Origin of the sequence: Methylosinus sp. H3A, from assembly GCF_015709455.1 — a bacterium.
GTDB lineage: Bacteria > Pseudomonadota > Alphaproteobacteria > Rhizobiales > Beijerinckiaceae > Methylosinus.
On the sequence record NZ_JADNQW010000002.1, the window covers coordinates 1 to 57,671 of the forward strand.

Annotated in this window: 47 protein-coding genes and 9 pseudogenes (1 of these 56 running past the window's edge); 22 read left to right on the forward strand and 34 right to left on the reverse strand. The window is 60.8% G+C overall.

The features are described 5' to 3' along the window. Positions 1-425 (reverse strand): copper chaperone PCu(A)C (locus IY145_RS00225; RefSeq protein WP_196406415.1); only part of this gene is annotated, 425 nt, incomplete at its 3' end. Between the two features lie 331 nt (positions 426-756). Then, the gene (locus tag IY145_RS26090) at positions 757-1,095 is read right to left on the reverse strand and encodes a hypothetical protein (RefSeq protein WP_196406416.1); all 339 of its coding nucleotides are present in this window, start codon (positions 1,093-1,095) and stop codon (positions 757-759) included. 101 nt (positions 1,096-1,196) lie between these two features. Here IY145_RS26090 and IY145_RS00235 point away from each other — a divergent pair, with 101 nt between their 5' ends. Then, positions 1,197-2,291: an aminotransferase class III-fold pyridoxal phosphate-dependent enzyme gene (locus IY145_RS00235; RefSeq protein WP_196406417.1), complete on the forward strand. Its 1,095-nt coding sequence runs from the start codon at positions 1,197-1,199 to the stop codon at positions 2,289-2,291. Between the two features lie 151 nt (positions 2,292-2,442). Here the strand turns inward: IY145_RS00235 and IY145_RS00240 are convergent, their stop codons facing one another. Both IY145_RS00240 and IY145_RS00245 read right to left on the reverse strand, forming a co-directional pair. Next, on the reverse strand, positions 2,443-2,889 hold the full coding sequence (locus IY145_RS00240) for an MFS transporter (RefSeq protein ID WP_196406418.1): 447 nt from the start codon (positions 2,887-2,889) through the stop codon (positions 2,443-2,445). A gap of 347 nt (positions 2,890-3,236) precedes the next feature. Beyond that, positions 3,237-3,996 (reverse strand): annotated as a pseudogene (locus tag IY145_RS00245) (IS5 family transposase). 91 nt (positions 3,997-4,087) lie between these two features. Here IY145_RS00245 and IY145_RS00250 point away from each other — a divergent pair. Beyond that, positions 4,088-4,629: pseudogene (locus IY145_RS00250) on the forward strand (transposase); the annotation flags it as partial. Positions 4,630-4,668: 39 nt separating this feature from the next. On the opposite strand, the pseudogene IY145_RS00255 reads toward IY145_RS00250, so the two are convergent. Beyond that, positions 4,669-5,870: pseudogene (locus tag IY145_RS00255) on the reverse strand (IS256 family transposase). A 54-nt stretch (positions 5,871-5,924) separates the two neighbouring features. Here IY145_RS00255 and IY145_RS00260 point away from each other — a divergent pair. Next, positions 5,925-6,578 (forward strand): annotated as a pseudogene (locus IY145_RS00260) (IS3 family transposase); the annotation flags it as partial. A gap of 319 nt (positions 6,579-6,897) precedes the next feature. On the opposite strand, the gene IY145_RS00265 reads toward IY145_RS00260, so the two are convergent. Together IY145_RS00265 and IY145_RS00270 are read right to left on the reverse strand one after the other, a co-directional pair. Next, positions 6,898-8,277, reverse strand: coding sequence for a hypothetical protein (locus IY145_RS00265; protein WP_196406419.1), 1,380 nt, complete (start codon positions 8,275-8,277; stop codon positions 6,898-6,900). Positions 8,278-8,570: 293 nt separating this feature from the next. After that, complete coding sequence (locus IY145_RS00270; RefSeq protein WP_196406420.1) at positions 8,571-12,977, reverse strand: glycosyltransferase; 4,407 nt, start codon at positions 12,975-12,977, stop codon at positions 8,571-8,573. A gap of 153 nt (positions 12,978-13,130) precedes the next feature. On the opposite strand from IY145_RS00270, the gene IY145_RS00275 reads away from it, so the two are divergent. From IY145_RS00275 to IY145_RS00285, 3 genes and pseudogenes are all read left to right on the forward strand, one after another. After that, entirely contained in the window at positions 13,131-13,376 is a 246-nt protein-coding gene (locus IY145_RS00275) for a hypothetical protein (protein WP_196406421.1), read from the forward strand. A 56-nt stretch (positions 13,377-13,432) separates the two neighbouring features. Next, positions 13,433-13,556 (forward strand): annotated as a pseudogene (locus tag IY145_RS00280) (DDE-type integrase/transposase/recombinase); the annotation flags it as partial. Positions 13,557-13,610: 54 nt separating this feature from the next. Then, entirely contained in the window at positions 13,611-14,813 is a 1,203-nt protein-coding gene (locus IY145_RS00285) for an IS256 family transposase (RefSeq protein WP_196406422.1), read from the forward strand. 391 nt (positions 14,814-15,204) lie between these two features. On the opposite strand, the gene IY145_RS00290 is transcribed toward IY145_RS00285, so the two are convergent. From IY145_RS00290 to wrbA, 12 genes are all read right to left on the reverse strand, one after another. Next, on the reverse strand, positions 15,205-16,095 hold the full coding sequence (locus IY145_RS00290) for a DMT family transporter (protein WP_196406423.1): 891 nt from the start codon (positions 16,093-16,095) through the stop codon (positions 15,205-15,207). A 176-nt stretch (positions 16,096-16,271) separates the two neighbouring features. Beyond that, a complete protein-coding gene (locus tag IY145_RS26420; RefSeq protein ID WP_409455275.1) occupies positions 16,272-16,715 on the reverse strand; it encodes a VOC family protein in 444 nt (147 codons plus the stop codon). 325 nt (positions 16,716-17,040) lie between these two features. Further along, positions 17,041-18,003 carry a LysR family transcriptional regulator gene (locus IY145_RS00300; RefSeq protein ID WP_246721615.1) on the reverse strand — a complete coding sequence of 321 codons (963 nt, stop codon included), beginning with the start codon at positions 18,001-18,003 and terminating at the stop codon, positions 17,041-17,043. A gap of 135 nt (positions 18,004-18,138) precedes the next feature. Next, complete coding sequence (locus tag IY145_RS00305) at positions 18,139-18,618, reverse strand: PaaI family thioesterase (protein WP_196406425.1); 480 nt, start codon at positions 18,616-18,618, stop codon at positions 18,139-18,141. Continuing rightward, positions 18,615-19,688, reverse strand: coding sequence for an acyl-CoA dehydrogenase family protein (locus tag IY145_RS00310; RefSeq protein ID WP_246721617.1), 1,074 nt, complete (start codon positions 19,686-19,688; stop codon positions 18,615-18,617). Before IY145_RS00310 ends, IY145_RS00305 begins: the two co-directional genes overlap by 4 nt. Positions 19,689-19,699: 11 nt before the next feature. Further along, on the reverse strand, positions 19,700-20,824 hold the full coding sequence (locus IY145_RS00315) for an FAD-dependent monooxygenase (protein ID WP_196406427.1): 1,125 nt from the start codon (positions 20,822-20,824) through the stop codon (positions 19,700-19,702). Next, entirely contained in the window at positions 20,821-22,782 is a 1,962-nt protein-coding gene (gene asnB, locus IY145_RS00320) for an asparagine synthase (glutamine-hydrolyzing) (protein ID WP_196406428.1), read from the reverse strand. Before asnB ends, IY145_RS00315 begins: the two co-directional genes overlap by 4 nt. A gap of 48 nt (positions 22,783-22,830) precedes the next feature. Beyond that, positions 22,831-23,646, reverse strand: a complete 816-nt coding sequence (locus IY145_RS00325; RefSeq protein WP_196406429.1) for an enoyl-CoA hydratase-related protein — start codon at positions 23,644-23,646, stop codon at positions 22,831-22,833. Between the two features lie 4 nt (positions 23,647-23,650). Further along, positions 23,651-24,841, reverse strand: a complete 1,191-nt coding sequence (locus IY145_RS00330) for a hydroxymethylglutaryl-CoA synthase (protein WP_196406430.1) — start codon at positions 24,839-24,841, stop codon at positions 23,651-23,653. A gap of 450 nt (positions 24,842-25,291) precedes the next feature. Next, a complete protein-coding gene (locus IY145_RS00335) occupies positions 25,292-28,366 on the reverse strand; it encodes an efflux RND transporter permease subunit (RefSeq protein WP_196406431.1) in 3,075 nt (1,024 codons plus the stop codon). Between the two features lie 12 nt (positions 28,367-28,378). Then, positions 28,379-29,515 carry an efflux RND transporter periplasmic adaptor subunit gene (locus IY145_RS00340; RefSeq protein ID WP_196406432.1) on the reverse strand — a complete coding sequence of 379 codons (1,137 nt, stop codon included), beginning with the start codon at positions 29,513-29,515 and terminating at the stop codon, positions 28,379-28,381. 53 nt (positions 29,516-29,568) lie between these two features. Next, positions 29,569-30,168: an NAD(P)H:quinone oxidoreductase gene (wrbA, locus tag IY145_RS00345; RefSeq protein WP_196406433.1), complete on the reverse strand. Its 600-nt coding sequence runs from the start codon at positions 30,166-30,168 to the stop codon at positions 29,569-29,571. Positions 30,169-30,271: 103 nt separating this feature from the next. Here wrbA and IY145_RS00350 point away from each other — a divergent pair, with 103 nt between their 5' ends. Further along, positions 30,272-31,186, forward strand: coding sequence for a LysR substrate-binding domain-containing protein (locus tag IY145_RS00350; protein ID WP_196406434.1), 915 nt, complete (start codon positions 30,272-30,274; stop codon positions 31,184-31,186). Between the two features lie 162 nt (positions 31,187-31,348). Next, positions 31,349-31,594: pseudogene (locus tag IY145_RS25180) on the forward strand (IS6 family transposase); the annotation flags it as partial. On the opposite strand, the pseudogene IY145_RS00355 reads toward IY145_RS25180, so the two are convergent. Both IY145_RS00355 and IY145_RS26095 read right to left on the reverse strand, forming a co-directional pair. Beyond that, positions 31,584-31,848: pseudogene (locus IY145_RS00355) on the reverse strand (IS110 family transposase); the annotation flags it as partial. The pseudogenes IY145_RS25180 and IY145_RS00355 sit on opposite strands and share 11 nt — an antisense overlap. Before the next feature lie 57 nt (positions 31,849-31,905). Further along, a pseudogene (locus tag IY145_RS26095) lies at positions 31,906-32,406 on the reverse strand (LysR family transcriptional regulator); the annotation flags it as partial. 128 nt (positions 32,407-32,534) lie between these two features. On the opposite strand from IY145_RS26095, the gene gstA reads away from it, so the two are divergent. Then, positions 32,535-33,152, forward strand: coding sequence for a glutathione transferase GstA (gstA, locus tag IY145_RS00365; RefSeq protein WP_196406435.1), 618 nt, complete (start codon positions 32,535-32,537; stop codon positions 33,150-33,152). Positions 33,153-33,219: 67 nt separating this feature from the next. Here the strand turns inward: gstA and IY145_RS00370 are convergent, their stop codons facing one another. Next, complete coding sequence (locus IY145_RS00370; RefSeq protein ID WP_196406436.1) at positions 33,220-34,131, reverse strand: AraC family transcriptional regulator; 912 nt, start codon at positions 34,129-34,131, stop codon at positions 33,220-33,222. Positions 34,132-34,253: 122 nt separating this feature from the next. On the opposite strand from IY145_RS00370, the gene IY145_RS00375 reads away from it, so the two are divergent. Then, a complete protein-coding gene (locus tag IY145_RS00375) occupies positions 34,254-35,219 on the forward strand; it encodes an SDR family NAD(P)-dependent oxidoreductase (protein WP_196406437.1) in 966 nt (321 codons plus the stop codon). Positions 35,220-35,701: 482 nt separating this feature from the next. Beyond that, a pseudogene (locus IY145_RS26425) lies at positions 35,702-36,058 on the forward strand (transposase); the annotation flags it as partial. A 50-nt stretch (positions 36,059-36,108) separates the two neighbouring features. On the opposite strand, the gene IY145_RS00385 reads toward IY145_RS26425, so the two are convergent. After that, positions 36,109-37,029 carry a LysR family transcriptional regulator gene (locus IY145_RS00385; protein ID WP_196406438.1) on the reverse strand — a complete coding sequence of 307 codons (921 nt, stop codon included), beginning with the start codon at positions 37,027-37,029 and terminating at the stop codon, positions 36,109-36,111. A gap of 120 nt (positions 37,030-37,149) precedes the next feature. On the opposite strand from IY145_RS00385, the gene IY145_RS00390 reads away from it, so the two are divergent. From IY145_RS00390 to IY145_RS00420, 7 genes are all read left to right on the forward strand, one after another. Then, complete coding sequence (locus IY145_RS00390; protein WP_196406439.1) at positions 37,150-38,016, forward strand: DMT family transporter; 867 nt, start codon at positions 37,150-37,152, stop codon at positions 38,014-38,016. Between the two features lie 4 nt (positions 38,017-38,020). Further along, complete coding sequence (locus IY145_RS00395) at positions 38,021-38,992, forward strand: class I SAM-dependent methyltransferase (protein WP_196406440.1); 972 nt, start codon at positions 38,021-38,023, stop codon at positions 38,990-38,992. 7 nt (positions 38,993-38,999) lie between these two features. After that, on the forward strand, positions 39,000-40,043 hold the full coding sequence (locus tag IY145_RS00400) for a PLP-dependent cysteine synthase family protein (protein ID WP_196406441.1): 1,044 nt from the start codon (positions 39,000-39,002) through the stop codon (positions 40,041-40,043). 112 nt (positions 40,044-40,155) lie between these two features. After that, positions 40,156-40,668, forward strand: coding sequence for an IS6 family transposase (locus tag IY145_RS00405; protein ID WP_409455276.1), 513 nt, complete (start codon positions 40,156-40,158; stop codon positions 40,666-40,668). Positions 40,669-40,810: 142 nt separating this feature from the next. After that, positions 40,811-41,818 carry a S41 family peptidase gene (locus tag IY145_RS00410; RefSeq protein ID WP_196406442.1) on the forward strand — a complete coding sequence of 336 codons (1,008 nt, stop codon included), beginning with the start codon at positions 40,811-40,813 and terminating at the stop codon, positions 41,816-41,818. 79 nt (positions 41,819-41,897) lie between these two features. After that, positions 41,898-42,658 (forward strand): IS5 family transposase gene (locus IY145_RS00415; protein WP_196406443.1). Its coding sequence is split into 2 segments (ribosomal slippage): positions 41,898-42,231 and positions 42,231-42,658, totalling 762 coding nucleotides; the frame shifts between segments, so codons are not numbered across the junction. A gap of 66 nt (positions 42,659-42,724) precedes the next feature. Beyond that, entirely contained in the window at positions 42,725-43,153 is a 429-nt protein-coding gene (locus IY145_RS00420) for an AAA family ATPase (protein WP_196406444.1), read from the forward strand. A 151-nt stretch (positions 43,154-43,304) separates the two neighbouring features. Here IY145_RS00420 and IY145_RS00425 read toward each other — a convergent pair whose 3' ends face one another. The 4 genes from IY145_RS00425 to bla form a co-directional block, all read right to left on the reverse strand. Further along, entirely contained in the window at positions 43,305-43,742 is a 438-nt protein-coding gene (locus IY145_RS00425) for a VOC family protein (RefSeq protein ID WP_196406445.1), read from the reverse strand. A 99-nt stretch (positions 43,743-43,841) separates the two neighbouring features. Continuing rightward, a complete protein-coding gene (locus IY145_RS26430; RefSeq protein WP_196406509.1) occupies positions 43,842-44,174 on the reverse strand; it encodes a histidine phosphatase family protein in 333 nt (110 codons plus the stop codon). Beyond that, a complete protein-coding gene (locus tag IY145_RS00435; protein WP_196406446.1) occupies positions 44,138-44,422 on the reverse strand; it encodes a hypothetical protein in 285 nt (94 codons plus the stop codon). The genes IY145_RS26430 and IY145_RS00435 overlap by 37 nt, the downstream gene beginning before the upstream one ends. 354 nt (positions 44,423-44,776) lie before the next feature. After that, positions 44,777-45,667, reverse strand: a complete 891-nt coding sequence (bla, locus tag IY145_RS00440) for a class A beta-lactamase (protein ID WP_196406447.1) — start codon at positions 45,665-45,667, stop codon at positions 44,777-44,779. Positions 45,668-45,713: 46 nt separating this feature from the next. Here bla and IY145_RS00445 point away from each other — a divergent pair, with 46 nt between their 5' ends. After that, the gene (locus IY145_RS00445) at positions 45,714-46,283 is read left to right on the forward strand and encodes an AAA family ATPase (RefSeq protein WP_196406448.1); all 570 of its coding nucleotides are present in this window, start codon (positions 45,714-45,716) and stop codon (positions 46,281-46,283) included. A gap of 262 nt (positions 46,284-46,545) precedes the next feature. Further along, positions 46,546-48,129, forward strand: a complete 1,584-nt coding sequence (locus IY145_RS00450; protein WP_196406449.1) for an ABC-F family ATP-binding cassette domain-containing protein — start codon at positions 46,546-46,548, stop codon at positions 48,127-48,129. A 223-nt stretch (positions 48,130-48,352) separates the two neighbouring features. Here the strand turns inward: IY145_RS00450 and IY145_RS25190 are convergent, their stop codons facing one another. Genes IY145_RS25190 through IY145_RS25200 form a run of 3 tightly spaced genes read right to left on the reverse strand, consistent with a single transcriptional unit; the run spans position 48,353 to position 49,498 of the window. After that, positions 48,353-48,898: an MFS transporter gene (locus IY145_RS25190; RefSeq protein ID WP_246721633.1), complete on the reverse strand. Its 546-nt coding sequence runs from the start codon at positions 48,896-48,898 to the stop codon at positions 48,353-48,355. 39 nt (positions 48,899-48,937) lie between these two features. Next, positions 48,938-49,309, reverse strand: a complete 372-nt coding sequence (locus IY145_RS25195; protein ID WP_210332564.1) for a hypothetical protein — start codon at positions 49,307-49,309, stop codon at positions 48,938-48,940. 12 nt (positions 49,310-49,321) lie between these two features. Further along, complete coding sequence (locus IY145_RS25200) at positions 49,322-49,498, reverse strand: hypothetical protein (protein WP_210332565.1); 177 nt, start codon at positions 49,496-49,498, stop codon at positions 49,322-49,324. Between the two features lie 112 nt (positions 49,499-49,610). Between IY145_RS25200 and IY145_RS00460 the strand changes: the two genes are divergently transcribed. Continuing rightward, positions 49,611-50,120 carry a MarR family winged helix-turn-helix transcriptional regulator gene (locus tag IY145_RS00460; RefSeq protein WP_196406450.1) on the forward strand — a complete coding sequence of 170 codons (510 nt, stop codon included), beginning with the start codon at positions 49,611-49,613 and terminating at the stop codon, positions 50,118-50,120. A gap of 458 nt (positions 50,121-50,578) precedes the next feature. Here the strand turns inward: IY145_RS00460 and IY145_RS00465 are convergent, their stop codons facing one another. The 4 genes from IY145_RS00465 to IY145_RS00480 all read right to left on the reverse strand — a co-directional run bounded on the left by IY145_RS00465 (position 50,579) and on the right by IY145_RS00480 (position 56,691). Further along, on the reverse strand, positions 50,579-53,740 hold the full coding sequence (locus tag IY145_RS00465) for an efflux RND transporter permease subunit (protein ID WP_196406451.1): 3,162 nt from the start codon (positions 53,738-53,740) through the stop codon (positions 50,579-50,581). Positions 53,741-53,764: 24 nt separating this feature from the next. After that, complete coding sequence (locus IY145_RS00470; protein ID WP_246721618.1) at positions 53,765-54,883, reverse strand: efflux RND transporter periplasmic adaptor subunit; 1,119 nt, start codon at positions 54,881-54,883, stop codon at positions 53,765-53,767. Between the two features lie 191 nt (positions 54,884-55,074). Continuing rightward, the gene (locus IY145_RS00475; protein WP_196406453.1) at positions 55,075-55,743 is read right to left on the reverse strand and encodes a TetR/AcrR family transcriptional regulator; all 669 of its coding nucleotides are present in this window, start codon (positions 55,741-55,743) and stop codon (positions 55,075-55,077) included. A gap of 264 nt (positions 55,744-56,007) precedes the next feature. Further along, positions 56,008-56,691 carry a TetR/AcrR family transcriptional regulator gene (locus tag IY145_RS00480; protein WP_312030523.1) on the reverse strand — a complete coding sequence of 228 codons (684 nt, stop codon included), beginning with the start codon at positions 56,689-56,691 and terminating at the stop codon, positions 56,008-56,010. 182 nt (positions 56,692-56,873) lie between these two features. Between IY145_RS00480 and IY145_RS00485 the strand changes: the two genes are divergently transcribed. Then, positions 56,874-57,671, forward strand: partial view of a nitronate monooxygenase family protein gene (locus IY145_RS00485; protein WP_196406455.1) — the 5' portion only. It continues 150 nt past the right edge of the window; only the first 798 of its 948 coding nucleotides appear in the window; the start codon lies at positions 56,874-56,876; its stop codon lies beyond the right edge, outside the window.

Here is a 57,671-nt window from a genome sequence, read left to right on the forward strand (position 1 = left end):
ACCACTATCGTTCCGTTGTTCTCGAATTGCAGAGATCCTCTCAGCGTCTCTCCGGTCGTCAACTGCGACTTGAGGTCGATCACCATGAGATGATAGCCGCCTTCACGAAAATCGACCGTGGAATCCGCAGGAATGTCGAGCCCTTTTGCGAGTGGACGCATTCGTCCGACGCCATCGGCGACGCTCATTTGGTGGAGCTCGACATGATCGGCGCGCTCCGCTTGCGCGCCGACAATCCTGTCTGCTCGACCCGAGTTTCGTATGGTCACATAGCATGCCCCGATCGTCACTCCTTTCGGAGTCGTCGCACACCATGGATTCTCGATCTCGATAGAGGTCGGCGCCGCGATGCTTGTACCGTTGAAGGCGATAGCGAGCGTGAGCGTCGCGAGACGCGTCATACGCACGACGTTCTGTCGGGTCATGATGGGGATTTTCGCGAGTGCGTGACGGGCATAGACTGGCCTGACTATTCGTATAGCGTTGATTGTCCGCAAATTCGGCGCCATGTCGTCGGCCGCGGCGTATTTGTCGAATTCGTATATGGACGACACATCGCCGAGCTCGCTCCGCATAAATTTCGAACGATCACGGTGCTATTGCGCATGCCAAAATGACGATAGCGTCGCGTAATGGGCAGAAAGATGAACGCTTTGATTTCGTCTATCGTTCAGTTTCTACACGCGACGTCTCGCCGCAGGCACATTCATTTCGACGTCGATGTGTGATGGCAATTATTGTTAGAGCGGGCTGCGATCAAGGTGGATCATATCGGCAAGCGGCGAAGTAGTTTGCGCATTGTGCAGGTTCGAAGATGCCGGGGCTATAGGGCGGGAGATAGCGCAACTCGGCGCCCGCGGCCTCGATCAACTCTTCGACCCGTGGCCCCTTGACCCAGCGCACGGCGCTGGCGATGCCGACTTCGAAACGTTTCGCCGCCGCGTTGCGCGACAGCCCTCCAGAGACGACAGCTTCCACCACTTGAACCGCGCCGGATATCCCGTGGCCCGGCTCGAGGTCTCGTGACGCGATTGCCTCGGTATGCGCCCATGCCTCGGCGTCGGCAATCGCCTGACGTCGAATTGCGCCCGCCACGCATCGATATGGCTTAATTCTTGCTTGTTGATTCGCTACAGGAGCCAGGCGCCGTGCTTGCCGCTCCACAAACGCGCGGCCTCGCCCTCGAATAGCGGAACATGTCAGGCGCATCGTCGGATTCGGCCAAGGAGCCCAATGACCAGATCGAGCCCGTCAACGCCAGCGACGGGTCTGCTGTGGCGAGTCCGCTCGACTTTTCAGGTTCGTTGCTCGGCTTTTCGGAGAATTCCGCGGGATCGGCGCAGCCGATGGATGAGCCATCGCCAGAATTGGCGCTAGAGACAGCCGATCTCTCCGACGCGCTCTGCGCCGAAATCGCGCCCATTTCCTTTGGCGACCGCGTCTTCTTGTTCGAGTCCGAGGCCGAGGCTTGGCGCTACGCAATCGAGACGATGCGGCGTCACCATCGGATCGTCGGCCGTCCAAAGCGGCGCCGGCTCATCGTCTGCGCCGGAGCTTCGGATGGGGCCGGAGGCTTGCCCCCCGGCTTGGAAGACGACAGCGAAGTCACACTGCTCCAAACCGACGATGCGGGCGTATTGGCCACGGCGATCGACAATAGGACCGCTGGAATTCTGATCGCTCCGGTGCGGACGAAAGCCGGTTTCGAGGTTGTCCCCGGAGGGCTGCTCGCCCGCTTGCGCGAGACAGCGGACGAATATGGACTTATCCTCGCTTTCGACGAGAGCTTTTGTGGCCTCGGTCGCTCGGGCATGCTGTGGGCGCATGAATGGACGGGCGTGACCCCGGATGTGATGGTCGTCCTTCATCGGCATGGAAACGCCCCGCCGCTGGCCGCGTTGATCGCCACGCAAAAATTGGCGCGCGGGGCGCCGGGCCGTCCGCCCCTCGTCGATCGGGCGGCGCTTCTGACAGGGCGCGCCCTCGTGGATGGGCTGGCGACTCCGGGCTTTCTGGAACGCGTGCAGAATCGAAGCTGGCGTCTCGAAGACCGGCTCGCAGAGTTGTTCTATAAGCGCCGCGGAGCGTTCACGGCGCTGGGCGGCATTGGCCTGATGCAGTGCCTGGAATGCCCCGGAGAGGCGGAGCCGATGCGCGCGATGCTGGCCGAACGCGGGCTCCTCACCCGCGCCATGGGATCGTTCCTCGGCCTATTTCCTCGGCTCACGGTCGAGGAAAGCGAAATCGACGCGGCGGTATCCATCATCGACGAGGTTTGCGCGGTGAGCTGACGGGTGGGTGCCGCCGGTCGAGGCGGATCATTCCTGTTGCGTCAGACGGAGAAGATCCATCATGTCATCATGGCGGATATCTGGATGAGGATTCCGCATGCTTGCGCGGCAGATGACGCTTGCTTTTGACAACGCTATTTCTTGAAGAATTTCACTCCCGGCTCTTTATACAATATTTTTGACAAAAATTTGCAGCGCTCGAGCCGCCCAGCATCGAGCCGAGAGGAACGCCGCAGAACATCGCCGTGACGAAAGTCGAGCGACGCCGACGGGGTGTATATTCGGCGGTGATCGCGAAGAGATTCGGAAGAGTCCCGTCGAGCCCCAATCCAGCGAGGAAGCGCAGAGTAATCAGCTCGTCGAGCCTCGTCGCCTGGACGTTCGGCAGCGACGCGGCGCCGACGAGCAGGAACACCGCTAGCATGACCGACTTGCGGCCGAATTTGTCGCCGAGCGGCCCTTGCGCCAGGACGCCCGTCAGCGATCCGAAGGAACTCGCGCCGAAGACCAGTCCGAAATCGGAGGTCGGGATATGCAGTTCGGCGGCGACGGCGGGAGCGGCGTAGGCCATGGCCCGCGCATCGAATCCATCGACCATGGCAAGCAGTCCGCAAAGCCCGACGACGATCAGCTGGCGGCATTGTCGATCGATTGCTCGATGGAGACAGTCCGATCCATTTACTGCTCTCGATTTCGTAGAGGCGCGTCTTCATCCATTGACGCAACCGACTGCGCCCGTGAAACATCGGTCGCCTGCGCTCGAGTCCCTACTACGACGCTCGACGTCGGCGCGGGTCAATAATCGAATTCGAGCCGCAGCGTTTCACGATCGCGCATTTCGGAGGGCGATTGGCCGATGCCTCCGTAGACAAAATTTGCGACACGACCGCGATTTTCTGTCGCCTACGAAGTCCGTAGAATCGGGTTATAAACTAGGCTCAGGACTCATTGATTGAGATAGAAGGCGACAGCGGCGGCGATGCATATGGCGGAGAAGAAGGCGTGCGCGCATCGATCGTAACGGGTGGCGATGCGCCGCCAGTCTTTGAGCTTGGCGAAGAGGTTCTCGATCTTATGACGTTGCCGGTAGAGCGCCTTGTCGTAATCGAGAGGCTTCTTACGGCTCTTTGTCGGCGGAATGCAGGGCTCGGTCCGCGTTCCGCGAGCGCTCGCCGAAACCAGTCGCTGTCGTAGCCGCGATCTGCGATCAGGGCCGAGGACGGCGGCAGCGCGTCGAGCATCGGCCTCGCGCCTTTGTGATCGCTCATCTGCCCTTCGGTCAACATCATGACAAGCGGCTTGCCGGCGCCGTCGCAAACGACGTGGAGCTTGGAGTTCAGCCCGCCTTTCGTGCGGCCGATACAGCGGGAAAGAGCCCCTTTTTTAGGAGGCTCGCCGCCGTCCGATGCGCTTTCAGATGAGTGGAGTCGATCATGATCCGCTCCGGCTTCGGCCCTTCTCCCGCGAGCGCGGCGAAGATACGATCGAAGACGCCGAGCCGGCTCCAACGGATGAAGCGATTGTAGAGCGTCTTGGGCGGCCCATACTCCTTCGGGGCGTCCTTCCATTGCAGGCCATTCTTGATGACCTAGACGATCCCGCTGACCACGCGGCGGTCGTCCACCCGCGGCACGCCGTGCGCCAAGGGAAAGTGAGGGGAAATTCGCGCCATCTCCGCTTCGCTCAGCAAAAACAAATCACCCATCAAAGCCTCCATTTCGGAGACCTTGAATCACGCCTCACTCCAAATTAATAGGTCCTGAGCCTAGAGTCCGGCCGATTGCAGGACGGACACGATGAAGAAGAAACGGTTCACGGAAGAGCAGATCATCGGGATTTTGCGGGAGCAGGAAGCCGGCGCGAAGGCGGCGGACCTCGCGCGCAAATACGCTATTTCGGAGACGACGCTCTACAATTGGAAGGCCAAATTCGGCGGGATGGACGTTTCCGAGGCCAAGCGACTGAAGGCGCTGGAGGAGGAAAACGCGCGTCTGAAGAAGCTCTTGGCCGATCAGATGCTCGATGCGGCGGCGATGCGTGAGCTTCTGGGAAAAAAATGGTAGGGCCCGGCGTCAAGCGCGACGCGGTCGCGCACCTTCGGGCCGTCATGGGTCTGTCGGAACGTCGGGCCTGCCGGATCGTCGCGATCGATCGCAAGACGGCGCGCTACGCGTCGAAGCGTCCGGCCGACGCCGAGCTTCGCGCCGAGCTGCGTGATCTCGCCAATGCGCGTCGGCGCTTCGGCTACCGGCGGCTGTTCGTCTTGCTTCGTCAGCGGGGCGAGCTCTCGGGCAAGAACCGCATCTATCGGCTCTACCGCGAGGAAGGGCTGACGGTGGGGACTGTCAGGAATCTTGTGTGCGGGGCCGGGTTTCCATCACGCCGCGACGAAGCGATCGTCGAACATGATGGCGAATTGATTTTTCGCCTCGCACCATTCGCGCGGCGCCATTTTCCACTCCCCGGCGACTTGGCGCAAGACGAGATAGAGGAGCTTCATCGCCGCATCGTCAGTCGGAAAATGCCCTCTCGTCCGCACGGCGCGCCGCAGCTTCGCGTTCAAGGATTCTATGGCGTTCGTCGTGTAGATGATCCGCCGTACCGCGATCGGAAAGGCGAAAAACGGGATGACCTGCTCCCAATTGCGCCGCCAGCCCTGCGCGATCGACGGATATTTCTTGCCCCAATGGCCGCCGTCGAAGGCCTCCAACGCCTCTTTGGCCGCCTCGGCGGTCGGGGCGCGATAGATCGTCTTCAGCGCGGCGGCGATCGCCTTGCGGTCCTTGTATGAGGCGAATTCCATCGAGTTTCGAATGAGATGCACGATGCAGGTCTGCACGGTCGTCTGCGGAAACACCGCATTGATCGCCTCCGGAAAGCCCTTCAGGCCGTCGACCACGGCGATCAGTATGTCGCCGACGCCGCGGTTCTTCAGCTCGTTCATCACCCGAAGCCAGAATTTGGCGCCCTCCGAGGTCTCGATCCAAAGCCCCAGAATGTCCTTCGTTCCGTCCGGCGTGACGCCGAGCGCCACATAGACGGCCTTGTTGCGGACCAGGCCTTCGTCGCGGATTTTGACGCGCAGCGCGTCGAAGAAAACCAAGGGATACATCGCCTCGAGCGGCCGGTTCTGCCATTCGGCGACGGTCTCCAGCACGGCGTCGGTGACTGTCGAGATCAGATCGGGCGAGACTTCCAGGCCGTAGAGCTCGAGCAAATGGCCCTGGATCTCGCGCACCGTCATGCCGCGCGCATACATCGACACGATTTTCTCGTCGAAGCCGGGAAAGCGGCGCTGATAGCGCGCGATCAGCTTGGGATCGAAGCTCCCCTCCCGGTCCGCGGGACCCTGATGTCGATCTTCGACGTCTCGGTCAGCACGGTCTTCTTCGAATAGCCGTTGCGGTGGTTCGCCTTGCCCGCCGCCGCTTCGCTCTCGAGATGGTCGTCCATCTCCGCGTTCAGAACCCGTTCCGCCAGCGCCTTCTTCAGCTCATCGAACAAGCCATCCTTGGAAAAAACCTCCTTCGGATCGCGTCCCGACAGCAATTGGTCCAATGTGCCCTTCTTGATCGCCATAGCCCGCCTCCTGCGGTTCTACTATGGCCCACACACAAGATTCCTGACAGTCCCCTGACGGTGAGGAAGCGCCGCGCACGCCGCCGCGCCGTGGGAACACGGGCGCCGATTGTCGTCGAGGCGAAGCCGAATGCCCGATGGTCTCTCGACTTCGTGCACGACCAGCTCGCCAGTGGCCAACGATTCCGCATCCTCAACATCGTCGACGACGTAACGCGTGAATGCCTGGCGGCGATCCCGGACACATCGATCTCCGGCAAGCGGGTGGCGCGCGAGCTGTCGGCGCTGATCGAAAGGCGCGGCAAGCCCGGCATGATCGCTTCCGACAATGGGACCGAGTTCACCTCGAACGCGGTCCTGTCCTGGTCGGAGGAGAACAAGGTGGAGTGGCACTTCATCATGCCGGGCAAGCCGATGCAGAACGGTTTTTGTGAGAGCTTCAACGGCCGCATGCGGGACGAGCTGCTCAACGAGACGCTGTTCTTCGGGCTCGACCATGCGAGAGAGAAAGTTCGCTCTTGGGTTCACGATTATAACCACAGGCGCCCGCACTCTTCCCTCGGCTATGCGACGCCGGCGGACTATGCGGCCGCGCTCACCGCAACAGGCGATCGGCTGCGCAACCCCGACCAGCTCCGCCGATCGCCTGTTGCTCACCCCACGCCCGCGGGCGTATCAACCGCCGGGACTCAACTCGCCGCTGGATGAAACTTCGGGGGCACGTCACTCCTGATTCGCAGCGAGAATCCTCGCCGCTGTCAGGCAGAAAATCCACTCAAGCCACTGTCCGAATTTCCGAGGCCGGCTCTGGCGATTGCGGTCAAAGCGCTCAATCGTATGTGTGAGCTCGGTCAGGCACAGTTCGTTCGCCTCGCATAATCACCGCGCCAAATGGCGAATTCCGTCCCAACGCGCCTCCCTGCAACAACGCCGCACATGATGACAGGAAGGACTCATGATTGTCATTATGAGATCCATAAGAGAACGGGCCAGGTGGCATCCTCAGTCATTAGTATTCCGTAAACAGTCAAGCGCTTTGCAAGATCGTTGGCGGTTTTCGTGTTAGCGTTACGCCGTTAACGGCAAGCGCCCCCACGCCATGTGTGACTATGAGCAAAAACTCGATTCCCTCAACGCGACTTTCCAGCTCGAACTCAACCTCGCAGAGCGCATTCCCTGTGGTCTGGCGTGCGCTCGTCTCGAAAATGAGCGCTTCGATGGACCGGGCACCACAGTCGGCGCTCACTTTAAATTGAATGTGCAGCCCTTTGGCGGCAGAACCTGATAGAACCAAGCGATAGACGCCTGAGCCAAGCGAGATATGAGGTCCAAACTGGAAGACTCCGCCGGCCGGATGTTCCTTTGCGGTCAGGGCACCCTCAGGGGATAGCTCCGCGTATGTTGATCGCAACGATGACGCCGCGATCCAGGCGGGCCCTTTTGCCAATAGGAAATCAGTCCAGGAAACGACTCCTGAGCGCCTGTCCCTGCCTTCGGGCTTGGCATCTCCTGTGGGGACAATTCTTCCCTTTTCAAAGGGAAAAATAATCTTCTGGACGCGGTCGAGAACGTTTAAGACATCTGGCGTGTCGGGTTTCCGCAGGGAAATGCGTTGCTCAACGCCCCTATGGAATATTTTCTGCCGGGCACCTGCGACGATTTCCACGAGACGAATTGGTTCGAGCGCACCGAGCGCGTCACTGTTCGAGACGAGTGCCTGGCTGATCGCCACACCCAGTCTTTGCTTTGAGAGCGACGCGGGCTCGCCGATTTTATCGGCGAGCAGACCGAGAACTTCGCATAATTCAATGCTGCCTCCGGCCCCAAGAATTTCGTTGGTAAGGCGCGAATAAAATGCCTTGTCGAAATCCGTGGGCGCAGTGAACTCAAGGAACGCCTTGAGAGGAGCATAGGCTTTGTTGTGAGCGAGCTGCAGCAAGAGCCGCTCGAGCGCCCGATGGTCACCCGGGAAAACCAGATAGGAGAGAGCAAAGAAGTACAATGAATTCTGTTCATTGCCCATGCTTCTGATCTGCTCGGCCAGCTCGCCGTGCTTCAAGTCGGCGGCCAGTTCCGGAAACATCGACATCGAGTCGGCGAAGCGGCGGGCAATCGAGATCGCGTCGGAAAGGCGCACCCACGAAAGATCACGGGCGAAGTGGGAGACAGCCCGGCTGGCGACCTCCAATCTGTCTACTCTGCTCCACAGGGTCCATATGAGAGCCAGCCTTGAATCATCTGCGATCTGCTCGATCAACGTAAAGGCGTCTATGAAATCTTTTCCCGGCGCGTCGGTTGGCGGCCAGACCTGCAGACGTGCAAACAGGTCTTCTCGATAGGCGCTCGACCGTAGCGCGCGTTGCTTGGCGTCTAGACTGACGTTCATGAGTTCCGTTGCATCGCTCATTGAGGTCCCTCGCCACGCTGGGCCGGGAATTACCATCCCGGGGGCCGAAATAGTAGGCGCAATAGCCGTGCTTCCGCCGGCTAGGCGCAATGGATTTTAGAAGAGCAGAGAATTTAACATCTTTACCTCCAGGTGAGACATTCGTGCGCCTCTTCTTTAACCCGATTTTGGAAACGCGAAAAATCCGCAGAAACTCACCCTGGAAATCTGCTCGCGCTTGATTTGTTGGCTTCCGCAACCGACACTTGGTTCGGCACCTAGGATGAGGGGATCTGGCACCAAGCGCGCCCGCATCAGACGACGAGGATAGGTAGATCGTTCTGCACGAATTCATCCAGCGCCAAAATCTGGTCGACTACGTCGCGGCGCGTAACAGATCCTGAGCGAATCTGGCGTATTAACGCCGCGTATTCGGTCTGCGTCGGCGGGCGCATGAGCAATTTGTAATACACGTCGAAAACGAACTCGTCGTCTTCCTTGGTCAGATCGGCGAAGGAGACCGTCCACACTGCGCCGTGGTTTCCGTCTCCGTGCCTGGACATTTTCGCGCGGTATTCCCTCGTCTCATCCTTGGCCATGATCTCGTCCACGATCTCGGCTTTGGTCCGCAGCCGATTTTGCAACAGGTCGCCATAAGTCCGTACCTCATCCCTGTCGGCGTCACGCCCCAGAACGCGATGAAAGGCGATCCTTACGAATTCCTCCGCTTGAAGCCCGACCAGGATATTCTGCACCATGTCCGGCAAAGCCGGCGGCGCTTCGACCGATTTTTTCGACGACGTGCGCGCGCCAGTCACAGCGGCCCCGTGTCGGTCTTCGTAAAGTCCCAAGATCATGTTTGACAAGCGTTGGCCGATACAAGGCCAATTGTGCTCTGACAACCATTTCGCCTGATTGGCTGAAAGGTGCTCGCACGCGTCTGGCTCCTCCAGCAGCCGATGTACGCCGTCAGCGATATCCTGAGGTGATGCGCCCGGGAGGAACTGGACGCAGTCCGCAACGTCATCAAAAATGGCCAGCGGCGTCGTGAGCACCGGCCTGAGCGAAGATATGCCCTGCCTAACGGCGGCACTCGAGGACTCCTTGGTGTCCTGATAGGGAAACACCACGCAATCTGCAGCAGACAGCAGCAGCAGCGCCTCGTCTATCTCAAGATAGTCGCTGATCAATATGACATTATTCTTAATCCCTAGACTCTCGATAAGTTCGACGCATTTGACCCGCTCTGCTTCCGAAAGTGGATCTGGAAACTGGGAGTTTAGAAGCAGCAGCAGCGCCTTTGGATAGTGTCTTCTTAACAACATGCTGAAAGCTAGAATTAGTTCTGGAATTCCTTTCTTTGGTAACATAAAGCCGAAACTGCCGACAATGGGCGTAAATCCATCCAGGCGAAGTAACTGTCGCACCGTCGCATATTTCATCGGTACCGGCGAGAGCGCGCCCTGTGGAATCTTAACCACATTGTTGATAAGGCCATAACACTTGAGACGATTGACGTCCTCGATGGAATGTACAACAAGCCGCGTTGCGCGCGCTAAGCTCCCCGCGGCGTGGGCGATCGACTCGGGAATGCCGTTAATTGTAGTTTCCGCGGTCTTGTGAAAAAAGACATGAGTGTCTACGCCACCAGCTTCGAGCCGGCTTACTGCCGTACCGAGCTGCTCGATGGTTTGGAAGCCATAGTTGTATTGAAAGACGGCTACGTCATAACCGCCCCTCAATATGTTTTCAACCAGCTGGTCCAAAGATCCGTTTCGATCCGTCCAGCATCGCACGACGTTCGATGCGTCCGAGCGTTGATCCTTTAAGTGATTCGCAAAGATGTCGATTTCAAATGAGTCTTTTGCCAGATTAGAAATAAGGTGCTCGGAATAGGATGCTATTCCGCACCGAGTATTCCAGGTTGAAACCCACGCTAGCTTCAGCTTGGGCATTTGTTTTCTCTCCCCTACCAGATCGTCAACGAAAAGACTCACAGCCGCCGCGGTTTTGTCCCAGGTCAGATCCGACGCGGTTTTCATGCCATCGGCGACCCTCGCCTCCGTTTCATTTTTCGCAGCCCTCCGAAACAGTGAGCGCATCTTCACGGCGAGGTCGGAGACGTTTGGCCGAACCCACATGGATTCCCCACCCCTCAGATGACTTTCGGACGATTCAAACACGTAATCTAGCAGGATAGTGTTATTGTCGTTGCAGAAGTCCAGATGCGCTGAGTGTCGGGTTGTTATGAGAGGTATGCCAAGAAAGAGTGCTTCAGCCGCAGGGAGATTGAACCCTTCGCCACGCGTCGGCAGTACCATCACGTCTGCTGCACTATAAAGCCGGGCCATCTCCTCGTCCGTTAGATCTTCGAAAAGGATCTTAACAGCCGGCTCGTGGCCACTGCCTTTCACAATCTTTTCATAGAGCACTTCGACAATATTATTAGGATGGCGATAAGTCTTTATGATCAGTTCAACATTATCGCTTCCACTGAAGGCCGCAACATAAGCAGACAGCAGCTCCTCCACGCCTTTGCGCGCCATGCCGGAGGAGACGTGCAAAAAAGTGAAGGGATCTTCATGCCGCCGCGACAGCCCGTTTTTCCTGCGGGAGAAATCACGCGGATCGAGCCCACATCCGCACACCGCGATTGGCGTGCGGATGCCCGAATTGCGACAGATGCGCTGACCAAACTCACTCGCAACAATCACGCCGTCGAGATAACGGTTTATCAGTTGCACCAACTCGTTTGGAACGTCGCTTTCTTCCCAGAAAAAGAACGCGAGGCGTAAATCGCCCAACATCCCCGCCGGCCGCAGCGGATACATGTTACGGATCGAGACTACCGCCGCTTCCGAATTTGTCGCCGGCATCCCAAGCAAAGGCTCGATCTCTGGATGCGCATTGAGACCCTTTGTGTCGAGAACATATCCCGGGATGCCTTCGGCTGGAACGAGAGCCGCCTCAATGCCAGGGATGCGACCGAGCGCAATGCCGAGGTTCCGGTTGACGATAGCGAGACTGTAGGAAGTCTCGCATGGACCTTCAATGATAAACTGTCTTGAAATATTGCTGTGTTGGTCCGGAGACGTTCCGCAGATTGGGTCGAGACCCACCACAACCTCCGCCGGCAGATGCGGCAATAGGAAGTCCAGCAATTTTGTTGCAAGGACGTTGCGATCAAAGGTACGCAGCCGCTCTCGTTGGCGTCGAATCACCTTTCGCCGATAGCTGCGATCATACAACAGGGGATCGAGTGCCTCTGCGATTTCTTCCGGGCTCGTGGATCCGAGCTTAATTCCCGCGGAGCCGAGCGTCTCGCCGACGGCTGTTCCCGCAAGCGCTACCACCGGCACGTCGAAAGTCATCGCCTCAAGGAGCGGCACCCCGAAGCCCTCATGCTCGCTAAGCGAGAGATAGACGTCGGCGGCACGGTAATATCCGAAGAGATCCTGATCGGACACGTGGCCCACAACGTGAATGCGATCCCTGAAAGCGGAGGCCTCTATTGCCTCCAGCAGCCGCGCGGCGTAGCCCTCGCTGTGATCGAAATGGCCGATCAGTGTGAGATGGAGCGGATAGTCAAAGCGGTCCGCATATTGGTCCATAAAACGGACGAGATTGAGCTGTCCCTTGTTGGCGCAAATTCGGCCTACGAAGAGAATCTGATATCGCGGCTTATTGAAATAATGGAAGGCGGGATTATATGGCGCGCTGCGCAGCGGCGCGAAGTCTTTGAGAAGTGGAATGACTTTGACATCCTCATACCCGCGCCGCGTCAATTCCCGCGCATTATAGGCAGAGTCGGCGATGGCGTCGTCTATCATGCCACTAAACTCTTCGAGTTGCTTTAGGCCCTGCAACGCATAATGGCGGAAAGGTGACCCTTCGGTGAAGAACGAGGGTGGCGTGATGTTATGATAAAGTAAAACTTTGCGGCACTTCAGCTTCTGCAGCATGGGCATGATGTCATGCCCCATCGAGTGGTGAATGATCAGGAGATCATCCTCCTTCGGCACGAATTCGTGAATCAGCCCGAGCCGGTCTGCAAGGCGTGGATCCCGATGTTCGACGAATATCTTCGAGCCTATCCCGAAATCCGCGAGTATGGATTGGATATAAAATAACGAATTGGTGACGGCGTCTCCGACACTGGAGCCCGAGTGGAACTGGAAAACCCGGGCAGAACTCTCAAGTTTTAAGACCTGTTCAGGAACAGACGGCAGTTCCACCGTTACGCAGGCCGGCTCAAGCGAGGACGCCACTGCTTCCGCGATCGACTGCCTTACCGGCGGCATGATGGGCCACTCTCGCCGACCTACCACCTGACGTATTCTCTGGAGGAGCGATTTGCCGCGCGAAATGTCGAACGTTACGGGGCTCCCGTCCGGAAAAACCTGCTCGCCAAGCTTGATGCTTTCGGGCCCGGAGATGAAAATTTCGACCTTCAGGTTCGCGACCGTAGCCTGTTCCATCACCTTAGAGGGGTGAAATTCGATATCGAAAGCGCATGCGCCTTGCCGCGCCTTTCCAGCCCGCGCAAGGTCCACGCGATAGATATTTGCGGCGAATGTCCCGACGAGAAGACCATTCGCGAAGACATCAACCGACACGGGATTTTCCCGATCGCCGTTGTCAGCAACCCAGCCGCGCAGCCGATTTAGCGAGAAACCATCGAAATTTCCTTCAAGTTTCTTGCGCCGCTTTTTTGGTCGCATGCGAAATCCTTCCAGGCAAGTCTTTTCCTACCACTAAAAGAATTGGCAGCGCTTTTCAACTCCCACGCCAAGCGGGTGCAGGGCGGAGTCATAAATTGTCAATGCGTTGGGCTTGCGGATCGATTCTGTTGGCGGCCCTGAGGGAGGCCGGCGGTGGGCGCGAATTTTCTGGATCATATCAAAGTCGTCGAAGATGGTCGCATTCCGGGGATGACGAGCTATCCTCTGGACGAGGTTCTGCTGACGATCCTCATCGGCCTACTGTGCCGGATGGAGGACTTCGACGAGTTCGCCATGTTCGGTGAGGAGCAGATCGACGGGGTTCTGATGCAAACGGCGCGAGAGAGGCATAATTGTATGTGCAAGGCACGACGGCGCTGGGGTAATGGACGATGCTGAACGTAGACGATCTTTTCAAAGGCCGGCATTTCGACCGTGAGATCATCGTTCTCTGCGTCGATGAGACCTACGTCAAAATCAAGGGCCACTGGGTCTATCTCTACCGCGCCGTCGATAAGGCGGGAAAGACAGTGGATTTTTTGCTGCGCGCGAAGCGAGATGTCGGCGCCGCCAAAGCGGGGACTGTCAGGAATCTTGTGTGTGGGGCCATAGTAGAACCGCAGGAGGCGGGCTATGGCGATCAAGAAGGGCACATTGGACCAATTGCTGTCGGGACGCGATCCGAAGGAGGTTTTTTCCAAGGATGGCTTGTTCGATGAGCTGAAGAAGGCGCTGGCGGAACGGGTTCTGAACGCGGAGATGGACGACCATCTCGAGAGCGAAGCGGCGGCGGGCAAGGCGAACCACCGCAACGGCTATTCGAAGAAGACCGTGCTGACCGAGACGTCGAAGATCGACATCAGGGTCCCGCGGGACCGGGAGGGGAGCTTCGATCCCAAGCTGATCGCGCGCTATCAGCGCCGCTTTCCCGGCTTCGACGAGAAAATCGTGTCGATGTATGCGCGCGGCATGACGGTGCGCGAGATCCAGGGCCATTTGCTCGAGCTCTACGGCCTGGAAGTCTCGCCCGATCTGATCTCGACAGTCACCGACGCCGTGCTGGAGACCGTCGCCGAATGGCAGAACCGGCCGCTCGAGGCGATGTATCCCTTGGTTTTCTTCGACGCGCTGCGCGTCAAAATCCGCGACGAAGGCCTGGTCCGCAACAAGGCCGTCTATGTGGCGCTCGGCGTCACGCCGGACGGAACGAAGGACATTCTGGGGCTTTGGATCGAGACCTCGGAGGGCGCCAAATTCTGGCTTCGGGTGATGAACGAGCTGAAGAACCGCGGCGTCGGCGACATACTGATCGCCGTGGTCGACGGCCTGAAGGGCTTTCCGGAGGCGATCAATGCGGTGTTTCCGCAGACGACCGTGCAGACCTGCATCGTGCATCTCATTCGAAACCCGATGGAATTCGCCTCATACAAGGACCGCAAGGCGATCGCCGCCGCGCTGAAGACGATCTATCGCGCCCCGACCGCCGAGGCGGCCAAAGAGGCGTTGGAGGCCTTCGACGGCGGCCATTGGGGCAAGAAATATCCGTCGATCGCGCAGGGCTGGCGGCGCAATTGGGAGCAGGTCATCCCGTTTTTCGCCTTTCCGATCGCGGTACGGCGGATCATCTACACGACGAACGCCATAGAATCCTTGAACGCGAAGCTGCGGCGCGCCGTGCGGACGAGAGGGCATTTTCCGACTGACGATGCGGCGATGAAGCTCCTCTATCTCGTCTTGCGCCAAGTCGCCGGGGAGTGGAAAATGGCGCCGCGCGAATGGTGCGAGGCGAAAAATCAATTCGCCATCATGTTCGACGATCGCTTCGTCGCGGCGTGATGGAAACCCGGCCCCGCACACAAGATTCCTGACAGTCCCTCAACCTGGCGCGCCGAGTAACAGTCGAGCGTCGTGCCGCGGGCCACGACCTCTCACAGCCCGAGAGAACCCCGCAGGAGGAGCTCGCGAACCCGTCGCTGACGCAGCCGAATCGCAAGGGCGAGCCGGATGCCCGGAAACAGTTCGTCTATCCTCGAAACTGGAAACGACAGCTTCCGGTTCAAGGACAGCTCGGCGAAGGCGGACAAACCTGCAAAGGAGAAGACCAAAACTTGACGACCGACTGACCCGCAAGCCATCTTCAACCCGGGTCACTTCTCAACGGAAATCCTGGGTCAAATCTCGACGGAAATCGACATCCTCATGGTCTCGTCGGTTGCCGGTCGGAGCATCACCGGGCTCTTCTGCTGACGAGCACGACGCCGGCAAGAATGAACAGGAACGCGAAGGGAAGGATCGCCGGGAATGCTTCGCCCAAAAAGGCGACCGCCAGAAGCTTTCCGGCGCCGGCGCTGATCCAGCCAATCTGGCTGACGCCTATCGGACCGCTATGCTTCTGGAGAGCGAAGAAGAGTGCGTAGGTAGCGGCGATGATCGTCATTTGCGCCGCCAGCAGCGCCGACGCGCTCTCGTCCCATGTCTCAGGGTTAAGTGGGATATCGGTGAAGACTGCATATACGCCCGTAATCGCGGCTGCGGCCAGAAGCATGATCGGCGCGAGCAGACGAGGCGACGCGTTTCCGGGCCAGTCGACAGTACGATAGATGTTCCCCGTTGCGACAATGACGGGAACTGTCAAAGCGATGCCCGTCCAGATCCAGCCGCCATCCACGCCGCCCGGCCGTGAAGCTGCGAGCAACGCCGCGCCGCCGAGACCTAGTGTCATGCCGGCTGCGCCCTTTGTCGAAAAGCGATCGAGCCGCAGCGGCACGGCCAGCCCATAGGTCAGCAAGGGCGGAAAAGCAAGGCACAGCGAGACGAAGCCGGCGCCCACATGCGGAATCGATAGGAAGGAAAGCATGTTCGGCAAGGCGAAGCTCAGAAGACCAGATAGGAGCCCATAGCGCAGGAGCGCGGCGGATAGCTTCAGCCGCTCCGCCGTGGCGCATGCGACCGCGACGAGCACCAAGCCTCCACCGAGTGCGGACCATAAGAGAAACGCGATGGGATGCCAGCCGGAACGGATGGCTAAACCAGCAATCACGATGGTCACGCCGACCAGCCCGCCAGTTGAAACCAGGCAGAAGAAACCTTTCAGCGACGCTGGAGCTGGCGCTTTCACCGCGCTCCTCCAGCCGGGCGAGGAGAGCCGTGATGACTTTGTCGTCCCTCGTCGAGAAGCCGAACCGCCGCACCAAAGAGGATTTCAAGTGGCGTCATTTCAAGGCTCGGCTCATTATCCATTTCGAGAAATCAGTGACAGTTCAGACGGCGCCCGGCTACGATCATAGAATCGCCTCATATGCCTTGAGCGCCACAAAGCACTACTCGCCAACCATCGGGATCTTCGAAGGTGAGACCTCGGTCGAGCCAATAGGGGTTTTCGGGGTCGACAGGTTCATTGCCCGATCGGATCAGTCGGTCGCGCAGGCTCGCGAGTTGTTGAGCGTCTGGAATATACAGGACCAACAAGTTGTCCCGACTGGGGGCCGGGCATGGGCTCCCGGCGCGGTGCTGTGTGAATTCCAGATGATAGGCCCGACCGGGAAGGCCCAACATGAGGCCATCGTATCCACTATGATCGGTAAATCGATATAGCTCAGCCAGCCCCAAACCGTCGCGATAGAAAGCCACCAATGCTTCGAGTTGATCGGTTGGACGCGCAATCCTCACTTGCGCAATGTCGATACTCCCTGGGAACTTCATGGGTTCATTAGATGCGATGGTGAAATCGGTGTTCATCAGTTATGCTCCACAATATTTAACCGCCATAGGCGCCGCCAGTGACGCAATCGAGAGTAACGGGACGTCCGAGCACGCCGGTCGAGCAGCAGGGACGGGATTATTTGACGACGAATGCCACTCCAGCCGAGTTCGTGCGATAACTCCTTTACTACGCCGCTCGGCCGATGAGCTGCGAGACGGCGTCTTTTTCGCGTTCGGCAGTCTAGTATGTCGAGCGTCGAGGTTCGAGGCGATTCGACGCCGAGTCAGGCAATACGACTCTTCTCGAAATTGCCGCGCCTCGGTCATCTGTGGTCGCCTTCGACGCTGGACACGGCCTTGTTCACATCACGCTCGAAATAGTTCGCCCACAGTCCGCATCGATGCGGCTTGGCATGGTGGGAAGGGTAGGAGGCTCGGAATCTTGCACTGCGTCGCGGAAGATTGCGACGAGATCGAGAATCTGGCGCACTTGTTCCAAATGCTCTCCATAGCCGATGTTGAGCTGGACGATGCGGCTGCGTCCCGCCGCCAGGTTCAATGGACGCAGCCGCCCCGATGCGAGTTCGTCGCGAATGCAGTGCTCTGGAAGCCACGCGTAGCCCTGGCCATCGGCGACGAGGGCGACCGATGTCGTAAGGTGGCTGACCGTCCAGCGCTGACGTGAGCCGAGCCATCCGCTGTCCGCTCCCCGCAGGCCGGAGTCGCTCATTACGACCTGACGATGATCCTTGAGCAATTCATGCGTGAGCAGGCCGAGCTGATGCAGGGGATGGCCCGCGGCGGCCACACAGATGAAACGCACCGAGAGCAGAGGCTCGGCGACGATACGGCCGGGAAGATAGCTCGCTATGCCGATCTGCGCGCGTCCTTCCTCGAAGGCTTCGCTCGCGCCCGACAATGCCGTTTCGCAAACCCGTACCGATAGCCTCGGGTAGAGAAGCGAATATTGGTGGAGTGCGTTCAAGAGAATCGGCTTGGGAAAAATAATATCGATTGCGGCCGTAATCTCGCCCTCGGAGCTAGGATCGAAACCCGAGCAGAAGTGCTCGATTTGCGTCGCATGGCCAATGAGCTCCCGTGCGCGAGGAAAAATCATTTCGCCGGTCTTGGTCAGGGTCGCCCGTCGTCCTTCGATCGCGAAGAGTTCTTGGCCCAGGCATTCCTCCATTTTGCGAACGGCGTGGCTGACCGCCGACTGCGTCTTGCTCAATCGTTCGGCCGCTTGATGAAAACTTCCGTGCCGTGCCGTGGCGACGAACACGCGCCATTGCTCGAGCGTGATTTTCGTCATCGCCTGTTTCATGTCGATACTCCTCTCACGCCGGCATCGAATTGGCGCTCTCGCGTTCACTCGACGACCTCGAACTGAAATATTTATGTCATCGTGATCGATCGGCTTTCAAAATCAGTGTGAGTAGAGACTCGAAATTTGGCGGCCTTACGACGCCGCGCGCTCGACAACACCGTTTGCGTCCGGAACGAGAATGGTCTGCCGCACTCGCGCCTTGGAAATCTGCGCCGTTGCGAAAGGCGTGTGTGCGCCACCGACGCCGACGCGTATGGCGGCGACCGAGGTGAAAATCATCCTGCGTCCTGCTCGGATCACGCTGGCTTGAAATTCCGCGATCGAATCGCGGGGCATCGGCGTCAGGATCGAGACCGCCATGTTCGTGCTGACCGCATATTCGTCAGGAGCCAGCAGAGGCAAAGTCGCGAGCATGCTGGTGACGTCCAGCATGGCGTAGGTCACGCCGCCATGCAGGCAGCGGCTCAGATTGTCGATGGCGGGGGTGACGACCAGTCGACAACGGCAGCGACCGGCTTCCTGCTCCAGCAGCTCCAGGCCGCAATAGCGCTGAAAGTCGTGCATGAGGAGCGCTCGGCTATGCAGGCGCGCATGATCGGATATGTTGGTCATTCCGGTCTCCGTTCGAGTGAGCGAGCGATGATTTCGTTCATCACCTCGGTCGTGCCGCCGCCGATGGCGACGAGAGGGGCGTCGCGCAGGCTTCGCTCGGCGAGCGAAGGAGACACGCAGCCGGCCGCCCCGTGCAATCGAACCGCGATCTGCGCCGCGAATGCGAAGGCTGCGGTCGCCGCGTTCTTGGCCATCGCCACCTGGACTTCGCCGTCCTCGACGGTCGTCCGATCCACGAAATGACGGGCCATGGCGACGGCCGTGTGCAATTCGGCGAGAGTCTGGCGAACATGCGTCATGGCGATCAAAGGCGCGTTGCGAATGAGGCGGCTTCGGCTGTGCTTCAAAACGGCGGCGCTCACGACCTCGGCGGCGCTCGCCGCCGAGATCGCCAGATTGAGCCGCTCTCGCGTCAAGGCGCCGCGCAGGATTCGGCCGCTCCGGTCGGGGGCGGCGATCAGCCGCGCGCGGGCGTTCGCGAAGCGGATGGCCGCGAGTGGAAGGCAGCGCCAACCCGACGGCTCGAGAGGATATCCGATAATCTCCGCTTGCGGCTGCTCGACCAGGAAGAGGCCGAGGCCATCGGGCGCACGTGCGCCGAGGACTAGGCAGTGGGCGCGCGCTCCATTGCAGATGAAGCGTTTCTCGCCGGTGATCCGCCACGCGCCGTCGGCTCCGAGCGCGGCGCGTGCGTCGAGCGCGGTCAGATCGGAACCGGCGTCCGGCTCGGTGAGGGCGAGGGCGATGATGCGCGCGCCCGCCAGCACATCGGCGATGACGGATCCGAACGCCTCCGCTCCCGCCGATGCGAGGATCGACAGGCTGACGAAGTGCGAGCAGAGCCCTACCGCCAGCCCCTGCGATCCGCCGCGGGTGACTTCTTCGAGCAACATTCGCATCCGGGTCTGATGAATAGGCGGAACAGGCCCCGGAACGTCGCCGAGCGAGAGCAGGCGAGCCGCTCCCGCTTCGGCGTGCAGGCTCGCCGGATAGGCCCCGGCGCGTTCCCAGGCGTCGATATTCGGTTCGACACGCTCCGCGACGAAGGCGCGAAGCGCGGTCTGAAACATTTCGTCGTCCATCAGAAAACCGTGGTTTCGGCGAGGCTTCTGAATTTCGTCAGCCGGTCCCGTAGCGCGTCGTTCGTCACCGAGCCCTCCTCGCGAAAATAAAACAGATCGGTCAGATCGCTCATGACCTCGAGCATCTCGCGCGAACGCAGCCGCACCCTGCGTGAATAGCGGCGCAGAGCGCTCGTGATGTCCGCGTCGCAATTGCAGACGAGCGATTGAGCGAGAGCGAAGCCGTTCTCGAGGCCGAGCGTGAAGCCGTAACCGAGCGTGGGCAGCATGGCGTGCGCGCTGTCTCCGAGGAGCGTCACCCGGCCGCGGTGCCAGTTCTCGATATGCTTTATCGCGTGCAGGCGATTGTGGAGCATCGATTCGGGCGGCGTCGCGTCGACCATCGCCGGAAGAGGGTCGGCGATGTCGGCGATCGCGGCGCGAATTCCGTTCTTGTCGAGCAGCGGCCGATCGAGATGCCGATAGGCGTAGAACCAGTAACGCAGAGATCGGCTCTCATCGAGCGGATAGGTCACCACCCGAGCGCTGTCGTAGGTGAAGATCTGGCATCGGTCGCCGAGCAGCGCCGGATGCGCGAATTCGACGATGCCGCGGCAGGCCGCGACGCCCGTGTCGGCGACGATCGCCTCCGGGGCGACGGCGCTGCGCACCCGGGAGAAAACGCCATCGGCTCCGACGACGACATCGAAGCGACGTGAGAGCCCATCGGTGAAGTCGACCGTCACGCCATTCTCGTCCTGCGAGATCGACTCGCATCCGGCGTCGGCGGTGATGGCGTGAGCGTCGAGAGCGTCGCGCAGCATGCCGAACAACCGCTTGCGCGGGAACATCATCGCCGGCGCGGGAAACTCGAATCCTTCGAGCCGCACCGGCTGGCTGTGGATCAGTTTGCCGCGCCGGTCGAGCGTGTCGAGAAACTCGATCGGCTGACCGGCCGCCAGCAGACGATCGTCCCCGAACATGAAGCGCAGCACCTGCACGCCTTGCGGCCAGACATAGATTCCCGAACCCGTGTCGCGCGGCCCGTCGCCGCGCTCGTATACCTCCGCTCCGACCCCGAAGCGTTTCAGGAGCAAGGCGAGGGCGAGGCCGTTGAGCCCCGCGCCGATGATTCCGATTTTCATGCCATCTCCTCCATGACGAGATTTTCCGTGGCGCCGCTTGTTTCACTGTTCATGCGGAAGCGCCGCTGCATCAGACAGAGGCTGGCGATTTCCATGAACATCGGATCGAGCAGCGCCTGCTGGTCCGGCGGCAGGCCCGGCAATTCCGCGAGGGCCCGACGCACCAGTTTGGCGTCGAAGAAGGGTAGATCGAACAACGCGTCGCCGTGCAGCGCGTCGCGAACGAGCTGCGAGAGCCGGTCGTCATGACGCAGCATCGCCGGGGGCGCCCGGAAATAGTGCTTCTTGCGCTTGTAGAGCGCCTCGGGGAGGAACGGACGCATCGCCTCGCGGAAGATATGCTTTTCCGTGCCTCCTTTGATCTTGAGCCAGACCGGAAGCCTACAGGCGTATTCGGCGACATGATGGTCCAGCAACGGCACTCGCCCTTCGACGCTGTGCGCCATCTCCATGCGATCGCCGAGCGTCGTCAAAACGAAATTGGGTAGAAAGCTCTTGGCCCAAAGATACATCGAGCGATGCACCGGATCGCGGCCGGCGAGCCGGTGATGCGCCGTTCCGTTGTAGAAGCGTCGATAGGGTCCGATCCCCGACCAGCGCCGCCTCGTCTCGCCGCCGTAGAGTGCTTGTAGAGCGCCGAACCAGCTCGACTGATTGTCGATCCAGGATACGCCGTGCCCGAGTTGCGCCGTCATCCAGGTCGCATCCGACGGAAGGCGTTCGCGCGCATAGCCGGCCTCGCTCGCCTTCAGCTTCGAGCGCAGCTCCTCGACGACGTCGCAATCTTGATGCTGCGCGTTGTAGAGCAGCATGTCCCGCCGAAAATGCGGGTAACCGGCGAAAATCTCGTCGGAGCCCTCGCCGGTGAGCACGACTTTGAAACCGGCGTCCCGCACCGCTCGGCTGAGAAGATATTTGGCGACGCCATGCGCGTTGAAGAACGGCGTTTCATTGTGCCACAGCGCGTCGTCGAAATTGTCGGCGAGATCATTCTGCGTCACGGGAATCGAGCAGAAGCGCGCGCCGGCGTGAGCCGCGGCCTGCTCGGCGAAGCGCCGTTCGTCATGGGCCTCGGAGTCGACGAAGGAGAGGTTATAGGCGTCGAGCGGAGCGCCGCTCAGATGCGTCGCGCATCCGAGCATCGCCGAGGAATCGATTCCGCCGCTGAGATAGATGGCGACCGGCACATCCGACCGCAAGCGCAAGCGCACCGCTTCGAGAATTTTCTCCCGCAGTCCGGCGACCGCCTCCGCTTCGTCGAAACGATCGTTGTCGAGCGAATCCGCGGAACTGAAATCGAGATCCCAATAGGTCTGCTCGCGCAATCCGCTCGGCGTCGCGGTGACGAAACGCCCGGGCGCGACGCTGCGGACTTTTTTGAACAGCGTCTGGTTCGAGAGATAGAAGCCGCGTGAGACATAGGCGTCCTCGTCCCAGATGGCCGGCACGCCGGCCGCCAGCAGCGCCTTGATCTCGGAGCCGATATAGATCGCTCCCTCGTGTTCGGCGATGAACAGCGGCTTGATCCCGAAGCGATCGCGCATGGCGACGAGTTGGCGTTCGTTCGCGTCGTAGAGCACGAGCGCGAACTCTCCGCGCAGGCGCTCGAGGCCCGCCGTGCCGAATTCGCGATAGAGATGCAGCGCGATCTCGCTGTCGCTTTCTGTGCGGAAAACGCAGCCGCGGGCGCGAAGCTCGTCGCGTATGCGCTCGAAATCGTAAAACTCGCCATTGACGATCAGATGGATCGAGCCATCCGCGGAGGCGATCGGCTGCCGTCCGTTGCCGAGGCCTATGATGCTGAGCCGCGCGTGTCCGAATGCGACGTTCCCTCGCGGATCGATCCAGACGTCTCGTTCGTCTGGTCCGCGATGGCGAATGGCGGCCAGACCATCGAGAATTTTCGCGCGCGCCACAGGACGCGGACCGCTGTCGTAAATTGCCAAAAAACCACACATGATCCTATTCCTCTCCGGTGCGAAACGCATTCGAGGGAACGAAAAAAATCAATCTGTCGCCGCCGGCGCCGCGAGCCAGGCGGGCGGCCGCCTGCCCAGGAACGCCGCCATGCCTTCATGCGCCTCGGATGTGGTGCGGAGCCTTGCGATCAACCGGCGATTGGCGATCGTCTCCGCGCCGAGATTGTCTCGCGCCTGCAAGCGATCGAGGAGCGCCTTGCATTCGCGTAGCGCGACCGGACCACAGGATGCGATGGAGTCGAGGAGCGCTCTCGTTCGCGCCTCGAGCGCGGCCGCGTCGAGCACTTCGTGGACGAGGCCGTCCTCGAGAGCCTGGACCGCGTCGAAAGCCTCCGCCGCGAGGAAACGGCGCCGCGTCCGGCGCAGCCCGATGGCGCGGACCACATATGGGCTGATCACGGCCGGCACGAGTCCGAGCAGGGGCTCGCTGAAACGGAAGGTCGCGCCCGTCTCGGCGAGGACGACGTCGGCGCAGCACAGCAGGCCGATCCCGCCGCCATAAGCGCAGCCCTGGGCTTTGGCCACGAGCGGAGCGGGGAGACCGGCGAGCGCGCCGAGCGCGGCGTCGAGACGCTCCGCGTCGAGGATGTTTTCGTCATCCGACAATTCGGCGGCGCGCCGCATCCAAGCAAGGTCGGCGCCTGCGCAAAAATGCCTGCCTTCGGCGGTCAGGAGGACGGCGCGAAGCGCGCCGTCGCTGGCGAGCTCGGCGCAACCCTTTGCGATCGCATCGAGCATCGCCTCGTCGAGGGCGTTGCCGCGCTCCGGCCGCGCGAGGCGCAATTCGCCGATCACGGAGCCGTTGCGCGTGGTCGAGCGCGTGACGTGGACGGGCTGCGTCATCGCTTTACGCCACGGCGTTGAGCTGGAGGTTGCGGGTGGCCGCGTAGACGCGGCGCTGCGCCTCGATCGCGGCCAGACGATAGCGTCCCGCGGTCTCCTCCGGGCAGACCCGATCTTCCGCCGATTTGGTGGAATTGTAGAACCAGGCCACATAGGTCGCGTAATCGATTTCGCGCCGCCCAGCGAGCAGAGCGCGATGGGCGCGCGTGCGCAAATGGCCGCGGTAGCCCTTGCGCACCGTCGCGGCGAAGAACTCCCCGACCGAGCCGCTGCCATAGCTGAACAGGCCGATGTTGCGGCCGCCGAGATCCTCGGCGCAATTATCGAGCAAGGAGGCCAGGGCGATGTAGAGCGAGGCCGCATAGGTGTTGCCGATCTGGCGGCCGTAGGTCTGGCTCTCGGCGTAGCTCGTTTCGTCGAGATGGTCGGCGTCCGCGCCGGCCGCTTCACGCAGGGCGACGAAGGCCTTTTTCGACATTTTGGTGAAGGGCTGGTGGAAGCAGAGCTTTTCGATCGCGGCCAGCGGCAGGCCGTCCTTGCGACGAAAATCCGCATAGGCTTCGCGCAAGGAGCGCAGATAGACGTCGATCGACAGCTTGCCGTCGACATAGGCGGCTTCCCGATGGTTCGGGCGCCAGAAATCCATGACGTCGAAGCTGAACAGGCCGCTCTGCGGATGAATCTCGACCAGGCTCGGGTTTTTGGCGATCACCATCGCGACGGCGCCCGCCCCTTGGGTGCATTCGCCTTCCGAATTGCGCTCGTAGCGCGCGATGTCGGAGGCGATCACCAGAACTTTTTCGCTCGGCCGGTGACGCACGAGGTCGCACGCGAATTGGAGGCCCGCGGTGGCGCTGTAGCAGGCCTGTTTGAATTCGACGACGCGGCAGTTCGGGTTGAGCCCGAGCACGCCGTGAACGAACATCCCCGCCGATTTCGACTGATCGACGCCGCTCTCGGTGGCGAAGATCACCGTGCTGATGCGTTCGCGAACGTCATCGGTCAGAACCGGCGCGACGGCGTTGGCCGCCATGCTCACGATGTCTTCGTCCGGCGAGGGGACCGCCATTTGTTCCTGGCCGATCCCTTGGAGGTATTTGGCGGGATCGATGCCGTGCCGGTGGGCGAGATCCTCCAGCGGGTAGAAGAAACCTGGCGAGTAGATCGAGATGTCGTCGATTCCTACCGTTGTCATGTCTCTGCCCTTCATCTGTTCGAACGATCTGACGCGAGCTCGATGAGCGCGCTACCAAGCTGAAGCTTAAATCGTTTTGCGCGTCGTTTTTAATAAAACTGTCAAAAACCGAATTTCTATTCGGTCACCCCAATTTATGCGGGCATCCAAAAAGGAACACGGCGGCGCGCTGATCCATTCACTGCTTCAGCTTGCCCAGCGACTTCGCTCTTATCGCACGTTGATATCGTTAATAGGTAATCAAATTTTTTCACTATTGTACACGATATTTATACTGCCCGGATTTCCGTGGGAATTGACGTTCTTTTCATAAAAAAACCATAATATGTTAACTCGCTAGTCTGATCACCGACTTAGAAGAATATTACAATTTTGTCTTCCAAAACGAGAATAATCGATCTGCGACTTCGTGGGCGGGGCCCTGAAACGTTTCGGGCTTCGAAGGAGGCGCTACGCCGCCGACGCCGACCGCTCGTCCTCGAGCGGCCGTCCACGGTGGTCCTGAGCGAGAAGCGAATAGATCGTCGGCAGCACAAGCAGCGTGAACAGCGTGCCGACCAGCATGCCGGCCACCACCACGACGCCGATGGCGAAGCGGCTCGCACCGCCGGCTCCGGCGGCGAAGATCAGCGGAAAAAGTCCTGCGACCATCGCCGCCGTCGTCATCAGGATCGGGCGTAGCCGGATGCGCGCCGCTTCGACGACGGCGGCGTGGCGGTCGAGACCGTCACGCCGCTGCAACTCGTTCGCGAAAGCGGTCATCAATATGCCGTGCTTGGAGATGAGGCCGACGAGCGTGATGAGGCCGATCTGCGTGAAGATGTTCAGCGTGGCATAGCCGAGCCAAAGCGGCAGGAGCGCCCCGAATACGGAGAGGGGCACGCTGACCAGGATCACGAGCGGGTCACGAAAGCTCTCGAACTGCGCCGCCAGCACGAGGAAGATCACCACGAGCGCGAGGCCAAAGGCGACGGTGAGCCGATCGCCTTCGGTGACATATTGGCGAGACTCTCCGAGCCATGCCGTTGCAAGACCCACGGGCAGGTCGCGCGCCTGCCGCCGTAGGAACGTCACGGCCTGCCCCATGGTTACGCCCGGCGCCAGGACGGCGGAAATGGTCGCCGCGTTCATCTGATCGTACTGTCCGAGCTGGTTCGGTTCGGCGCGTTCGGACGCCTCGACGATCGTGTCGAGAGGGAGCAGGGCGCCGGACGTCGATCGCACATGGAAACGGCCCAGGCCCGCCGCGTCGGCGCGGAACCGGCGTTCGACCTGCGGGATCACGTCATACGACCGTCCACGTAACTCGAAGCGGTTGACGTATTTTTCTCCGACGAGAGTGGCCAGCGTGGTGGCGACGTCCTCCATCGTCAACCCGAGGTTGTTCGCCTTGGAGCGGTCGATCGTCAATGTCGAGCCCGGCTTGTTCCACGACAAATCCGTGTCGACCACCGCGAACAGGCCGCTCGCTCGCGCCGTTTCGGCGATATGTCCGCTCACTTCGTACAATCGGTCGAACTCGCTCGGTCCAAACAGCACCATCTGCACGGGCAGGCCAGGCGTGGTGGGCAGAGCCGGCAGCAGAAAGGCGAACACGCTCAGCCCGGGATTTTGCGCTCCATCTGCTTGCAGCTCCGCCATGATGGTCGCCGCGCTGCGTTCGCGTTTGCTCCAGGTTGCGAGGTTGACGCCCGCGAAAACGCCATGCGGACCGGGTTCGGTCTGGCTCGAGCCGCTCAACACCCAGGTCGTGTCCGTTTCCGGCAGTCGTCGGAACGCGGCTTCGAGCCGGGAGGCGTAGCGCTCGGTGTAGTCGAGATTGGCGTAGCGGGGACCCTTGGCGACCTCCATCACCGTACCCTGATCCTCGCTCGGCGCGAATTCGCGCTTCACGCCGAGATAGAGCGCGGCCGTGCCGGCGACCGTCGCGAGGCAGACGGCGATCATCAGCGGCCGCACGCGGAGCGTCGCTTTCAGCAATGCGCCGTAGGCGTCGGCGAGGCGCGCAAATCCATGCTCGATGGCCGCCGTGATCCGGCCTTCGGATATCTGCGGCCGTAGGAGCAGCGAACTCATCATGGGCGACACGCAGAGCGCAACCACGCCCGAAACGACGACCGCCCCCGCCAAAGTGAAGGCGAATTCGCGAAACAGCGATCCGGTCAACCCCTGCATCAGGCCGATCGGAGCGTAGACCGCGGCGAGCGTGATCGTCATCGCGATCACCGGGCCGACGACTTCGCGCGCGCCCCGCAGCGACGCTTCGAAAGGTCCGGCCCCGTGTTCGATATGCCGATGAATGTTTTCGACGACGACGATGGCGTCGTCGACGACGAGGCCGATCGCCAGCACCATGGCCAGCAGCGTCAGGAGATTGAGGCTGAAGCCGGCCGCCAGCATCAGCGTCGCTGCGCCCACTAGCGACAAGGGAATTGTGACGATGGGAATGAGCACGGCTCTTCCAGAGCCGAGGGAGAGGAAGATCACGATGACGACGATGATCGCAGCTTCCACCAGCGTGTTTTCGACTTCGCGCAGCGCGGCCTCGACGAAGCGCGCCACATCGAACACGTTCTGGATATCCATGCCGACGGGCTTCGAGCGTTCGAGCTGTGGTAGCAGGGCCGTCACGTCGCGCACGATTTCGAGCGGGTTCGCCGCGGGCGCGCCGTTGACGGCGATCACCACGGCGGGGCGGCCGTTGATCAGCGCGGATTGTTCGTAGTTCTGCTCGCCGATGTCGATGACGGCGACGTCCTCGAGACGCACCAGTCCGCCGGCGCCGGCCTTGATCACCAATTGCCGGAACGATTCGGGATCCTGTGTGTCCGTATTGGCCGCGACTGCGACGGCGGTGAGCGGCCCTTTGATTTGGCCGGCGGCGATCTGCACATTGTTGCGTGACAGGGCTCGGGAGACTTCGGCCGCGGTGATGTCGCGTCCGGCGAGCTTGTCGGGGTCGAGCCATATGCGCATCGCCAGATTGCGGCCGCCCATGATCTGGGCCGAGGCCACGCCGTTGACGGATGTCAGCAGCGGTTGGGCCGCGCGCACGGCGTAGTCCGTCATGATCGGAGCGGGCAGCGTCTCGCTCATCAGCGCGATATACATCACCGCCGTGGGATCGTCCGTTATCTTGTCGATGATCGGATCGAAAGCCTCTCGCGGCAGCAGATATTTGACCTGTTGCACCTTGGCCATGATCTCGGCCAGCGTACGATCGGGATTGGCCTCAAGCTTGAGGCGGGCCTTGATCAGACTCTTTCCCTCGGTCGAGATCGACGTCATATATTCGATCCCGTCGGCGGTCGAGATCGCTTGCGCGAGGGGCGTCGTCACGAAGCCCTGCATCAGTCGCTGCGAGGCCCCGGGATAATTGGTTTCGACCGTGATCGCCGCGCTCTGCAGCTTGGGATATTGCCGGATCGGCAGGGAGAGCAGCGACCATACGCCTGCGAGCAGGATGAGGAGACTGACGACCGTGGCGAGAACCGGCCTTCTCACGAAGATGTCGGTGAAAACCACGGCGCCCTCGCTCTAATGCAAAGATTTGGAATGCGGAGATTTGGCGGCGAGCGACGCGCCGTCCGACGGTCGCGGCGAAACAGACCTGACCCTCAGGCCAGGCGACAGCCGCAACTGGCCGCTGGTTACGACGATGTCGCCGTCCGTGAGGCCGGAGAGGATCGCGACGCGACTGTCGACTCGCCGCCCGGTCTCGACGACCACTTGCTCGACGCGTCCCTCGCCGTCGGCGCCGATGTCGCGCACGATGAAAGCCGTCTTGGTCGACGCGTTCGCCAAGACGGCGGTCTCCGGCACGGTGACGACGCCGTTTTCCGGCGTGAGGCTCAGCGTCGCCGTCGCATAGAGTCCCGGCCGCATTTGCCGGTCGTGATTGGCGATCCTGGCGCGGAGCGCGACATTGCGCGTGCCGCGATCGACCTGCGGCTCGATCGTCTCGAGCTTGGCGACGAAGCGCCGTTTGGCGACGGCGTCCGTGGCGATCTCCACTGTTTGTCCGACGACGAGGTCGCCCAGATAGCGTTGCGGCACGGCAAAATCGATAAAGAGCTCGTCCAGATCGGTCAGCGTGGCGATCGCGTCGCCAGGATTGAGATATTGTCCGAGATCGACGTTCCGCACGCCGAGAATGCCGGAGAACGGCGCGCGCACGGTCCGTTGCGCGATCGCGGCTTCGCTCGCGGCGACCATGGCGCTCGCGCGGTCGAAGGCGGCCTGACGATTGTCGACCTCGGCCTGGGAGGACGCGTTATGCCGATTCAATTCCGTCGAACGCTGCAATTGCAACCGGGCCACGGTCTCCTCGGCGCGATTTTGCGCCAGCTCCGCCTGTTGCGGCTTGCTGTATAAGTCGATGGCCGGCATGTCGGCGGCGATCCGTTCGCCGCCGTGAAAATGGATAGCGACGACGCGTCCGCCGACCTCAGGCGTCAACGTCACCTGCCGGACCGCCCGCAGCGACCCCACGGCCGTGACGCTGCGCGGCAATGGGCCGGCCGACGCGGCGGCGGTCTCTACCGTGACGGCCGGCGAAGACGGGGCGAGGGCCCCTTCTCGCAGCGACGCGGGCGCCTTGCCGCCGGCATAGACAGCCGCCGCGAGCGCGAGACCGGCCGCCGTGAGTGACCCAAATCGTAAACCTCCCCGCATGACGCTAGAGCCTCCATCCGCAGGAAGTTTCGGTCCCTGAGCGCCTGAAAGCGTCATGAGGCCAGCTTCGCCGCAATCTCGGCGACGAGCCGCCCCTGGAAGCGCGCGCCGGCAAGTTCGTTCTCCGTCGGCTGGCGCTTGCCGTCGCCGCCAGTGATCGTGGTGGCGCCGTAGGGACTGCCGCCCGTCACTTGGTCTGTCGCCAATTGCCCTTGGAAGCTGTACGGCAAGCCAACTACCACCATGCCGAGATGCAGAAGATTGGTAACGATCGAGAACAAGGTCGTCTCCTGGCCGCCATGCTGGCTTGCCGTGGAGGTGAACGCCGAACCCACTTTTCCGTTGAGCGCGCCGCGCGCCCACAGGCCGCCGGTCCGATCCAGAAAGGTCGCCATCTGCGCCCCGATCCGGCCATAGCGCGTTCCGCAGCCGATGATGATCGCATCGAACAGTTCGAGCTCTTCCACCGTGGCGATCGGCGCTTTCTGGTCGATCTTGTATCCGGAGTCGCGAGCGACGGCTTCCGGAACCGTCTCAGGCGCGCGTCTCAAGGAGGCCTCCGCTCCAAAGTCGCGAGCGCCCGCCGCGATGGCCTCCGCCAACTTCTCGATATGGCCGTAGGTCGAATAATAGAGAACGAGAACTTTCGGCATAACGCCTCCAAAGTCGAATGCTACGCGTGATTTCTAGCGCCGCATGCGCTTGTCAGAAAGCGGATTGGGTGGCACACCTCGTTCCAATGTTGGAACGAAAATCATGCAGAACCTCAATGATCTCTATTATTTTGCGAAGGTCGCGGAACACGGCGGTTTTTCGGCCGCCGCACGAATGCTCGGCATGCCGAAATCGACGCTCAGTCGCCGCATCAGCGTCCTGGAGGAGCAACTCGGGGTGCGGCTGATCCAGCGCTCGGGAGGTCGTTTCGCGCTGACCGAGGTCGGTCAAAAATACGTTCGCCATTGCGCCGGGATGATCGCCGAGGCTGAGGCCGCCAGGCAGGTCGTCGAGGAAACGCGGATCGAACCGTCAGGCCTTTTGCGGGTAAGTTGTCCGATTGCTCTGGCGCAGAGTCGCGTCTCGGGAATCATCTCGCGTTTTTTATTGGCGCACCCGCGCGTGGTGGTTCAATTGATCGCGACCAATCGGCCCGTCGACCTCATCGAAGAGGCGATCGACGTCGCGCTCCGAGTGCGCTTTCCGCCACTCGAAGATTCCGTTCTGGTCATGCGAACGTTGGCCAAGAGCGCGCAGATCATCGTGGCGCAGCCCGCATTGCTGGAGCGCTTGGGACGGCCCATCGCGCCGATGGATTTGGGGCGTTTCGACAGCATGGATCTGACGCGAGCGACCGCCAGGCATGTCTGGGAGCTGACCGACTCCGACGGGCGAGCCGTCTCGGTCCCGTTCACGCCCCGCTTCGTTACCGACGACATGGTCACTCTGCGCCGCGCCGCCATGGATGGGGTCGGGATCGTGCAATTGCCCGAATATCTCGTGAGAGACCATCTCGAGCAGGGGTTCCTGGAGCCGGCGCTGTCTGACTGGACACCACGGACGGGAATTATTCACGCGGTCTTTCCTTCGCGTCGCGGCCTCGCCCGGACGGTGCGCGGATTTGTCGATTTTCTCGCTGAGGAACTCAAGGCCGACTCGGTGGTCAGCTGCGTCTGACGGAGTTCCTCGAGCTTTGGCTCAAGACCCGAGTAAGTATCCCCCAGCAAAGTGCAGGGCTATCGCATATAAGCAAAGGGTTCAAAAAATGGTTCTGGGATAAACGGCGCAAGAGAGGCATAATTTCGTGGGCAAGGCACGACGGCGCCGGGGTAATGGACAATGCTGAACGTAGACGATCTTTTCAAAGGCCGGCATTTCGACCGAGAGATCATCGTTCTCCGCGTGCGGTGGTATTTGCGATACAAGCTCAGCTTTCGAGATCTCGTGGAAATGATGGCCGAACGCGGCTTATATTTGGCTCATACGACCATCATGCACTGGGTCCAGCGCTACGTTCCCGAGTTTGAAAAGCGAGGGAACCGCTTTGCGCGCCAGGCCGGAGGATCGCGGCGCGTCGACGAGACCTTACAAACGGCTTGACGTAGGCCGGCGGAATCAACCTTACGCGATGCCCGAACTTGCCGATCTCTCGGCCGCAGAAATACGGCCCTCCACAAGCTTCCATGGGCCACGACGCACGGCAATTGGGCCGCAAAGAATTCCAGCACCTGCGCTCGCCGTAGTTTCTTGCGGAAAATGACGCCCCCCGACGAATCGGCGCCATGAGCTTGAAAAACATTCTTCGCCAAATCCAATCCAATAGTGCTAACTTTTTTCATGGACGCCTCCCTCGAGTGAGATTTAACACCTCCACTCTGGCACATCGAGACCGAATTACGCCGTGACAGGGGATGCGCCGCCGGCAGGATCGGAACCCAGGCATCTCGTCCGAGCGGAACGGCATTTCTGGCCGGAGATGGGTTGAGAACGACGCCGAGATCGATTGATCCCGCCGCGAGCCAGGCCTCCGCTTCCATGTCGTCGGTTTCGAGCGGCACGAGGTCGATACCCGGATGGAGCGTGCGAAAACGCCGAAGCAAGGGCGGAAGGACCGTGGCAAAGACGCTTGGAAACCCCGCCAGACGAATGGCGCTGGTCTCCTCGCCGATCAGCGCCATTGCCTCCCTTTCGATCGCCTCCAGATGCGAGAGCGCCGTACGCGCGTGTTCGAGCGCGCGCTCCCCAAAGGCCGTCAATTCGACACCCCGTGGCTGGCGGATGAGCAGTTTCACTCCCAGGCTCTCTTCGAGTGCGGCCAGGGCTTGGCTCATCCCCGATTGGGTGACGCCGAGCTTGTCCGCGGCTGCGGTGAAGCTGCCGACCTCGGCGACGGCGATCGGGCTCTGGAGTTAGGTCAGGTTCACAGTAGGTGAGCTTATATCAGAAAAATATATCAGTAATTTTTATTATGTCACGGGACCTGCCAATGTGCGTGGCGACCTACCCCCTCAGCGAGGCCCCAACGATGAAGCTCTATTTCGCGCCCGACACCTGTTCGCTCTCACCGCACATCGTGCTTCAGGAGCTCGGACTGCCCTACGAACTCGTACGCGTGAACAATCGGACAAAACGCACATCTGCGGGAGAGGATTTCCTCGCCATCAATCCGAAAGGCTATGTCGCGGCACTCGAACTCGATACCGGCGAGGTTTTGACCGAAGGACCGGCCATCGTTCAGTATTTGGCCGACCTGAAACCGGAGGCGGGATTGACTCCGGCCCCTGGCGCCCTGGACCGGGTTCGGCTCCAGGAATGGCTCAACTTCATCACCAGCGAGGTTCATGCCGGATCGAGCCCGCTGTTCAACCGAGCCTTACCGGAGGAGGCGCTGGTGATCTTCCGCGATCGGCTGTACCAGCGCCTCGACTTCATCGAGGTGAACCTCACATCACTGGACTATCTGATGGGGGACTGCTTCACGGTCGCCGACGCCTATCTTTTCACCGTGCTCGGCTGGATGAAGGGCTTTTCGATCGACCTCGACCGTTGGCCGGCGATTGCGCTCTACATGCAGCGGATCGACGCGCGGGCGTCCGTCCAAGCTGCTTTGGCACGGGAGGCGGAGATTCCTCCGGTGGAATGACGCGCAAGTTTGACTTCGACCCATTGATCGGAGAGCGGTCAGCGGACACGGCGCGCGGCAGAGAAGATCAGGAAGCGTCGTCTCGTCGGAACTTTCCCGGCGCACAGCCTACGACCCGCCGGAAGGTCGTGCTGAAGGCCGCTCCGGATTCATAGCCGATGGAAAAGCCGATCGCCCCGACACTGTCGTTCGTTCGCTTGAGCCGTTCAGCCGCGAGCACCATGCGCCAGCGGATGAGATAGTCCAGGGGCGGTTGTCCAACCGCTTCTCGGAAGCGCGCGGCGAAAGTGCTGCGCGACATGCCGGCGATGGCTCCCAGTTCCGCAAGCGTCCAGTGGCGAGCGGGCTCGGCGTGCATGGCGCCGAGCGCTCTCGTCAGCCGGGGATCGGACAGCGCCGACAACCATCCGGCGGGTTTTTCCGTCCCGGAGGCGAGCCAGAGTCGCAAGACTTGCAAGAGCATGATCTGGGCGAGGTGCTCCACCATCAGCATGCCACCTGGAGGCCGATCTTTCAGTTCCGCAGCCAGTTGCTCCAGCGACCAGCGCAGAACGGCAGCCTGGTTCGAGGCGTCACGCACATGAACGATGGCCGGCAAGGCCCCGAACAACATTCCGGCATGATCGCCCTCGAAAGAAAAACGGCCGCCGATCAGGAAGAAGTCGCCGCCGCCGTTGCAGGTCGCGATGCCGTCGACAGCCTGATCATAGATCGTGGGAGATTCGATCGGGGGCAATGCGAGGTCCGTCGCGAAGAGGAACGGACGGCCGCGCGTCAGCAGGAAGCAGTCGCCGGCTTCGATCCGTCGCGGATCAGGCTCCCCATCGACCTGGACCCAACAGGCGCCGCGCATGACGGCGTTGAACTTGATGCCTTCATGTGGGGGAAATCGGATCGCCCACTCACCACCGGCATCAAGGCCCGCGCTGATCGCGCTTTTCGGCTTCAGAAGCGACAGAACATCGGACAATGGGTCCAAGGCGAAAATCCAGACGATCGAGAAGGAAAATCAGATCATACGACATGGATCGTGCGGGTGCCACGGGTCATCCTTTCTGGGAGCAAACATACGGGCGAAACCACACCTCTCGGAGAGACACCATGATCGACCATCAGAAACCGCTCGGGTCCGGTTTTGGGGCAAGAAGCACAGCGACGGATGTTCTCGCCGATATCGATCTCGCCGGTAAACGCGCAATCATCACCGGAGGGTATTCGGGGCTTGGCCTGGAAACGACCAGGGCGCTCGCCGCATCGGGAGCCCAGGTCGTCGTTGCCGCGCGCAATCCAGTTGCAGCGGCGGTAGCCACGAAGGACATCGTCGGCGTGACGGTCGAGCCGTTGGAGCTTTCGCACCTCGACAGCGTGCGCGCCTTCGCCGAGCACATCCTCACCGGTGGCCAACACATCGATATTCTGATCAACAACGCCGGCATCATGGCCTGCCCGGAGGCGAGGGTAGGACAAGGCTGGGAGGTGCAGTTCGCCACCAATCACCTCGGACATTTCGCGCTGACAAACGCGCTCTGGCCGCTGCTCGAAGGTGGTGCACGTGTCATCTCGGTCTCATCGGCCGGCCACCACAACTCACCGATCATCTGGGACGACCTTCATTTCATTGGCGGTTACGACAAATGGCGCGCCTACGGCCAGTCGAAGACGGCGAATGCGCTCTTCGCCGTCCATCTCGGCCGACTTGGGCGCGAGGCCGACGTGCAGGCCTTCTCGCTTCATCCCGGAAAGATCTTCACGCCGCTCCAGCGGCATCTGGTGCAGGCGGAGATGATCGCCGAGGGCTGGCTCGACGCGAGCGGTGCGCCAGCCGATCCGACCTTCAAGACGCCAGCCCAAGGCGCGGCGACGCAAGTTTGGGCCGCGACCTCGCCGATCCTCGACGGTCTTGCCGGTCTCTATTGCGAGGATTGCGATATTGCCGTGCGCGCCGAGACTACAAATCAACCGTTCGTCGGTATTCGAGATTACGCCGCCGATCCCGATCAGGCCGAGCGGCTCTGGACGCTTTCCGCCGAACTCACTGGCATCGATGCCTTCGATGCATCGAGGTGATGCCATGCGGGTGGGCGGCGCCAAAGAGCGTGACAGGAGCGAAGTCGCCGCGCTGGGGAAAAAAACCTATTCATTTCATCTGTCTCCCGCCCGCGGTTCAGGAGAACGGAAGGCCGGGAAGTTCAGCTGTTACAAACAGAAATTCCCTTGTGCAGCCCGGCTTCCTGTCGCTGCACCGCCTATTTCAATACGGCCAGGGCCGGCTCGATCAGCGCCTCCAGTTCCGCTCGCGTCGCGCCATCCCGTGCCTGGAAGGAGATGGCCTACAGAATGCCGTGATAGAAGGCTGCGAGCTGCGCGACGTTCGTGCCCGTCGGCAGCCAAGTGAGGATGACGCGGAAGACCCTCCTAAAGCGAGAATTCCTGACACGAAAAGTTGCTCACGCAAAATTTGCACCGCAACCCTTCGTCACGCCGACACCCCCGCGATTCTCATCCAGATTGACGCTGGACTCTCACCTTGTTTGGCGCGCGGCAAGCTCGCCGGCGCAGCGCTCGAGAGTGGCGCCGCTGTCGTCTCCGATGGACTGAACTGTTTCGCCGCCGTGACGGACGTCGGCTGCAGGCACACCGCAATCGTCACAGGGTCGGGAGCGAAAGCTGCAAAAACCCCGGCCTTCAAATGGGTCAACACCGCCCTCGGCAATATCAAGGCGGCGATCGTCGGAACCTATCGAGCCGTCGGGAAGAAACATCTCCCGCGCTACCTCGCCGAATTCGAATACCGTTTCAATCGGCGATACGATCTCGCCGACATGATCCCGCGCCTCGCCGTCGTCGCGACAGCAACAGCCCCGATGCTCTACCGCCTCCTCAAGCTGGCGGACTTTCAGCCGTAAGCAGGAATGCCTTTGTCACGGGACTGTCAGCATATCTGATCGCCTTTCCGCTACTTCGGTCCGGTCAGCATCTTGTGAAGGACGCCCGCGAATCTGTCGAACCGCGCCGAACCATTGCGGATCGCGAGCACCAGTCGAATGTTCGGCACGGTGGGGAGCCCAACGTCTTTGGACATGATCGCATGATCGGGGCCGACCGCGCTCTTCGGGAGTATTCCCACTCCCAACCTCGCGCTGATGGCCGAGCGGACATTTTCGTAGGATGCGCTTGAATAGGCGATCGAATATTTAACGCCCGTCGTCTCCAGCGACTGAATCGCCGCGCGCCGATAGGCGCAGCCGTCTGGAAAGGTGACGAGCGGTAGCTCACAGCTCGGATCAAAACGATATCTCTCGCGGGCGACCCAGAGCAGCGGCTCCTCACGAATGACCCGCATATTACACTCACAGCCAACGCGGTTGTCCTCCGCCATGTCCTTGTAGAGAACGATATCCAGCGCGCCTCTGGAAAATTGTTCTTTCAATTGCTCCGACAGGCCGGAAACGACTTCGACGCGCAGATTGGAATTGCTCTCGACGGAGCGTGCGACGAGGGAGTTCAAATGCTCGACCTCGAAGTCGTCCAAGACACCCAGCGCGATCCGGTCAGATGCATCCTGCTGTCTCATGATCCCTACCGTGTCGTTGAGCTTCACCAGAATCTCACGCGCCGGTCCAATGAAGCGATGGCCATCCTCGGTCAGTCCCGCGAAGTGGCCGCGATCACGCACGACGAGCACGCATCGAAGAATGTCCTCCAACCTTTTGAGGCCCTGCGTGATCGCCGACTGTGAGCGCGCGAGTTCGTTGCCGGCACGCTGAAAACCGCCATGGTCGCTGACCGCCACGAAAGCTCGAAGATGCTCGAGCGTGATCCTACGATCTCCCATGATCGCATCCGATCGCGCGCGGTCGTTCTGCAAATCGCTCATGCTCGCCTCATATGCTGTCGATGACAAGGCATATTAGGCGCACTTATATCGCCCGCAAATTACTAATTTTACTGCAAATGCCCATTCGCCCATAGTTCTTCACAACTCGCGAGGCTCGTGATGTTGCGGAATTCTCTCTCTGTTCTAGTGCTCGCCTTCAGCGCAATTTGGAGTTCAGCTTTCGTAGCCGGAAAGATAGCTCTCCGCGATTACGATCCTTTCACGGTGCTGGTCGTCCGCTTCACGATCGCGTCGCTCCTTCTCGGCGTGCTCGTCGTCGCCACGCGACCGAAGCCGAATAGGAACGCTGTCGAGACAGGCGTTCTGCTCGGCCTGTTGAACAACTGCGCATATCTTGGTCTGACGTTCTATTCGCTGAACTATATCTCGCCCGTTCTAGTCGTCGTCATCGTCAGCTGCGCACCATTTTTCACTCTGCTGCTGTCTTGGCTTTTCGAGAGCGAAGCGATGTCGCTTCGACAGGCGGCGGGCATAGCGCTCGGATTTTCGGGCGTACTCCTCGCCACCGGCATCGATTTCGGGGAGATCGCGAGTCTCACGGGCATTGCTCTCGCCATTTTGGGAACTGCCTCGTTCTCATTGGCGACGGTGCTGTTCCACGCGCGAGCACAGCACTATCCGATCGATCAGTTGAATCTCTGGCAGTCCGTGACCGGCGCCGTTGTCCTGTTGCCTATCGCCTATTTCTTTGGAAGACCTTTGATCGCGCCGACGACCGAGAGTGCTGCGGCCATTCTCTATCTCGTGATCGTGGTGACGATCGGCGGCATGGGACTGTGGCTACTGCTCATAAGACTGACCGGCGCCGCCATGGCGTCGTCCTACCACCTCCTCAATCCATTTTTCGGCGTCGTTCTATCCGCTCTCGTGCTCAAGACGCCGTTACGCATTCTCGATTTTTCCGGCGCTGCGATCGTCGCGAGCGGCTTGGCGCTGGTTATTTCAGCCCCAAGAAAGAAGGAGTAATACGATGACCATTACCGCAATAGATTCTCGTATCAGTGTTTCACCAACCGATTTCTTCGAGCTGCCTACCGTGCTGCGCATACGTGACTCGCTCGAGATCGGCCTGACCGATCGCTCCTATCTCCCCAAGTCGAGCGATCTTCGCAGCGACTGGGTCGCCAGCGTTGCGACGCCGGCATTCAAAGCCCTTGCGCAAACGGGCGCCTCCGTCCCGCGCTTCTGCACGATCGGCACGGGAGCCGGGTTAGACGCCCTCGCCGCAATAGAGATCCTCAAATCCGATACGGTTGCTTTCACCGATCTTCATCAGGACGTCGTCGATCGCGCGCGCCACAACATTCTCGACAATCTGCGCCCCGATGTTCGGGTCGAACTCATCTCCGGGGCAGGGGACATTCTCGCGCCTCTCGCCGGCGAGGCCGTCAATTTCGACGTCATCTACGAGAATCTTCCGAACATCCCCCTGTCCGAGGCGGGGGACATCCGAGATGGACAAACCAGCTCGACCTTCATCGCGAAGCGTTCGGAGCCTATTCCGAAGTTCGCGGAACAATATCTCATTACGCTGCACTATCTCGCGCTCGAGCAAGCTCGTCCGATGTTGCGCTCTGGCGGGCGCGTACTGTCTTCCATCGGCGGCCGCGTTCCGCTCCGGCAAATCTTGAATCTCGCAGAGCATACAGGTTACCGCGGCAACATCCTCACCTACACATGGAAGCGACAGTCTGAACCGGAAGAGGTGATCGGAGGCTATGCCGCATGGGAGGCGCGCGGACACGGCCCGTTCCATTTCTATCCGGCGAGCATTCTCGCAGAGACCTTCGATGGCATGTCGGTCCATGCAGCCGGAGCACAGGCGCTCGCGATCGAGGCCGCTCTCTCCAGCCACGAGATCACGGCGACTGAAGCCCTGATCCAATTGCGCGCCGGCCAGGATATCGGCCACACCGTCGGCATTCTCGAATCGGTCAAGTGAGGACTCCATGCGACTGCAATCGTTTATTGGCGGCACGCCGCTGCTCGAGCTGACGACGCTCGATATTCCCCGTCACGTGCGGATATTTGCCAAGCTGGAGTTTCTCAATCCCGGCGGCAGCATCAAAGACAGAGTGGTCAGCTACATAACGGACGACGCCGAGCGGCGCGGCGTCTTGCGTTCCGGTTCGACCATCGTCGAAAATACGTCGGGCAACACGGGGGCAGCGATCGCGATGCTCGCGGCGATGCGCGGCTACAAGGCCATTCTCACCATGCCGGACAAAGTGAGCAAGGAGAAGCAGAATGCGCTCACGGCGATGGGTGCCGATGTCGTCGTTTGTCTCACTTCCGCCCCGCCGGACAGCCCGGGACATTATGTGGCAACCGCGCGCCGCATACATGCGGAGACCCCGAACTCGTTCATGCTGAACCAATATGACAATCCGCTCAACGCCGAAGCTCATTTTCGATCGACAGGCCCGGAGATATGGGCGGCGCTCGGCAAGCAGATCAGCGCATTCGTCGCTTCGGGAAGCACGGGAGGGACGATTTCTGGAATCGGCCGCTATCTTCGCGCGAAAAATCCGGCGATCGACATTGTTCTGCTCGACCCATTAGGCTCAATCTACCACAAATATTTTCATCAAGGAGTAGTCGATCCAGGACAGATCGCGCCCTATCACGTCGAAGGCGTCGGCGAAGACCATTTGGCAAAGTGCATGGATTTTTCCGTCCTATCGGACGTCCTTCAATTCAGTGATGCAGACGCTTTCGCCACTTGCCATCACCTCGCACGCTCGGAGGGTTTGCTGTGCGGCGGCAGTTCGGGCGCAAACGTGTGGGGCGCCGTACAACTCGCACGCCGGATGAAAGAACCTGGAAGTATCGTGACCGTTCTTCCAGATAATGGCGTGAAATATATTTCCAAAATTTACAACGATGAGTGGTTGGTGGACCATGAGATGCGACCCTTCCGTGACCCCGGCAGGCCGGTCCCGAAACGAGACGCGAGTTTCGTCGCGGATAAGCATCTGATGCCAAACCTCTGAGAGACCAACTCACGGTCGTGGGATTCCCGACTTGGCGAATAGGTTCTGGTGCGAACGGCGTGAGCGGGACATAATCCGTCGGAGGGCGGAACCGGACTCTGGGGTTATGGGCATGCTGAGCGTGGACGATCTTTTCAAAGGACGCCATTTCGACCGCGAAATCATCGTTCTCTGTGTGCGCTGGTATCTGCGATACAAGCTCAGCTTCCGAGACCTCGTGGAAATGATGGCGGAGCGCGGCTTGTCGGTTGCCCATACGACCATCATGCGCTGGGTTCAGCGCTACGTTCCGGAATTTGAAAAGCGATGGAATCGTTTCGCGCGCCAAGTCGGCGGATCGTGGCGCGTCGATGAGACCTACGTCAAAATCAAGGGCCACTGGGTCTATCTCTACCGCGCCGTCGATAAGGCGGGAAAGACAGTGGATTTTTTGCTGCGCGCGAAGCGAGATGTCGGCGCCGCCAAAGCGTTTTTCCGTCGTGCGTTCGCGCGCCACGGACGGCCGCCGCGCAAAATCACTCTCGACGGATATCAGGCGTCACATCGGGCGGCGCCCGCCATGCGGCGATCACGATCGCCGGCGTCGAACTCATGCATCGCATCAGGAAGGGTCAATTCGCGCTGAGCAGATTTAGAGCCGCCGGGACGACTGCGCCCGAAATCTGGAGTGCGGTGCTCGCTGCTTGATCCTAACGAACTGCCGGACCCATCGCGTAGCTATCGGCAATAATTGCACCGCAACCGTTTGAATCATATGCGAGCGTCAGATGCCGTACCATCGATCGCCTTTCCTGGCCGCCTGTTTCGCGATAATCTCCGCGTTGACAGCCGTTCCATCCGCGACAAGAGCTGCGGCGAACTCTGGTGCCGCGCAAAGCGTGCCCTTAGATCAGGCGACGGTCAGGAAGGTGATCGGAGGTATCGTCGTCGAGTTGCGCGAAGGTTATGTGTTCCCGGATAGGGGAGTCCAGGCGGCAGATGCGCTGGAGAAGGCATTGGCTGAGAACACCTATGCTGGCGTAACCGATCCAGGCAAGTTTGCGGTGCAACTGACCGACCAACTCCGGGCGATCACCCAGGATAGCCATATGAGGGTGATCTTCGGCTCGCCGTTCCGTAACCAGCCTCCGCCTTCCGCGCCGCAGGATGCCGACTTTGAGGTGAAGCGGCTAGACGGCAATATCGGATACATCCACTTGGTGCGGTTCGTTCCGCCCGCGGTCTTTAACCCGGCAGCCGATGACGCCATGCGCAACCTGTCGGACACCGCCGCGCTCATCATCGACATGTGGGACAATGGCGGCGGTCATCCGGCGTCTGTAGCCTACCTTGCCAGTTTCTTCCTCGATCCGGGCCAGCGCGTTCACATCAACGACCTCATCTGGCGCAATCGTGGGACTTCGACTTTCAAAACGGAGTCGTTTTGGAGTTCACCGACACCGGTAAGCTATCTCGGCAAGCCCGTCTATGTGCTGGTTGGCCCAAAGACTTATTCGGCCGGTGAGGAGTTTGCCTACGACCTACAAGTGCTCAAACGCGTGACCGTGATTGGGGAAAAAACCCGCGGAGGTGCGAACCCAGGCGGATTGAAGGAGATCGGTTCTGACCTCTTCGTTGTCGTGCCCACTGGCAGGGCGGAAAACCCTACCGCGCACGACAATTGGGGAGGTGTCGGGGTAAGTCCTGACGTTCAGGCTGCACCTGAGGTCGCTCAGGAAACAGCCGTAGCCTTGGCAATGGGCAAGCCAGTTACGCCGTTGCCTGCTCAGCAATAACTGGCTGATAGAGGCTTAGGCTCAGGACCTATTAATTTGGAGTGAGGCGTGATTCAAGGTCTCCGAAATGGAGGCTTTGATGGGTGATTTGTTTTTGCTGAGCGAAGCGGAGATGGCGCGAATTTCCCCTCACTTTCCCTTGGCGCACGGCGTGCCGCGGGTGGACGACCGCCGCGTGGTCAGCGGGATCGTCTACGTCATCAAGAATGGCCTGCAATGGAAGGACGCCCCGAAGGAGTATGGGCCGCCCAAGACGCTCTACAATCGCTTCATCCGTTGGAGCCGGCTCGGCGTCTTCGATCGTATCTTCGCCGCGCTCGCGGGAGAAGGGCCGAAGCCGGAGCGGATCATGATCGACTCCACTCATCTGAAAGCGCATCGGACGGCGGCGAGCCTCCTAAAAAAGGGGCTCTTTCCCGCTGTATCGGCCGCACGAAAGGCGGGCTGAACTCCAAGCTCCACGTCGTTTGCGACGGCGCCGGCAAGCCGCTTGTCATGATGTTGACCGAAGGGCAGATGAGCGATCACAAAGGCGCGAGGCTGATGCTCGACGCGCTGCCGCCGTCCTCGGCCCTGATCGCAGATCGCGGCTACGACAGCGACTGGTTTCGGCGAGCGCTCGCGGAACGCGGGACCGAGCCCTGCATTCCGCCGACAAAGAGCCGTAAGAAACCTCTCGATTACGACAAGGCGCTCTACCGGCAACGTCATAAGATCGAGAACCTCTTCGCCAAGCTCAAAGACTGGCGGCGCATCGCCACCCGTTACGATCGATGCGCGCACGCCTTCTTCTCCGCCATATGCATCGCCGCCGCTGTCGCCTTCTATCTCAATCAATGAGTCCTGAGCCTAAGCCTACTGCGCAAAAATCCTGACATTCGAGGCGAAATTCCATATAGTTCTGGGATGACTACGGCGCATTTGATCCATGGATATTTAGGAGCTGGCAAAACAACATTTGCGAGCGCCCTGGAAAAAGAAGTGGCAGCAGTCCGTTTCACTCATGATGAATGGATGCAAAAGCTATACGGCGATGATCCTCCGGCAGAACAGTTCGCCAACTACGCAGAGCGAGTTTCGAAGGTTATGGAGGAATTGTGGACCCGGTGCCTTCAAATTGGGGTGGACGTTGTTCTCGACTTCGGCTTCTGGTCAAGGAGGGAACGGGATAGAGTCCGATCTGTTATTTCAGGCTTCGGAGCTGATTGTCGCCTTTATCGCCTTTCATGCTTCGACGACGAGGCATGGAAGCGCATCGAGGCGCGTAATCCGAAACTTGATTCCAAGCCTCTATATAGCACGGAACACATTCGAGGTACTGAAATCACGATTTGAACCCTTGTCTGACGACGAGAGCCGAATTGAGGTGTCCCGGAATTCTTAACATTCACGACAAAACCGCCATCATTGAAAGGCCGCGGACATTTCTGTCGCAAGAGCCAGACGCAAAAGTCCGGGTTTTGTGACTGGATATTTGCAACAAAAGTCACGCTGCCAGTGACACGTCCTCGGTCTTCCGCTGCACCAGTGCCCAGATGTGGCCGAAGGGATCGAAGATCGAGGCTACGCGACGGCCGGTCGTGTCAGTCTGGATTTCGTCGCGGATCACGGCCCCGGCGGCGAGGGCACGCTGCATAGCGCCATCAATGTTGCCAACCTTGAGCTGGAAAATCGTGCTGACGGCTCCGGGTGCTTTCGGGAAGAACGGGCCGCCGTAGGAGGTCGTTTTTTCGCGGTTCGGATTGGAGCCTGCCACCCATACCGGCAGATTTCCGAACCGCATTTCGACAGCCGCCAGAACGCCGTCAAGGTCATAGGTATCCACTTCCTGCGCACCAAAGGCAGCCGTATAGTAATTCGCGGCTTCTCGTTCCCGCCCATGTTCAACGAACAAAGAAAATTCAACGCTGATATCTTCGGTCATTTGGCCCTCGCTTGTTCGATCTGAATCACATCTCCAAGATACCCGAAACTTGGCCAAACCAATGGCATCGAGCAACGAGGGCGCAAAATTTGCGACAAGCTAAGACGAGGCGATATCCTGCCAGCCGTGAAACAACGCTCTTGTTTCCGCCTCGAATGCAAAGTAGCAGCCGCCACCCGATATAGGTTGTCCGCGTTTCCTCGATATCGGTTCGCCCATGAGATCGCACAGAAGGAGCGTGCCGACTCCGCCGTGAGAGAAAATGCAGATGTTGCCTCCACCCTTTCGGCTCGCGACGCAATCCTCCACAGCTCCCCTGATCCGAGTCTGGGCATCAATCGCTCTCTCCCATCCAAGAACGCCTCGAGCGGGCTGTCGAAGAAGCGAGCCACTATCTACCAGAAGCTGGGCGGTTCGAGGTATCCGTTCGATGAACGATCATTCTCACCGAGGCGCGCGTCGATCTTAAACGCAAGCTGCCGCTCCGCCTTCAGTGCTTCAGCGCAATCCGTCGCCTTCCGCTCGCTGCTTGTAAACACATCGCTCACGCTCGAGAGTTCAGGACGTGCGCAGAACGACTTGATGCGGGACCATCCTCTTTCCGAAAGTTGCCAGTCAGGCACGGGAATATCCGGATCGATGATAACTTCAGGATGGGTGGCGAAGTAGATGATTGTCATTCTGTTACCAATCTATTACCAATGTTGTTGTTGCAAAACTCCCAACTTTTTCGTTCGAGTATTGCGTCTGATGTTTTCTGCATCGCAGAATAGCGATTTTCGCGGTAGAATCCAGCGGATCATCGTGTTCACTCCACGCCCTGCTTCAAGGTAGGGTGATGGAGTAGAAGCATTGCCTGTCATCGTCGCTCACGGTCCGCCGGCCCCGCCGATTTCCCTCTACGGCCCGATATTCCCGCCGATTGCCGTATGACCGCAAGCGGCATGGCGAACCGCCGTTTCCACTCCATCGCCTGACATTGTTGCCGCCTAAAACAGCCGATCGCCGCACGGCGTCCGGCGGTAGGGCTTACGCTACGCTTGTTCAGCTATTATTCTGGCGACACTCGCTAAAACGCTCTCCTGCGCCGTAGTGGAGCCTGGCGCGCTTCCGAGATAGGCGGCGACCACGATCGGCTCACGGCCGGGCGTCCAGATCACACCAATATCGTTGGTGGAAATTCCCTCCCAAGTGCCGGGCTTGTTCGCTATGCGCCAACCGGCAGGCAGTCCGACGCGCAAGCGTCGCGTGGCCGCGTCCTTGGCCTCGACCATCCAACTCGTCAACCTTGCACGCGACGCTTCGGAAAGGGCGTCGCCCAATAGCAGCCGGCGCAATGTCCCGACCATGGCGCGGGGCGTCGTCGTATCGTGCGTTTCGCCCGGCTTTACGACATTGAGCGCCAATTCGAAGAGATCGGACCGCGTGACATGATCGCCGAGGGATCGCAGATAGGCAGTAAGAGCTGTCGGGCCGCCAAAACTGGTCAGCAACAGATTGGCGGCGGTGCTGTCGCTGACGGTGATAGCCGCCTCGCAAAGCGCCTCGATCGACATGCCTTCACGGCCGACATGAGGTTGGGTCGCCTTGTAAGGGGTCACCAAGTCACGCTCGGTGAAGACGATGCGCCGGTCGAGCCTTTCCTTTCCGAGGTCGACGCGGGCCAGGACATGGGCGACGGCCAGCGCCTTCATTGTGCTGCACATGGCAAAGCGCTCGTCGATTCGGTTACCCATGATCCGACCGGTCGCACTATCCAATACGGCCACCCCCAACCGCCCACCGCTGCGCGCTTCGAGCTCCTCGAGCTCGGCTTCGATGCCTCGAGGGCTGCTTAAGGCATTGGAAGAGGTCAACAGCGGTGCTGCGACAGCCATTGTCATCGAGGCGATTGCGGTGCGACGGGTCAGGATTGGAGAAGACATGCAGTTTCCATACTATGTGCCCATTCCGGTGAAAGGATGATACCTCTTGAAGAATCGACTTGTCGTGATTTCCGGCTGTTCGGGCGCAGGGAAGTCGACCCTCCTGGCCGAGTTGAGGGCTCGCGGCCATGTTGTCGTGGAAGAACCCGGTCGCCGCATCATCGCCGAGGAAACGGCCAGCGGTGGCGGCGCATTGCCGTGGGGCGATCTCGTGATGTTTCTGCGTCGCGCGATCGACATGGCGCTGGCGGACCACGTGGCGGCGGTGGAGCATAAGGGCTGGGTGTTCTTCGATCGCGGCATTGTCGACGCAGCATCGGCATTGGAAGCTTTGACCGGCGAACCGGTCCTGCGTCCGTTGTGTATGACGCATCGCTATCATCGCCGCGTATTCATGGCGCCGCCTTGGCCCGACATCTATGTGACCGAAACGGATCGCAAGCACGGGTTCGATGCGGCAGTGGTGGAGTATCACCGCCTCATGGAGACCTATCCGGCACTGGAGTATGAGGTGTTGGACCTGCCGAAGAGCACTACGGCGGCGCGTGCCGATTTCGTGCTGGCCTCCCTGGATGGCATGAACGCGGCGGACGGACGAAGCCAAGCGGCGTCATAGGACTGTAGCGCAGACGTAGTTCTCATCTTTGTCGGACATGGCCCGCCGTCGCGCGGGCTACCGCGCAAAGACAGTTCATGCCGGAACCAGCTTACCGCAACGTTCGCAAAGAAGTATTGCCCATATTCGTGCGGACCTTGCAAAAAATCCAAATATTCCTATTTTGAGCGCGATTAACTTCGAAAATTGGAGACACCATCGACATGGACTTGAACCTCGCCGCCTTCACCCCCCTTGGTTTCGCTGCGAGAAGTTCTATCCCATGCCTGCATCCGTCTCTCTGTCCGGCCTGTCCTGGTCCACTCCTGACGGCACGCCACTTTTCACTGACGTCAACCTGACCTTCGGCCCTGAATGCACCGGAATCGTCGGACGCAACGGGACCGGCAAGAGCACGCTTCTGCACCTTATCGCAGGCGATCTGCAACCGGCCTCGGGTCAGGTGCGGGTCACCGGCTCCATTGCAATGATGCGGCAGGACGCGATAGAGCGCCCGGATGAGACCATTGCCGATCTCTTCAGTGTTGCTGACGCGCTCCATCTGCTTGACCGGGCCGAGGCGGGACTTGCAGATGCCGCCGAACTAACCGACGCGGACTGGACACTGTCCGAGCGGATCGAGACCGCGTTGTTGCGTTGCGGCCTTTCCGTCGAGCCGCAGACCCCGATGATAACGCTCTCTGGTGGCCAGCGCAGCCGCGCAGCACTTGCCGCATTGATCTTTGCCGAGCCGGATTTCCTGTTGCTGGATGAGCCGACGAACAATCTCGACCGTGTTGGGCGCAGGGCGGTGATCGACCTTATCCGAGGCTGGACCGGCGGGGCGATCATCGTCAGCCATGATCGCGAGCTTCTGGAGGAAATGGACGCCATTGTCGAACTAACGTCGCTCGGCGCGACCCGTTATGGCGGGAACTACAGTGCTTTCCGGCAACGGAAGGATGGCGAACTGGACGCGGCTGCGCGCGGCCTGGTCCATGCGGAGAAGACCCGCGTCGATGTCGCTCGCCGCGCGCAACAGGCCGCCGAGCGCAAGGCCCGCAAGGACAGCGCCGGACATAGGGCGCGGGCGAAGGGCGATCAACCGAAAATCCTGATGGATGCCGCTAAGGGCCGGGCCGAGGCTTCGGGCGGAGCCGGCGCCCGCTTGCGCGATGCCCAGCGCGAGGCGGCAGACGAGGCCCTGATCGCCGCCCGTGAGAAGGTCGAGGTCCTGCAACCCCTGCGTATGGACATTCCCTCGACCGACCTTCCGCCCGGCAAGACGGTGCTGCGGCTGGACGGTGTGAGCGGCGGATATGATCCCGACCGCCCTGTTATTCGCGATCTGTCGCTGACTATTACCGGCCCCGCGCGTATCGTCATTGCCGGGCCGAACGGCAGCGGAAAGACCACGCTTCTTAAAATGATCACGGGTCAGATCGAGCCGCAGCGCGGGCTGGTGGATCTGATGGTTCCGTTCGCGCTGCTGGATCAGCATGTGGGGTTACTCGATCCGGCGCGGACCCTGCGCGAGAATTTCCTGCGCCTGAATCCTGCGGCGGATGCCCATACGGCCCATGTGGCGCTGGCCCGCTTTGGCTTCCGCGCAGGCGACGCCTTGCGCCGCACGGGCGAACTGAGCGGAGGCGAGCGCCTGCGCGCGGGTCTCGCCTGCGCCCTTGGGGCCGTGCCGCCACCCATGCTGCTGATCCTGGACGAGCCTACCAATCACCTTGATCTCGACAGCATCGCGGCGCTGGAAGTCGCGCTGGCGGCCTATGACGGGGCGGTTCTGGTGGTCAGCCATGACGAGGCATTTTTGACGGCGCTGCGCCCGAACAGCGCCATTGAGTTGCCGGGATGACCGTTTTTCCCCGCGAGCGGTCGCGTCAAGATCGCTCGCGTTCTTCACAAAGGTGTCGCGCCCGAGAGGGCTATAGCGCAAACCTAGTGATCATCACTATCGTTCGTGGTCGCCACCCTGCCGATTGCCATGCAGAAGGAGGCTCGGGCGGCGGGTGCCCAATTCGAAGAAATAATTGGGCCGACAGGCGAGTCGTAAAAGGGCCGTAGCAAGGCCCCTATCATCAGAGGGGAAGGAAGAGACGGTCGCCGGGACGAAAGCGCGCGGCGATGAGCGCGAGCGCAAGGCACAATCCCGCCATTAACCACCATGCCGGGGTGAGGTCCGCCAGATGCTGGCGCAGCAGTCCAGCAACCAGCGGCAGCGCGGCCGCCAGGACATAGCCGCCGCCCTGGACGAAACCGGCGAGCGCGCTTGCCTGATCGGGATCCTCACCGTGATCCATTGCGACGATCAGCGAGAGCGGGAAGAGCGCGCCAATGCCGAGCCCCGCCAGCGACGCCGCCGCCCATGCAAGCTGCAGTGGCGCGACGCAGAGGCAGAACATTCCCGCCAGCAGCGCTGCAATTGCAGTGAACAACACGGCGCGACGATCCGGCGATCGATCGATCCATAGCGACACGGCAAAGCCTGCGACCACCTCCGCCAGTGTGACGGCTCCGAGCATCGCGCCGGCCGCCTGCTCGGACCAGCCGAGCTGGGTATAGAAGGGCGGCAGCCAGGCGAGGACGAGCGTATAGGCCCCCGTGCCGAGGCCGAAAAAGAGCATCAACAACCAGGCGCGCGGCGCACGGTGCACCGAGCGGCGTTACACCGATCTCACAATCCCTTGCGACCCCTGCGCCACCAGAAGCCAGATGCCCAGCCCGAGGAGAGCTGGCAGCGCCCAGATGCCCAGCGCGGTCGGCCAGCCCCAGACCTGCCCGATCCAGGCGCAGGCCGTACTGGATATTAACGCTCCTCCCATGATCGCGGTGGAGTAGAAGCCCATCTGGCGTCCACTGTGTACACCAGCCCGGCGGCGGATGACGCCCGGCATCAACGCCTGGTCGATGGCGATGCCGACACCGCCGATGATGGCGGTCAACACCAGCGCCACTGCCTGCGGCCATACCCAGCGGGCCAGGCAGGCAAGGAGAATGAGCACGACACCGGAGGCGATGCCTGCCCGCTCTCCCATCCATCCGCGCAGCTACGCCGTCCCCAGCAGGCAGATGCCCATCAACAACACCGGGAACGTGGTCAACAGACTCGCGCCGATGTCGCCAAGGCCCGTGTCGCTCTGGATCGCGTCGAGCAGTGGGCCGACCGAGGCCAGTGCCGGGCGCAGATTGATGCCGACGAGCAGGATTGCGGCCAGAAACAGCATCCGACCTGATGTTTCGGACGGTCTCCGCGCGTTATGCCCTTGTCAGGGTCGCCGCTTCCGATATTATCTCTATATAGAGATATATATCTTGACGTCAAGCTAGGTGCGCGAAATGGACAGGGCTGCAATGGCTGCGGAACAATGGGCCCGAGAACGGCCGGATATCGATACTGGACCGATGGTGCTGCTGGGACGGCTGGGTGAAGCGGCGCTGTTGATCGCGCGGGATCGGCTCAATCCGCTATTTGCAGAATTCGGCCTGCAACCCGGCGAGTTCGACGTACTGGCGACGCTCCGGCGCAGTGGCGCACCGTATGCGCTCACGCCCACCGCGCTCTATGAAGCAGCGATGATCTCATCGGGAAGCATGACCAATCGTATCGACCGACTGGAGAATGCCGGGTTGGTCGAGCGGAGGTCCAATCCAGCGGATAAACGGGGAACGTTGGTGGCGCTTACGGCCGATGGTCTGGCGTTGATCGATCGCACGGTAGAGGCTCACATCGCAAATCAGCAAAGCATCGTCAGTGGTCTGAATGAGCAGGAGCGAGGCCAGCTTGCTGTGCTCCTCGGCAAACTGATCCGATTGCAGCAGAACGCTGGCGGCGTTAGAGGGCTATAGCGTAAACTTGTTCTCATTATCATCGGGCGTGGACCGCCAGCCCCGCCGATTTCACGCTATGATGCGATTTTCCGCGCGATGCCTACCCATCACCGCCGATTGCCGCATAGGCGATCCAGGGAGAAATTTGAAACGATGTTGTTGGTAAAGACCGCCTGACCCACGACGGCGCGGTAATTCCCGACCGCAATCCAATTCAAAATGGGATCGACCACCAAATAGAGATGGTCCCGCGCCGGCAGGATCCTCGCTGCGATTTCAGCCACGGACGAGGAGCATGAGGCGGACATCGAAATCCGGCGTATCGAAGCCGGATTGGATTTACGCCGATTTCGCAATGCCGACGTATCAAGTCGTCCAAGACCTAGAGATCGCCAGCATTCGCGCGATGCGCCGGCGTCGCCGTCGATGAGGCTCGAACCTCAGCGAGGCCTGCGCCCGTTTTGGACGGGCTACCTTCACCATGAGTGCTCGCTCGATATGTCCCGCGCCACGGGAGCTCGAGGCTCGACAATTCGGTTCGGTCTGATCCGAAAAGCGCTCGAGACCGAGACGAAGAAAGCCGGTACGAAAAAGATTGCCAGAAGCGCCGCGCTGAGCATGCCGCCGACGACCGCCGTGCCGATCGCGATGCGGCTGGCCGAACCCGCGCCGGTCGCGAAGACGAGAGGCAGAGTCCCGGCCACGAAGGCGATGGACGTCATCAAGATCGGCCGCAGCCTCTCTCCGGCGGCGGCGATCGCGGCCTCCACCAGCGTGGCTCCATTGTCGAAGAAAGCTTTTGCGAATTCGACGATGAGGATCGCGTTCTTCACCGCGAGGCCGACCGTCGTGAGAAGGCCGACCTGAAAATAGACGTCATTGGCCAGTCCGCTGCTCAATGTCGCCACGATCGCGCCGATGACGCCGAGCGGAACGACCAGTATGACAGAAAGAGGGATCGCCCAGCTCTCGTAGAGAGCGGCGAGACAGAGCAGCACGACCGTCAGGGAGATGGCGTATAGCGCGGCTGTCTGCGAGCCGGATTTCTGTTCTTCATAGGAGAGGCCGGTCCATTCGTAGCCGACGCCCGGAGGAAGCTTCTCGATGAGGCGTTGCATCGCCGCCATGGCTTCACCCGTGCTATGGCCGGGCGCGGGAGCGCCGAGAATCTCAAAGGATGTGAGACCATTGTAGCTTTCCATTTTTTGCGGGCCCAATGTCCATGCGCCGTCGAGGAAGGCGTCGAACGGAACCATTTTGCCCGACGAGTTGCGCACGTGCCAACGCGCGAGGTCGCTCGGCGCCATTCGCGAAGCCGTGTCGCCCTGGACATAGACCTGCTTCACGCGTCCCGATCGCAAGAACTGATTGACATATTGCGAACCGAGAGCGCCCTGTATGGTCGCGTTGAGGTCGCTCACCGAGACGCCGAGCGCGTTGGCTTTTTCGCGGTCGATCTTCAGCCGGTACTGGGGCGCATCTTCGAGCCCGTTCGGGCGCACGCCGGCAAGAGCGACGTCCTGCGCCGCCATTCCGAGCAATTGATCGCGCGCAGCGAGAAATTTGTCACGCCCGAGTTGGCCCCGGTCTTCGAGCTGAAGGTCGAAGCCCGTCGCATTGCCGAGCTCCATCACGGCCGGCGGCTGGAAAACGAAGACTCGGCCGTCGCGGCTCCCTGCAAAATGTTGCATCGCGCGACCGGCGACAGCTGCGCCGCTCTGTCGTGGGCTGGGTCTTTCCGACCAATCCTTCAGCTTGATCGCCGCGAAACCGGCGTTCTGGGCCTGACCGGCGAAATTGAATCCCGAGACGGTCAGCACCGATTCCACATTCTCCTTTTCGGCGGTCAGCAGGTAATCGGCCAGCTGCTTGTTCAATGCCGCCGTTTGTTCGGCGGTGGCTCCAGGCGGCATCGTCACTTGGCCGAAGAGGAGCGCCTGATCCTCGTCGGGAAGAAAGCCGGTCGGGATTCGGTTGAACAACACCACCGCCGCCACGGTGATCGCCATGAAGATCAGCCGGAACGCGCGCGGGCGCGCGATCAGATTGTGGACGCCGTTCTCGTAGCGCTCGGTGAGGCGAGCGAATGCGCGATTGAACCATGCGAAGAAGCCGGCCCTGGGACCGTTTTCCCGCGCCGGCTCTTTCAGCAGCGCCGCGCAGAGAGCCGGGGTGAGAATCAACGCGACCAGCACGGAGAGCGCCATCGCCGACACGATCGTGACCGAGAACTGACGATAGATCACGCCGGTCGAGCCGCCGAAAAAGGCCATCGGCAGAAACACCGCCGAAAGCACCAGAGCGATGCCGAGGAGCGCTCCCGATATCTCGTCCATCGACGCGCGCGTGGCGTCTCGCGGCGACAAGCCCTTTTCGCTCATGAGCCGCTCGACGTTTTCGACGACGACGATGGCGTCGTCCACGAGGAGGCCGACGGCGAGCACCATTGCGAGCATCGTCAGCGTATTGATCGAATAGCCGAAGGCGGCGAGCACGCCGAATGTGCCGAGCAGCACGATCGGCACCGCGATCGTCGGAATGAGCGTCGCGCGAAAGTTTTGCAGGAAGACGAGCATGACCACGAAGACCAGCGCGACGGCCTCGAAAAGCGTCTTCACCACCTCCTCGATGGAAAGCGTGATGAAGGGCTCGGTGTCGAGCGGATAGGCGAGTTTAAGGCCGGGAGGGAAAAATGTTTCGAGACGGTCCAGCTCGGCGCGCACGGCTGCTTCCGTGGAAAGCTGGTTGGCTCCCGGGGCGAGCTTGAGCGCGAGAGCGCCGAAGGGCTTGCCGTTATAGAGCGATGCTGTCGAATAGGACTGCGCGCCGATCTCGACGCGCGCGACGTCCCTCAATCTCACCTGTGAGCCGCTCGGATTCACTTTGAGCAAGATGTTCTCGAATTGCTCGGGCGTTTCGAGTCGGGCCGGCCCGATGATGGCGGCGTCGAGCCGATTGCCTCGGCTGGCCGGCAGTCCGCCGAGCTCTCCTGACGAGACTTGCACATTCTGCGCGGTGAGCGCGCTCGTGACATCGCCGACGGTCAGCGAATATTTGTTGAGCTTGTCCGGATCGAGCCAGATGCGCATGGCATATTCGGATCCGAACGAGGTGAAGTCGCCGACGCCGGTGATGCGCGTCAACGGATCCTTGAGGTTGGAAGAGACATAGTCGTCGATGTCGATGGCCGACATCGCGCCGTCCTCGGAATAGACGCCGACGATCATCATGAAGCTTTTGACGGATTTGTTGACCTTGATCCCCTGCTGGGTGACCTCGGTCGGCAGATTCGGCTGGGCGAGAGAAAGCTTGTTCTGAACTTGCACCTGCGCGATGTTCGGATCCGTGCCTTGCACGAATGTCAGGTCGATTTCCATCGATCCATTCGATTGGGCGGTCGAAAGAAGATATTCCAAGCCATCGAGGCCGGACATTTGTTGGAGAATGGGTCTGACCACCGTATCCATGACCGTCTGAGCGGAGGCTCCCGGATAGGTGACCGTGATCGAGATTTGAGGCGGAGCGATGCTGGGATATTGCGCGATCGGCAACCGAAAAATCGAGATGCCGCCGAGCAGCATCACGATCAGGCCGAGCACCCATGCGAAGACCGGACGGTCGATGAAGAAACGTGACATCGATGGAATCCCCTCGGCGAAACGTCAGGACGGTTTGTCGGCGCGGATTGCCGCGTCTTCGACTGCGATGGGTTGAACGACATCGCCCGGACGTATGTTCTGCAATCCGTCGACGATCACGCGCTCGCCCGCGCGAAGGCCGCCGACGACGATCCATTGATCGCCGATCGCTTGACCGGTTTGTATGATGCGCAGGCTCGCCTTGTTGTCGTCTCCGATCAGTAGGACGGTCGCGTCTCCATGCGTATTGCGCGAGACTGCTTGCTGCGGTATCAGAACGCCGTTTCGATCCACCCCTTCCTGAAGGGAGGCATGCACATACATGCCCGGCAACAGGAGGTGTTTAGGGTTGGGGAAAATCGCCCGCATGAGAACCGTGCCCGTCCCCTCGTCGACGGTGACCTCCGAAAACTGCAGCTTTCCCGCGACATCGTATGTGCTGTTGTCTTCGAGCTTCAAAGTGACCTTCGCGGCGCCACGGCCGACGCTTTCGATCTCGCCGCTCGCCAGCGCCTTCCGCAGACGCAATAGCGTCGTCGCCGATTGCGTCACGTCGACATAGATCGGGTCGAGCTGCGTGACCGTCGCGAGGACATTGCTCTGATTGGCGGTCACGAGCGCGCCCGGCGTGACTGTGGATCGACCGATACGGCCGGAGATGGGCGCCAGAACTTTCGTATAGGAAAGATTGATCTTCGCCTGGGAGATGCTCGCTTTGGCGATGGCGATATCGGCCTCCGCTTGTTGCGCCGCGGCCACGGCGTCCTCGACGTCTTGCTTGCTCACGGCTTTCATGGAGGACAGCGCCTTGTAACGAGCGGCTTTCGCGTTTGCCGCTTGGAGAGTCGCCTGATTGCGCGCCAATGTGGCGACCGCGCTGTCATAGGCCGCTTGGTAGAGAGCCGGATCGATCTGATAGAGTTGCTGGCCTTCTTTGACTTGGCTGCCCTCTTCGAAAAGCCGTTTCAGGACGACACCATTGACCTGGGGCCGCACCTCTGCGGTCAGGACGGCGGTCGTGCGGCCAGGCAACTCCGTCACGCGCGTGATCGGTTGGAGATGGACGACGACATAGCCCGCCTGCGCAGGCGGACGCGCCGGCTCTGCGGCCAGCGCTTGTTCGCAGCTCGCAGCGACCGCCATAGAAAGCAGCGCAAAGAAAGCGCCGAACAGGCCTGCTGCGGCCGATCGCGAAATCCGTGCTTCAGAATTCGTGACGATCAAGGGCGACGAAGGGATTCGGCGATGCGTCGGGATCATGTGCGGCTTTGCTCGAGAGAGTGCGGAAAACATGGCATTTTTTCGTGGTGGGGCTTCGGAGAAGCCGAGGCCCCTCATTCAGCGCCTTTCTGGGCCTCCGCGGGCGATCCGCGGTTGAGCGGCGCCGAAACGGCTCGACCGAACATGTCCGCGAACTGTTCCAGAAGCCGTCTCGTCATTTCGGGTGAGGTCTCGAGAACCTCGCGATGGACGAACCCCAGCTCGAAGCCCAGGCTCAGCAGCATTTCGGCGGCGGAGCCGACATCGAGATCAGCTTCGGCAATTCCAGCATGGACATAGAGAGCGAGCCGCGACTCGAGGCCGCTCCTGATATCTTCACGGATCCAGATGCGGTTGAAATGCGCCTTGAAGGCTCGATCGAGCAGGGCTCTCGAGATCACGATGCGAATTCGGTCCGAACGTTCCGAGATTTTCTCGACCGCATGTGCGAGCATCTCGCGCGCTTCTTGCGCCATGGTCGAACAAAGCGGGCGCCCCAGGAAGAGCGCCGCGTCGGAGCGGTCATCCTCCTTGTCGAGAACCGCGAGCAGCAGGCCTTCCTTGCCGCTGAAATATCGCTGGATCAGGGCCTCCGAGCATCCTGCCGCGTCGGCGATGGCGCGCGTCGTCGCTCCCTCGTAGCCGCATTCGGCGATCGCCGTCGCTGCGGCGGCGATCAGAGCGTCGCGAGTGGCTTGGCGGTCGCGGGCTCGCGGCTTGCGGACCATGTCGGTGGAGTGCATGTCGTCCCTCAAGTAAGTAAGTGAATACATACATACAGCGCATGGGCTGTCGGGTCAAGAGCCTCGGCGCTAGAAAACACGGGCAAGTTCGCGCTATCGCGGCAGGTCGGAAACGCCAAGGTTGTTCGACGCTGGTCGGCTCGGATCAGCGGGCGCTGCCGCCGGTCTCGACGGCAGCCTCTCTCGAGGTCCGAGATCGTTCAACGCCCGCCGCGCAGCGGCGGCGGACCGACAAGCGGCCGATGGGGGCCTGGCCGTCGACGATCAGCTCTCTCGGAAAGGCTCCGCCGGAGCATAGGCGGCGAGAAAAACGCCAACTCCGGTGGCGATCGCGCGGTTGCGCTCGGTCGCCGACAATGCCGACTCGTCGCCGAGCATGGCCCGCAACTGAAGGTCGCCACGGATCAGGCCGATGAAATGCTTGGCGACGTCGCGGGGAGCGGACCGGCGGAGCGAGCCCGCCGCCATTGCGGTTTCGAACACCTCCGCCAGTCGCGCCATCAGCCTGTCCGGCCCGTTCTCGTAAAAGAGCTTGCCGAGTTCGGGAAAGCGCCGGGCCTCGGCTGCGACGATCCGGTTCGTGGCCACCACGTCGGGCGACAGCAAGAGATCGAGCACCGCTCCGGCGAGACGCTCCATTTTGCTTCTCAAATCCGCGGCGCCCGTCAGCCCTGACACCAGGCCGGATGAAAACCGGTCGCCGGCCGACCAGATCACAGCCGTGAACAGTTCATCCCGGCTGCCATAATGCGCATAGAGCGTCGCCTTGCTGACGCCGGCTTCCTGGGCGATCGCCTCCATCGTCGTTTCGGCGAAGCCCCGGCTGAGAAACAGCCGGTGAGCCGCCTCGACGATGCGCTCGACCGTACGCGGTCCTCTCGTCCTGACTTTCGGCCTGCCGGGCTCCGCCATTGCGATCCTCATTCTATATCTGTAACTGAACGACATCGTTCACTAGTTGACGGTTAGGTTGGATATTGATAGCCTTTTGCGATGAAAATAGAAAACCAACCCGTTCACTTAGACGGGGCGCGATGTTTCCGAAGAGAGGGTCGCGACGCGGAGACACACTGCGCGCGCCCGTCAAATCCCACAAACGACGCCGTCGTCAGGCTAGGCGAGAGGGGATCATGAGCAATGTTGTCTGCGACAAGCTCGGCATTCGCTATCCGATCCTGCAAGGGCCGATGGCCTGGGCGTCGGACAGCAGGCTCGCCGCGAGCGTTTCCAACGCCGGCGGGCTGGGGATCATGGGGCTCGGCTTCTGCCCGCCGGCCGTCTTCGAGGCCGAGATCCGCGCGGCTCGGGCCCTGACGGAGGCGCCCTTCGGCGTCAACATCATCACCTGCCTGCCCGACGCCGACAAGCTGCTGGAAATCACCCTGCGCCAAGGAATCAGGGTCGTCGAGATCGAGACGTTCCCCGCCTATTTCGACACGCTTCCGCGTTACGTCGAAGCGCTCAGGAGCCACGGCGCCGCGACGATCGGCAAGGCGTCCTCGGTGTCGGAAGCCAAAGTGTTCGAAGCGGCAGGGGTCGATTTCGTGTCGGTCAAGGGGTACGACGGCGGCGGTCACATCTTCGGCTTCACCGGCACGTTCACTTTGATCCCTCAGGTGGTCGACGCCGTTTCCATCCCCGTGATCAATTCGAGCGGCGTCGCCGATGGACGCGGCGTCGCCGCTTCGTTCATGCTCGGCGCCGCCGGCGTCGAGGTCGGAAGCCGCTTCCTGGTGGCCGAGGAATGCCCGATCCACGCCAACTACAAGAACGCCATCGTCGCCGCCGGGGAAGGCGACACCGTTCTGACCGGCGTCAGCGCCGGCGACGGGGTGCGCGGCATCCGCAACCGGCTGACGGATGAAATGCTGCGCCTCGAACGGGAACTGCCGCCCGAAGAGGCCGCGGAGCGCATCCGCGAGATCGGT

Excerpts from the sequence above, each read along its gene's own strand:
- IY145_RS00235 (WP_196406417.1), top strand. The coding sequence starts at position 1,197 with ATGTCAGGCGCATCGTCGGATTCGGCCAAGGAGCCCAATGACCAGATC.
- IY145_RS00240 (WP_196406418.1), bottom strand. The coding sequence starts at position 2,889 with ATGGTCGATGGATTCGATGCGCGGGCCATGGCCTACGCCGCTCCCGCC.
- IY145_RS00265 (WP_196406419.1), bottom strand. The coding sequence starts at position 8,277 with ATGAGCGATGCAACGGAACTCATGAACGTCAGTCTAGACGCCAAGCAA.
- IY145_RS00270 (WP_196406420.1), bottom strand. The coding sequence starts at position 12,977 with ATGCGACCAAAAAAGCGGCGCAAGAAACTTGAAGGAAATTTCGATGGT.
- IY145_RS00285 (WP_196406422.1), top strand. The coding sequence starts at position 13,611 with ATGGCGATCAAGAAGGGCACATTGGACCAATTGCTGTCGGGACGCGAT.
- IY145_RS26420 (WP_409455275.1), bottom strand. The coding sequence starts at position 16,715 with ATGAACACCGATTTCACCATCGCATCTAATGAACCCATGAAGTTCCCA.
- IY145_RS00300 (WP_246721615.1), bottom strand. The coding sequence starts at position 18,003 with ATGAAACAGGCGATGACGAAAATCACGCTCGAGCAATGGCGCGTGTTC.
- IY145_RS00305 (WP_196406425.1), bottom strand. The coding sequence starts at position 18,618 with ATGACCAACATATCCGATCATGCGCGCCTGCATAGCCGAGCGCTCCTC.
- IY145_RS00310 (WP_246721617.1), bottom strand. The coding sequence starts at position 19,688 with ATGTTTCAGACCGCGCTTCGCGCCTTCGTCGCGGAGCGTGTCGAACCG.
- IY145_RS00315 (WP_196406427.1), bottom strand. The coding sequence starts at position 20,824 with ATGAAAATCGGAATCATCGGCGCGGGGCTCAACGGCCTCGCCCTCGCC.
- asnB (WP_196406428.1), bottom strand. The coding sequence starts at position 22,782 with ATGTGTGGTTTTTTGGCAATTTACGACAGCGGTCCGCGTCCTGTGGCG.
- IY145_RS00325 (WP_196406429.1), bottom strand. The coding sequence starts at position 23,646 with ATGACGCAGCCCGTCCACGTCACGCGCTCGACCACGCGCAACGGCTCC.
- IY145_RS00330 (WP_196406430.1), bottom strand. The coding sequence starts at position 24,841 with ATGACAACGGTAGGAATCGACGACATCTCGATCTACTCGCCAGGTTTC.
- IY145_RS00340 (WP_196406432.1), bottom strand. The coding sequence starts at position 29,515 with ATGCGGGGAGGTTTACGATTTGGGTCACTCACGGCGGCCGGTCTCGCG.
- wrbA (WP_196406433.1), bottom strand. The coding sequence starts at position 30,168 with ATGCCGAAAGTTCTCGTTCTCTATTATTCGACCTACGGCCATATCGAG.
- IY145_RS00350 (WP_196406434.1), top strand. The coding sequence starts at position 30,272 with ATGCAGAACCTCAATGATCTCTATTATTTTGCGAAGGTCGCGGAACAC.
- gstA (WP_196406435.1), top strand. The coding sequence starts at position 32,535 with ATGAAGCTCTATTTCGCGCCCGACACCTGTTCGCTCTCACCGCACATC.
- IY145_RS00375 (WP_196406437.1), top strand. The coding sequence starts at position 34,254 with ATGATCGACCATCAGAAACCGCTCGGGTCCGGTTTTGGGGCAAGAAGC.
- IY145_RS00385 (WP_196406438.1), bottom strand. The coding sequence starts at position 37,029 with ATGAGCGATTTGCAGAACGACCGCGCGCGATCGGATGCGATCATGGGA.
- IY145_RS00390 (WP_196406439.1), top strand. The coding sequence starts at position 37,150 with ATGTTGCGGAATTCTCTCTCTGTTCTAGTGCTCGCCTTCAGCGCAATT.
- IY145_RS00395 (WP_196406440.1), top strand. The coding sequence starts at position 38,021 with ATGACCATTACCGCAATAGATTCTCGTATCAGTGTTTCACCAACCGAT.
- IY145_RS00400 (WP_196406441.1), top strand. The coding sequence starts at position 39,000 with ATGCGACTGCAATCGTTTATTGGCGGCACGCCGCTGCTCGAGCTGACG.
- IY145_RS00405 (WP_409455276.1), top strand. The coding sequence starts at position 40,156 with ATGCTGAGCGTGGACGATCTTTTCAAAGGACGCCATTTCGACCGCGAA.
- IY145_RS00410 (WP_196406442.1), top strand. The coding sequence starts at position 40,811 with ATGCCGTACCATCGATCGCCTTTCCTGGCCGCCTGTTTCGCGATAATC.
- IY145_RS00420 (WP_196406444.1), top strand. The coding sequence starts at position 42,725 with ATGACTACGGCGCATTTGATCCATGGATATTTAGGAGCTGGCAAAACA.
- IY145_RS00425 (WP_196406445.1), bottom strand. The coding sequence starts at position 43,742 with ATGACCGAAGATATCAGCGTTGAATTTTCTTTGTTCGTTGAACATGGG.
- IY145_RS00435 (WP_196406446.1), bottom strand. The coding sequence starts at position 44,422 with ATGACAATCATCTACTTCGCCACCCATCCTGAAGTTATCATCGATCCG.
- bla (WP_196406447.1), bottom strand. The coding sequence starts at position 45,667 with ATGTCTTCTCCAATCCTGACCCGTCGCACCGCAATCGCCTCGATGACA.
- IY145_RS00450 (WP_196406449.1), top strand. The coding sequence starts at position 46,546 with ATGCCTGCATCCGTCTCTCTGTCCGGCCTGTCCTGGTCCACTCCTGAC.
- IY145_RS25190 (WP_246721633.1), bottom strand. The coding sequence starts at position 48,898 with ATGCTCTTTTTCGGCCTCGGCACGGGGGCCTATACGCTCGTCCTCGCC.
- IY145_RS25195 (WP_210332564.1), bottom strand. The coding sequence starts at position 49,309 with ATGGGAGAGCGGGCAGGCATCGCCTCCGGTGTCGTGCTCATTCTCCTT.
- IY145_RS25200 (WP_210332565.1), bottom strand. The coding sequence starts at position 49,498 with ATGCTGTTTCTGGCCGCAATCCTGCTCGTCGGCATCAATCTGCGCCCG.
- IY145_RS00460 (WP_196406450.1), top strand. The coding sequence starts at position 49,611 with ATGGACAGGGCTGCAATGGCTGCGGAACAATGGGCCCGAGAACGGCCG.
- IY145_RS00465 (WP_196406451.1), bottom strand. The coding sequence starts at position 53,740 with ATGTCACGTTTCTTCATCGACCGTCCGGTCTTCGCATGGGTGCTCGGC.
- IY145_RS00470 (WP_246721618.1), bottom strand. The coding sequence starts at position 54,883 with ATGGCGGTCGCTGCGAGCTGCGAACAAGCGCTGGCCGCAGAGCCGGCG.
- IY145_RS00475 (WP_196406453.1), bottom strand. The coding sequence starts at position 55,743 with ATGCACTCCACCGACATGGTCCGCAAGCCGCGAGCCCGCGACCGCCAA.
- IY145_RS00480 (WP_312030523.1), bottom strand. The coding sequence starts at position 56,691 with ATGTCGTTCAGTTACAGATATAGAATGAGGATCGCAATGGCGGAGCCC.